Below are 57,671 nucleotides of genomic sequence, written 5' to 3'. Positions count from 1 at the left end.
AATCTGTCGGTTTAGATTTTTCATCCATCAAAGCCAGAATGGTTTTTGCTCTGTCGCTTGCAGAAATTCCGGTAGAAGTTCCGTTTCCTAAAAGGTCTACAGACACCGTGAAAGCGGTTTCTTTCGGATCGCTGCTTCGGCTTACCATTACTTCAAGACCAAGCTCATCACATCTTTTTTCGGGAAGCGGCATACAGATAAGCCCTCTTCCGTGAAGCGCCATAAAGTTGATAATTTCAGGTGTTGTAAGTTCTGCCGCACAAAGAAAATCGCCTTCATTTTCTCTGTCTTCATCATCCACTACTATGATTATTTTACCATTTTTAAGGTCTTCTATTGCCTCTGGAATAGTATTTAACTTAATATCAGACATTTTTACTTTTTAAATTTGTGCAAAGATACTTATAAAAATATGCATCTCCCAATATTATAAATTCTTTATTATTCGTTAAATACGGAGTTTCTGGCTTTTCTGAAAATACTGTATGATTCCAGCCTTTTCTGATGATCGTAAATGTGGGAATTAATCATCAGTTCATCCACATTGAATTTTTCCTGAAAACTTTTCAGCTTCTCTTCAATTTCACTCTGATTTCCGATAAAAGTATATCTCAGTTTCTGCAAAACCATAGATTTTTCCATGGGAGACCAGATGTCGTCCATATCGTCAATCGGCGGTGCAAAAGGCTTTCTGTCGTTTCGTATAATATTAATAAAAGCCTGAAACAAAGTTGTGGACATTTTATGCGCTTCTTCCGAAGTTTCCGCAGCAATTCCGTTGACACAGGCAATGATATAAGGTTGGTCTAAGTATTTTGACGGTTCAAAATGTTCTCTGTAAATATTGAAAGCCATTTCCATCTGCTCCGGCGCAAAATGCCCCGCAAAAGCATACGGAAGTCCCAATTCTGCTGCCAAAAAAGCACTGTCTGTACTAGAACCTAAAATATACATCGGAATATCCAGTCCTTCTCCCGGAATTGCACGAACCAAAGCATCACGGTTTTCTTTGGAAAAATATTTCTGTAATTCTAAAATCTGTCTTGGAAACTGCTGATTGATCATCGCAGGATTTCTTCCCAAAGCCTGAGCGGTTAAACCATCCGTTCCGGGAGCTCTTCCCAAACCAAGATCGATCCTGCCGGGAAAAAGAGATTCAAGGGTTCCGAACTGTTCGGCAATCACTAATGAACTGTGGTTCGGAAGCATAATTCCTCCGGAACCGACTCTTATTTTTTTTGTTCCGTTGGCGATAAAACCAATCAGAACGGAGGTGGCAGAACTGGCAATGCTTTCCATATTGTGGTGTTCGGCAAGCCAGAATCTTTTATAATCTAAATGTTCAGCATGGATTGCTAATGATAAACTGTCCTGAAAGGTATCATGAACAGTTTTCCCCTGTTTTACGGGAGCAAGATCCAATACTGATATTTCAAAATTTTTCATATCGGGATATTCTGTTTAGACAAAAGCATTTCATAAACTTTTGTCGATTCATTATTTTAAATTTTTACACTACAAAGATAAGACTAATAAACTGCATTAGTTACTTTTTGTAATCGATAGGATTAATAGTGAGGTTCAGGGAAAAACTATGGGAAATCAGGCTAATATTAAATCGCTTTTTTGAATAATCACTTTTTGTATATTTGGTATTGATTTCAATTCAAAATTTAACCATGAAAAAACTTTTATTTCTTATTATCATTTTAATTTTTACAGGAAAAATATTTTCTCAAAAAAATCTGAATATTCCTACTACATTTCCTACCGAATATGGAACATTTACTTTTCCTTTAGGTTCAAAAATTATTTTAGAACTGAAAGAAAAGGGCAATAAATATGAATACCGCGTTTTGAGCATGGAACCTTACAAAGAATATTATCCTTTAAGTAAGGAGAAGAATATTTTCTCAAAAGATATTAAAGAAAATACGATTGAAGTTTTTTTCACAGGAGCTTACTATAACGAAGGGAAGGAAGATAAAGACTGGAAATCTCTTTTATCTTTAAAAAGCAATGTAAAAACATCTTTAATCTATAAAGCAGATATAAAATATTATTTCAAGGATGAATTTGAAAACACCTCTATTTCAGGAGTTTTTCCCATGGCGAAAATGAATGAAATATGGGGTCATAAAATTGATTTCATTACTTTATATGACTTTGAGAAATTAAAAAGATAAGATCAATAATTGAAACATGAAATCAAAAATAAGATATATCGAAAACAAATCTTCCGGTCATCACGGATCTGCGTGGATTGGTTGGGTTGAATTTTCAAAATCCGGACAAACAGTATATTTCAATAATAAGGCTCTTAAAAAACTTAAAATTCCCGGCATTTCGGGAAATCATTTTGATATTGAAACGGGCGAAGAATATTGGGTTTCCGGAGTGAAGAAAAATGGACAGGACAGACATCAACTTGGCGGCGGAAAGATTATGATCGACAGAAAATCTGTTCCTGAATATTTAAAACTTGTTGATTTCACCATTTTAGATGAAAACACATTTACGCTGATTGATTTTGCAAAAACCGATAAGCAAAGATTTAATGAAATAGAAAATGAAGAAATATTCTTCAAAGATACAAGTCGTCATTCAAGTTATTATGACAACAATCAACGGAAATTAATTTTAAACAGAGACTATTGAAAATTGCAACCCTCAACATCGATTGGGCAAGAAAAAAGAATTCTTCAGGAACCGCGGAATTTCTTAATCAGTTTGATTTCGATTTTCTTATTCTCACGGAAGCCATTGATCTTGATCTTCAAAATTTTCCGTATCAATATCTCTGTTCGCCGATTCCTGAAAATACCGTTTATGAAAATCTCAATTATTCGGAATATTTAAAAGGAGAAAAGGCTTTCCGGACAATTTTATACTCTAAAATTCCTTATTCGAAAAAATATGCTGTGACGGATGATAAAACCAATCTCGCTTTGGAATTCGAAACAGAATTGGGAAAAATTGTTTTCTACTGCACCATTATCGGAACTTGGTTTAACCAAAAACCTTTTGTTGATATTGAATTACAGAATACGATTCAGGATTGTCGAAAAATTTATGCAGAGAACAAAAATATTTTTATCGTTGGCGATTTTAATACCTCCTTCCGAAAAGGAGAGGAACAATTTTCAATTAATTTAAAAACAACAGAAGCTTTAAAAAATCTTTTTGAAGAACTGAACATCATCCCTGTAACTTCAGAAATTGAAGAAAATATTGATCACATTATTATTCCCGTAGGTTTTTCAGACGATACAAAATGCGGAATTTTTGTGGATAAAAATGTAGTGAGTGATCATAAAGGCGTTTTTATGACAATCTTAAATTAAAGCTATTTATCAATGTACCGTTTAAAAATCTGTTTTTCCTTACCTTCTTTTTTATTCTGAATTACCAAGACATCTTTGCTCAGTTCCTGAATTTCAAATGTCTTTTCTTTTCCCAGTAACGTAATTTTCAAATTTCCTTTGGTTCTTTCAATTTTATAAGGACCGGTCATTCCGCCAATCATTCCGTTGGAAGCCTGATCGATCATTTCAAGACTTGCCGTACTGTCTTTTTTAAAGGTGAATATTCCGGTAGAATTGCTGTTCGCAATGGATTTCTGCGACCATGAACCAATGAGCAGATCGTAATTGAATTTAGAATCGTGATCTGCATTCAGTAAAAATGCAAACAAAAAAGTAAATAGATATTTCATTGTGATGAGGATTTAATACCTAAAAATACAAAAATTCATCAGGAATTTATTCTTCCAAAAAAAAATTATGATAAAAAAACCTCACAGGTTTTAAAAACCTGTGAGGTTTGTGGCTGACAGATCAGCAATATTTATTGATTCTTCTCCTTCAGGTAATTAAAATGATTGATCAGAATCCTGATTTCATTAAATTCAAAATCACTTGGGAGAACATTTTTCCACTCCGTTAAAGTTTCTTTGGGATCTTTGTAGAAAATATCTTCAAAGGCTTTTATTTTATCTGAAGTAACCACTCTTGAAATATCAAGCAATCCCTGTTCGGCAAATTTCGCCAGATGACCAATCACGGTTTCTTTCACCAAACCTCTTTCCAGAGCGATTTCCCCGATGGTTTTTCCCTGCTCAAACAACTGGAACGTAAGAACCTGAGAAGGAACTTTTGCGACTTTCATAGTCACTTCCTTGTTGTTGATCTCATCCAGAAGCTTGGTTTCCAGCAAGTGAATTTCCTTTAAACTGTTTAAATATTCTTCAATATCTTCCAGCCAAACCCGGAAATCTTCATTATACTGTTTCAGACCTTTTGTTCCTTTAATTTCGGCATAAAAATCTTTCAGCGGACTGAAAACCTTATCTCTGATTGCGGTAAAAAAGAAGTTCACCGCACCTTTGGTTTTGCTTTCAATTTCAGACCATTCTTCTTTTTGTTCAATGAAATTATTCACCTTTTGGGAAATAACCCTTTCCAGTTTTTCGAAAATCTTGCCGAGATTGACAATTTCAGGTTTTAACTGGTTATATAATTGCTTTGTTTTAAGATGATCCAGACTTTTCGTTACGATTGAAAGATTATTCCAGTCTTCAATTTCTTTTAAAAGCCATTGAGAATCTACAGCACGAAGTACTTTCCTGATACTGTAATCGTATTTTTCGTTATTTAAAATCCCTTCTACCTGATCATTGGCAACTGTATCGGAATGAAAATGAAGGATTCTGTTGTCTTTGAAAATAACTTCAGGCGTAATCCTAGATTTCAAAACAATCCCTTCCAAAGTACGGCAACGCGATAAGGCAACATACACCTGTCCTGCGGTAAAACTTTTTCCGGCATCAATAATCACACGGTCAAACGTTAAACCCTGACTTTTATGAATGGTAACCGCCCAGGCAAGTTTTATCGGGAACTGTTCAAAGCTTCCCAAAACTTCTTCCTTAATATTCTTATCCGTATCCAGAAAATATTTTTTCTGTTCCCAGACTTCACGCTTTACGGTAATCTCTCTTTCGCTTCCATCCAGAATTACTTTAATTTCGTTTTCGTCCAACGCAGAAATTTCGCCCAGCTTTCCGTTGAAATATCTTTTTTCTCCTGAAATATCATTTCGGATAAACATGATCTGAGCTCCGATTTTCAGGTCTAAAAACTGTTCGTTCGGGAACTGGTTTTCTTTAAATTCACCAAAAAGTTTCGCTTCGTAGGTTTTGGACGTTACTTTTATTTCGTCGAGTTTTTCCTGATTGATATCGTCCGCCATTTTATTGTGCGAACACAGGTAAACATAAGGTTCGTCTCCAGAATTAAAATCCGGATCATATCTTTCATTTAGTCTTTCAAAATCTATATTCGCAGTATCTCCGTCACGGATCGCATTAAGAATAGCAAGAAAATCTTCATCCGACTGACGGTAAACTTTGGTTAACTCTATCGTAATCAACGGAATTTCCTTAATCGCATGGCTATCAAAAAAGAAAGGCGAATTGTAGTACATTTTAAGAATATGCTCATCCCTCACAACCGGAGGAAGCTGATACAAATCCCCGATGAACAGCATCTGAACCCCTCCAAAACGCTGATTATTTCTACGGATAAATCTCAGAGAAAAATCCATCATATCCAGAACATCAGATCGAAGCATGGAAACCTCATCAATAATAATCACCTCTACTTCCCGCAGAAGTTTAAGCTTATCTTTTCTGTATTTGAAATGAGGCATCAGGTCGGCAATATTATTTGCCAGACTCGTATCAATTCTTTCCGTAGTTGGTAAAAACGTTCTCAGCGGCAGTCCAAACATAGAATGAATGGTTACGCCACCTGCATTAATGGCTGCAATTCCTGTAGGAGCAACAACGATGTGTTTTTTTCTGGTACGCTTTACAAAATCGTTGAGGAAAGTCGTCTTTCCTGTTCCTGCTTTTCCCGTTAAAAATACGCTTCGGTTGGTATGTTCTATTAAGTCAAAAAAATGATTGTTCATCGTTGTCAAAATTACGGAAATGAAACTTAAAATCCTTATCTTGGCATAAGTTTTGAAAATTTTGAAACAGAAAAAAGTAATTATGCTAAAACCTCTTTCTTATATTTCTGCTGTATTATTAAGCTTTTCGGTGCTATTTGTTTCCTGCGGAACCGCAAAAGAAGCAAATGCCAATCTTCCTCAGGATATCGCAGAAAGACCTGCCGATGAAAGCAGCCAGAAATACGATCAGGCACAGCTCGACAGAATTCGGGTTTCCATTGAATCTGAAGTTACGAAAGAAAAATGTACGGATGCAACTGAATGGGCTTTCGCTCCGATGGGCGCAAAATCCTGCGGCGGACCTCAACTGTACATTGCCTATCCTAAAAAAATAGAGAAAAGTATTCTAAGCAGAATTGATGATTATACTGAAAAAGTAAAAGTATTTAACCAGAAATACGGAATTATGTCGGACTGCATGATGGTAAATCCTCCAACGGCAATTAAATGTATAAAAGGCAAAGCCGAACTGATTTACTAATAAAAAATACTCTAAAATTCTATCAGGAATTTCACTAAGGATAAAAAAGCATTACTGAAAATTTCAGCAATGCTTTTTATTTTTATGAATTTAAATTTACTGTGGAAAATTTACTTGCGAAGCAAAATTCACCATTCACCATCAAATTAAAGTTTATCCTTCAACGTTTTTCACGTTTTCTTTATACCATGAAGAATATTTCACATAATTATCTGCAATTCTGTTCACTTCTCCTTCGAGAAGCTGCGAATTGATGTCTTTAATTTTTCTTGCCGGAACACCGCCCCAAACTTCTCCCGATTTTACATGGGTTCCCTGCGTTACCACAGATCCTGCTCCAATGATCGAGTTTTCTTCCACAAGACAGTCGTCCATTACAATTGCTCCCATTCCGATAAGCACATTGTCTTTAATGGTACATCCGTGAACAATCGCATTATGACCGATGGATACATTGTTTCCGATATTCAAAGGATGTTTCTGGTACGTACAGTGTAACATTGCATTGTCCTGAACATTTACTTTATTCCCCATTTTGATGTAGTGAACATCTCCTCTAATCACCGCATTATACCAAATACTGCAGTCTTTTCCCATCGTAACATCTCCGATAATGGTTGCTGTTTCTGCTAAAAATGTATTTTCTCCTATTTGTGGGGATTTCCCTAAAAGTTCTTTTATAAGTGCCATATTTTTTATTTTGAAAATTTTATAATGCGCCAAGTTGAAAATGATCGATTGAAATCATAGATTGTAAATTACAGTGATAGCAAAAATCTAACTCCCAACTTCCGGCTTCTTATTTCTAATTGCGTATTTTTGTATCTCAAATTTAAAGAAAAAATGCGTACGATACTTATAGAGCCAACCGAAAACCCGAAAGTGATGAAATTTGTAGCAGATTACAACCTCATTCCGGGATCTTTGGAGTTGGACAGAGATTCAGATATTTCAGAAATTCCTATTGCTCAGGAGCTTTTCAATTATCCGTTTGTGGAAAGAATTTTCATCACAGCAAATTTTGTGGCAGTTGCCAAACAGGATACGGTAGAATGGGAACACGTGGCAGAAAGCCTTAAAAATGTAATTGAGGATGAATTGCTTGCAAACCCGAGAATTTATCTTCAGAAGAAGAAAGAAATGTACCAGATCTATGCGGAAATGACTCCGAACCCGAATGTAATGAAATTTGTTTCGAACAAGTTGCTGCTTGAAGGTTTTGTAGAGGTAAAATCAAGAGACGCGGCGGAAGGTGTTCCTTTAGCTCAGGCAATTTTCAATGAATTTGATTTTGCAAAGGAAGTTTTTATCTCAGATAATTTTGTGGCAGTTACGAGAGATAATTCTGTAGAATGGCATCAGGTAATGATGACGGTTCGTGCATTAATTGCAGAATACCTGCAAAACGGAGGCGAAATTTCAAATATTGAAGCCCAGAAGCATGAAAATCCGGTTGAAAAAATCATCAACAGAGAATATACAGACGACGAACAGAAAATTTCAGACATTTTAAATGAATATGTGGCTCCTGCAGTAGAAAACGACGGCGGAAAAATTTCTTTAATGGAATATGATAAAGAAAATAAAACCGCAAAAATGCTTTTACAGGGTGCCTGTTCCGGATGTCCAAGCTCAACAGCTACGCTAAAAGGCGGAATTGAAAATATTTTAAAGCAGTTTGTTCCGGATTTAGTAGAAAAAGTAGAAGCTGTAAACGGATAAAAAACATAAGCAATCAGTAATATTTTAATTATTCGTTACCCATTGCTCATTATTTATATTTTATGAAAGGAATTTTATTAGTAAATCTTGGTTCGCCGAAATCTACGGCAGTAAATGATGTAAGAGAATATCTGGATGAATTCCTGATGGATGAAAAAGTGATCGATTACCGCTGGTTCTTCCGTGCGCTTCTGGTACAGGGAATTATCCTGAACACAAGACCGAAAAAATCTGCGGAAGCATATAAAACGGTATGGACGGACAAAGGTTCGCCGCTTATCGTGATCACAGAAAAAATTCAGAAGAAGCTTCAGAAAGTGGTTGATGTTCCTGTGGAAATCGGGATGAGATATGCACAGCCGAGTATTGAAGCCGGAATTCAGAAACTGGTAGATCAGGGAGTTTCCGAAATTGTACTTTTCCCGCTGTATCCTCAGTATGCGATGAGCACGACAGAAACGGTGGTAGAAAAAGCAGAAGAAGTAAGAAAACAGAAGTTTCCGAAGGTAAAGATCAATTATATTCAGCCTTTTTACGATCGTGATATTTACATCAACTGTTTAGCAGAAAGCATCAGAGAAAAACTTCCTGAAAATTTCGACGCTTTGCAGTTTTCTTATCACGGTGTTCCGGAAAGACATATTTATAAAACCGATCCTACGAAAACGTGTAATCTGAACGACTGCTGTTCCAGAGAAAGCAATCCGAGTCATACGTTTTGCTACCGTCACCAATGTTTTAAAACAACCAATCTGGTAATTGAAAAACTGAATCTTCCGAAGGAAAAAACCATTGTTTCTTTCCAGTCAAGATTAGGAAAAGACAAATGGATTGAACCTTACACCGATGAAACACTGGAAACCATTCCTAAGAAAGGAGTGAAAAACCTAGCCATTGTCTGTCCGGCTTTCGTTTCAGACTGCCTAGAAACACTGGAAGAAATTTCCGTAGAAGGAAAAGAGCAGTTTTTACATGGCGGCGGCGAAAACTTCCATTATATTCCCTGTCTTAATGATGAAGACCGATGGATTGAAGTGGTAAAAACACTTTGCGAGGAAAAACTTCATGAGTTTTATCTGGTATAGTCCCTTTTAAATCTCAAGAACAATAAAGAAGACCACAGAAAAATTTCTGTGGTCTTGCTTTTAAAAATATTATGGTATACTATTATTTTTTAATTAAGTTCCCTGCTTTTTGTCCGTTTACGGTTACTACATAAATTCCCGGAAGCATATTACCCGGAAGCTGAATTTCCACTCTGTTTGCTCCGTCTGTTAATTTCACTTTCTCGGAAATTTCTCTTTTTCCTGTCAAGCTCATTACTTCTACTACTCCACTTCCTTCTTTACCATCGAATGAAACGGTAAATTTATCTGTTGCCGGATTTGGACTGATGGTGTATAACAATGCATCTGAAACTGCTGTTTTTCCTGCTGCAGAAGTTCCGCCTCCTACACCTACGGCATTCCATGCGTTGGTAACCTGAGTAACTTCAGCACTTCCTGCACCATATAAATCTGCTGCTGCCTGAAGAGAATATGTTCTTGCATTCAGGAAAGTAGATGAAGAAGACAAATAAGTAGTCAGTGTTCTGTAAGCAATTGCTGCTGCTTTATCCAGACCGATTCCTGTAACGTTGTAAGCAAATCCTTTGTCATTGGTTCCGCTTCCTCCGGTTACTAATAAATAGTACCAGAAATTAAGAACTCCTGAATTGGTATGAACTCCACAATAGTCATTGGTTTGGGAAGGAGTTACACAACCTGTTGTCGTGGTTGCTTTCCAGTATGTTCCAAGATAGGTATCCGGCTGTCCGTAAGCATTCGGGTTTGCCATATCTCTGATCACGTAGCTGAAATCTTCTCCTAATTTCCAACTATTCTGTGTAGGTCTTGCCCAACGTTCTATTGAATTTCCAAAGATATCGGAGAAACCTTCATTCAATGCTCCGGATTCTCTCTGGTAAGCAAGGTTTGCTGTTTTGGAAGTCATTCCGTGAGCAATCTCATGTCCGCAAACGTCTAACGCTGTAAGAGGTTTTCCTCCATTGGTAGATGAACTTCCATCACCATACGTCATTCTCGTTCCGTCCCAGAACGCATTAAAATAGTTAGTAGAATAATGCACGTAAGATTTTATCGCAAAATGGTTGTTATCAATACTCTTTCTTCCGAATTTTGTGTACAGATAATCCAAAGTCATTTCGGCACCCCAATGTGCATCGGTTGCATACTCGTCTTTGTTTGTATTAACATTATTCCATGTGTTATCCGCATCTGTAAAATCTACTGCTGAAGCGTAGCTGGTTCCTTTTTTCAGGTTAAAGGTCTGCACTGCCGTTCCGCCGTTTCTTCCGGTTTCTCTTAATCGGTAGCTTCCGTTGTAAGAATCTGATACGATGCTTCTCGTACCGCTGTATCCTGTAACTGCCGTTCCCGGAGCGTTTACTTCATGAATGATTGCATCAACACCCAATACTTTTCCGTCTTTTGCATCCACAAAAACATATTGTCTGCTTAAAGGTTTCTCTGCATAGATATCAAATTTATAGGCTAATTTTAAGTCGTTCATTTTTTCATCTGACGGATCAGAGTAATAAACTACTTCACCTTTAGGAGCAAAAGAAGCATTGGCATCATTAGATTCTTTTTTAATGAATTCTTCTTCTTCTTTATTCTGCCATTTGTAAGATTCAGCCCCTACAAATGCCATTGCATTCTGTAAAGCGATGTTTTCTGAAATTTTTGCGCTTTTCTCTAAATTTTTCGGAGTTTTAACGATCCATTTTCCGGACTCTCCTACAATCTTGCCGTCTTTTGTCTGTACAGCCATCATTCCGTATTCTACAGGAATACCATCAATGGTCTGCTGGAATCTGTGTGTTTCAAATCCCAACTGATCTTTTTCAAATCCCAACTTACGACCTTGAGCCTGAGAAAGTCTCTGCGAAGCTTCATCGAACAAAACGGGACTGCCCTGAAAAGCAGGTCTGTCTTTTTCGAATCTCATAAAATCTGCATGCAATCCGTCTTTCGCCGGAATTAATTTTGAAGGAACATTTTGCCCGAAAACAAAAGAGCATACAGCAACACTTGACACTAGGATAAATTTCATTTTCATAATAAATATTTAATGGTTTTAAATTTAATTAACATAAACTCTACACCAAATTAACGAAATAAATATTAATTATTCAATAGAAAATATATATCACAGAAAAAATCACAATTACGATTTTATAACAATTAACATTATCAATGTAAAATTTTATCTCAAAACAGATTTTATGTTAAAATATTTAATATAAATCATGCATTCTTGAATTAAAATTTTTCACTATGTAGTGCATTATAATTCAAAGTTGTTTGAATTATACAAAAAAAACTTCACTATTCTACAAAAACAAATAATCGATAAAATAAACAAATACCCCTATAAAAAAAATGCAAAATGATAAAAAAATAGTAAATAAATAAAACACCCCTTAAAAATTAAATAAATTTTTAAAATAAAATAATTTTTCATTACCTTTACCCTATCAAATAAAAAGTTCAATCTCTTAAATAAAGAAATGATGAATGCAACTGTAGAAATTCTGAAAAGTAAAATTGAGAACTTAAATTCTGAAATGCTGGAAGCTTTTGCACAAATGATAGAAAATTTTGAGACAGAAAGAACAGCAGAAATACCACAATTCTGCATGGATGAAATTCTATACAGAATTCAGTTTCATAAGGAAAACCCCAAAACCAAACTGGATTTCTATGAAAACATTTCTGAGCTGAAAAAGTTTTGTGCTTAAAATGAATATACTGCTCTCTTCTATCGCCAAAAACGACATAAGACTCCTTATGAGAGTTTTTAATGCCGAAAAACAAAATAAAGGCATGGATTTTTTAGAAGAACTAAAAGAATGTGTAAACGCAATTTCAGAAAAAGAGAAAAAGAGATTTCAGGAAACTCTTGTTGAAACAATGCAGGGCTATCCCGTAAACATTCATTATCTTTTTGAAGATGAAAAAAATATTCTGATTACAGCCGTATTCAAAACATAGATTTATGCAACTTCCAGACTATTATTATATGCAAATCTCACGGATTTATCTGTGAGGTTTTTTAATTATAGATTTTCAGTTCTAATCTTTTGTAAATAAATTAAAGCCTTAAAAAAAATTATCTCACCGGCGTTCTGAATTCACCATATCCCATTAATCCGTCATAATTTCTTCCGAAAGGAGCATAATATAAAAATGCCTGATAAAGGTTTTCCGTCTGCCAGAAATTCCCGTTCACTTCACCAAAATTCAGCGTTCCGTCAGGATTTTTTGTTGCCAGAATGTAGTTGTAAAAACCCTGCTTCAGATATATTTTTGCTACATATTTTTTTGAAGCTTCATCATACTGCATCTGGTTTTCTTTACTTGGCTTAAAATTATTAAAACCTCCCAAAACAAAAATTTCTTTGTCAGTAGGTTCAGAATCGAGATAAAAATGCACCCATGAATAATCTGCTTCCCTCGTCGCATCTCTTTCTCTTCCCAGATCATTTCTTCGGTAATACCAAGCTCCGTTTACGTCCGGCTGATACTGGTAATTCAGCGGAAAAGCCCATACCGGATGAAGATAAGTCTGGTTGACTCCTTCCAACTGCTCGGTTGCACGAACCATGTCGGCCGCCATATTCATATTTTTATTGTCAAAATAATAAAACTCGTTATTTCCGGGAAAAACCAATGACAACTGCTGAAAAAGAAGCTGGTTCCCCAATGTAGCACTTGGTTTTAAATTATTTATTGTAACATTAGGATTATTGTTCTGCATTACATTCAGTGTCATGGAATTGACATTCGAGGCTAAATCTCCCCCTTTCGGAACGGCTTTCACTTCTACCCTTTGGTTGGCTTCGGGATTTCTTGCGTCGGCAAATCTTGAAACTCCTACCGCTAAAGTTGCCGCATCCTCCACCACATAAAATCTTCTTTTAAAAAGAGGCTTCTCGGCAGAATCTTTATAAACAATTAGTTCAAAATTTCCTGAAATTTTTGGCTGCATTTTTTCATTCGGAAAGCTCAGTGTGTAATGGGTGTACGATTGCAGGGTGTTGAAAGAGTACTGAAATTTATCCAGCAAACCATTTAAACTTCCGTTGGCAAACTCGGTAAAAAACAGATTATCGTCTTCCCAGTTTCTGTTGTAATGCTTTATGGTGTATCTGTAAATTTCACTTGCGTTGGTAAGATCATCGAAACTTAAAACCAACTGCTGATTAAAATTAATAACCGGCGTTTCGTCATTGGTCTGTGGATTGAACAGTTGAATGCTCTGGATGTTCTGTCCAAAAACCAGTCCGCCCAAAGAAAGTAAAAGTAGCTGCAATGTTTTCATTATGACGAAGATAACGAAAAATCGTTTTTAAACAACAAAGTAACATATCTTTATTCATTAAAAAATGCCTGAATTTTATCTTAACCGCAAAAGATTTTACATTTTAGTTATTTATCCTAAGTTCGGGATAATTCTTATTAAACGCAAGGTTAAACAAAGAGATTCAATTATCAGGAGTTCAGCTTTTAAGATATACGAAGGCGTAAAACTTATCAAAGTAATACCATTTTTGTCTTTTTTAAATAAACGAAGTGCCTTTGTTTAGCTTACCAACTTTTAATAATTAAAAAAAATCTTTTGTTTTTCTTTGCGATAAATTAATATAATGCTATAAATCAAATATCTAAATTTATTTCTTATCCCGAACTCAGGTTATTTAAGTTTAATAATTAAATAGGAAAAAAAGCACACATAAGTTTAAAAAATCAAAGATTTTTTCTCTTTGCAGGCTTTTGAAATACTTTAAATAAATCCAATAATCTTTTGCATCTTTTGCGGTTAAAATTTAAATCAAAACTATAAGTCTGTTTAAACTTTTATTTAACCGCAAAAGTCACAAAAGATCTACTATTTTTTATTTGAAGCTGATCATTATAAATGAAAAAGCTCACAACAGTTTTTAAAAATCTTTGATTTTTATTCTTTTGAGCGCTTTGATTATTCTAAAAATTCGCTTTAAAATTATCTTTTGTCCCTTTTGCGGTTAATTCTGAAATTAGTTTAAACAAGTTTTATTTTTAAACAAAAACTTTTGTAGCTACCTTTGTTTTAATAAAAAAATATTCAGAATATGCTTCAGATTCAAGGTTTCGTATTCAATTTTGCAAGCGAAAACACTTATATCCTTTATAACGAAAATAAAAAAGCATGGTTATTTGATCCCGGAAATATGAACGGACAGGAAACCAAAGCGATCGAAAGTTTCATTTCAGAAAATGAACTGACAATTGAAAAAATTCTTTTAACGCACGCTCATATTGATCATGTTTTAGGCTTACAATGGGCTTTTGACACGTATAAAGTCCCTGTTCTGATGCACAGAGAAGATAAGGAAGTGTTGGATATGTTCCAGATCAGCGGGATGAGGTTTGGTTTTGAGCTGAATCATATTAATGTGGAAATTCAATATATTAATGAGGGTGACGAACTGGAATTTGACGGAGAAAAGTTTAAAATCTATCATGTTCCGGGACATTCTCCGGGGAGTGTGGTTTATCATAACGAAAATCAGAAGTTCATTATTTCAGGGGATGTTCTGTTTGAAGGCAGTATCGGAAGGACTGATCTTTACAAAGGAAACTACGAGCAGTTAATTGAAGGAATCAAAACCAAACTTTTCATTTTGGATAACGACACTCAGGTTTTCTCCGGACATGGAAATCCTACGAAAATCGGTTTTGAGAAGGAGTATAATCCGTTTTTTAAGTAAGAGTGTTTGAGTGTGGGTGAGCTAAGAGAGTTTAGATACGAACCGTTCTGTTTTAATCTAAATTGATTTGCATTTTGTTACAAACAAGGTTGTTTTAAACTACATTCATTTGCATTTGATTACAAACAAGATTCTTTCATATAAAGTACTGTTCACTCACGATTAAACAGAAATAAAGAATTAATGACAGAAAAATTCCCTGCTATAAACAGTACGCTTGATCCCGTGTATCTCGGATATCTTATTCAACAAAAATACGGACTGAGCGGTAAAACCGAGTGCCACATCTTTCGGCTTGCCATGAATCATTTGTACATGGTTCATGATGAGGAAAAGAAATTTGTTTTCAGGATGTATACTCATCATTGGCGGACAAAATCTGAAATTGAGGAAGAACTAAAGCTTCTTCTTCATTTAAAAGACGCAAACGGGCAGGTTGCTTTTCCTATTGCAGACAAATTCGGCGACTATATTCAGAAAATTGAAGCACCGGAAGGAAAAAGGTTCGGGGTTTTATTTTCTTATGCGAAAGGCATAAAAACGGCAAAACTCTCACCTGAAACAAGTTTTCTGATCGGACAGGCTTTAGCCAGAGTTCATCAGTCGGCAGAGCATTTTGAACTGAACAGGATTTCTTATGATTCAAAAAATCTGCTTACAGACCCTGTTGAAAAGATAAAAAAATTCTTTAACGATGGCAATTCCGAAGTTATTTTTCTGGAGAAATTATCTGAATTTTTAAGCCTTAAATTCGAAACTTTCGACAGACAGCAAATGAGATACGGAAGTGTACATCTTGATGTCTGGTTTGATAATCTGCATATTGATAATGAAAAGGAAGTTACTTTTTTCGATTTTGATTTCTGCGGAAACGGCTATTTATGTTTTGATATTTCCTACTTCCTGTTTCAGCTTTTGGCAACGAACCTGAACGAGGAAGAATATCGGGTAAAAGCAGAAAGTTTTTACAGGGTTATGAAACGGTAACAGCAATCAGCAACGAAGAAAAAAAGTTCTTATCTTACGCCTGTTTAGCTGTCATGACGTATTACATCAGTGTGCAGTGCGACAGATTTGAATTCTGGACAAATATCTTCCTGAATGAAGATCATCTAAAAAGGATGGTTGGAAATTTAAAACGATGGATGGCTTATCACAAAATTGAAATTGAATAAACTTCATAAAACAAATAACTAAAAATATGGAACAGGAATTAAACAAATACATTGGTACCGATGGAATTATTGAAGTACAAAGCAGAGAACGGAGTGCCTGCAAATTATTATCCACAGAACGTACAGATCACTCTGTTATTTTAAATTTTGAAAGTATTTTTCCGGTAAGAGAATTAAATTTTAGTGATGTTCCAGATTGGAATATTGAGCTTTCCCGAACAGCTTTTGGAAAAAACTTCACTTTCATCGTTGACGGACAGATTGAAGAGCCGGATAACAATACAATAAGATTTACAGAAAACGAAAGAAATTTAACCGTTACCATAGATTTTAATGAAAGCACGGTAAAAGAAACGATGCTAAAATACATTGATGAGCTTATCCCGAAAAAATAAATAAGGTCTCTATGGACAAACTGGAGAAAGAAATTCTGAAAAGGGCTTCTTATATGAACAACTCAAAATGGTTCAGGTTACTGACAGAAATGCAGGATGCAGAAATTAACATTCAGTCTGCATATATTAAGTTTCTGCTTAACGACAGAAAATACAAATTTCATCTTGGAGGTTTTAATGAGAAAGGTTTTGGAGACGTAAGCGAACTGGAACCATTCAGATTTAAAGAAATTGAATGGATTCTGATTCCTGAAAGACATGAAACAGAACGTTGGAACAGAAATGAAAAACTGACATCAGAATTTTTTTTTCAGCCGATAGAAAAAATTGAACAGATCATAAAGAATATGGGACTGTTGGAATATGAAATAACAGAAGAGGGACTGAGAATTTTTGGATATAAATAAAAAGTTACCCATATTCTTTCAAAACAACAATTGTAAATAAACTAATACCTAAAATTTAAAATTATTAAACATGAACAAAGAAGAACTGATAAAAAAATTAGCAGGAGATTCATTTAAAGAATATTTAGAAGCATGCAGCGAATTGCCGGATTATGCAAAAAATGGTGTAGAACTGAATCAGGAAATCATAGAACGTGCATTATTTGTCAATCTTTTTCCTTTTTGGGCAAACCATCAGGATTTGAAAGATAAATATGATGAAATAGCGAATGAGCTTCCCAACCATTCAGACTTACTTCAAACCGACCAAAAGTATGATTTAATGGGACTTACTGTTTTTGTTAACGGACTCATGAATGGAGTTTTCGATGTATCGGGATTTTTATGGGCTAGTAATGGATATATGAGCAGTAAAGTCTCCTGCGATTCGATATCAGAATATTATAAAGAGCAGGGCAAGGATAAAGAAGCAGCCTATTTTCAAGAACTCGGCGAATGGTTCTTGACAATCTATTCCGCAACAACCGATGTATTCCGGGCTATTATGAATATCAAATCATGGAATGAGCAAATGGTGATTGGTCTTACGAATTTCTTAAATAAAAGCTTAAGCCAATATGGTATTTTCGAATGGATCTTAAGCGGATTATACGAAGCTGTAGACGACCCGTTAATTAAAGAAAAAGTATTTGATCATTATATTGATTCCTTCAAAAAAGCCAGAGAAAACCTGAAAAAAGAAAAAAATAAAGAAGGAGCAGATCAGATTACCGGGAAATTGAAAAATTTGAGAAAATTGGCTAAAGGACAAAATGTTTAAAGTTTAGATAGTAATAATATTGTAATGTATTCTTTTAGGAAAAATAAATTTTCATCATTAAGCGAAGCACTTGAAAATCCAAAGAATTGTAAAAAACTAAGTCTGCCGTTTATAGAATACAATCTAAAGGACAAAGGTGCCATTTTTTCGCAATTTATCAACTTGAGAACCTTAGAAATTCAGGCACATCCTTTTATTTATAATTTGGATGATTTTGAACTTCCGAAAGAAATTGCTGACTTGAAAAAACTAAAAAAGATTTGGCTTTTAAATCTTCCGTTTAAAACCTTTCCAGAGTGGATCACTCAGATAAAATCATTAACATACTTGATGATTAGAGGAAATGACATTGAGACAATTCCTGAGACAATATCGCAATTAGATCAATTAAAAACATTACGTATTGAAAACTGCGAACTGAATAAATTACCAAAAACCCTCAACCAAATGTTAAACTTAAAATATTTAGGTTTGAGCGAGACAAAACTTAAAGATTTAAATCCTGATCTTTTTCCAAAAAATTTAAAAGAAATAAATTTATCCGGCTCAAGAAGATACAAAGATGATGATTTTGAAAATTTGAAAAGAGCCCTGAAAAAGACTAAGATATATTAAAATAAAAACCGTCAGAAAAATCCAGACGGTTTTATCAATTGTATGAAGAAAGTAATTTTAGAAATCCAGCGTAATAGAAGCTCTTACGGCAGCACCCATAATTGGTCTTGCCATAATAATTCCGTCTCCCGATGGAGATCCGGCTCTTGGATCACCTTCTGTAATTCCGATGGTATTAAAGATATTGGTTCCGTCCACTGCAAAACGGATTTTGCCTAACTGATAAGAAGTTCCCGCTCCAAATTCTGAGAAAGAAGGCAGAGTCTGCGCATTTTTCTCATCCTGAAAACGTTTTCCGTAGTAATTCATGCTTACATAAGCTCTCCATTCTTTGGTAAGATTTACCGCAGGAGAAATATTAAAGTAGAATTTCGGCATTCTTCTCACGGTATTTCCGTCATAATTGAATGTAGATCCATCCGCATTTCTTCCCGTGAAATCTTTGTATTTCGGACTTTGAATCGTTCCGTTGAAAGTTACTTCAAACACGTTGTTGAATAATCTTGCGTATCCTTCCAGCTCAACTCCTAAGTTCGTGGTATTTGCAAATTTGTTCTCTGAGCTTCCGTCTGAATACACATCGGTAAATGAAAGATTTTTCAATGTAGAATAGAACGGAATTACCGCCACATCAAACGTTCTTGAATAGTACTTATACCCTACTTCCAACTGATTGGTTGTTACTGGCTTTACAACAGATAAATTATTCATATTGTTGTAGTACGCTTCCTCATTAGGCGATCTGAAACCATTGGAGAAACGGGCATACACTGCATTTTCTTTATTGATTTTATAATTCAGCGCCGTTGTGAAAGAAACTTTATTCACATCAAAATTCCAGTACGTGTATTTATTGCCTAAAACAGACATATTTTCGTCCGCAGTGGTTGTTGCAAAACTGTGCGTTCCGTCAGTAGTCAATCCGGAATTGTTAAGATTTCCGCTCGTTGTGTTCACCCCGTAACCTTTATAGAAATCTCGGCTATAACGAATTCCTCCGTTAAAACTAAGATCATCGGTAATGTTGTAATCCAAATTCAGATAAAGATCATTCAGACTTCCCTGAATCTGAGAATCTCTCAACAGGAACGACATATTGGTAACTCCGTTGTACGTTTTAGAATAACCTACACTGTTTGGCGTTAATGAAGTATCTACCAAATTCAAAAGTTCCGGTTTATCTGAGGCTGTGGTTAAAATATTGCTCCAGTTCCAGTATTGATGGGATTTCCAGTTAGATTTGTAGAAACCTGCCGTCACATTCCCTTTATCAAACTTATAACTGAACTGCAAATCGTTGACGAAATTATTCATCTGCTTATCAATTGCCCAGAATCCTAATTTCTGAACGTAGCCCGGATTTACCACCGCTCCGTTGCTTACCATTGAATATTGGAATGTATTTCCTGCAATTCCTGCTCCTTTGGCGAAATCAGCCGCGCTTTGAGGCCCGCCTGCAGGGAAAATTCCTGTATAATTCATATTGATATTGGTATATCTTGTCTTGTTCAGAACAGAGAAATTGCTACCCAAATCATATTTGAATTCCGCTCCTAAAACATCAACTTTCGGATGAATTCCGTCCTCTAAATTTCTGCTGAAAAAACCTCCGCCCACTTGTGGAATATTCAACTGACTGATGTTTCTGTAACTGTACGTTCCGTAATTGGCATCAAAACCGGAAAACTCTTTCAGATCATTTCCGTTCTGCACCAAAGGAATCGGAAGGAAGAACGTATTTCTGTCATCCAGTTTTTTGTAATAGATTTTAGCATAGCCTTTATCGAAGACATATTTCAGATTCATTCTGATCTGTCCGCCCTGATTGGCTTTAAAACCTGTCTTTCTGATTCCGTCATCTGTTCTGTAAAAACCTCCTACATTGAAGAATAATTTATCCTGAACCAAAGCTCCTCCTACATTTACATCAGTACGCATTAATCCATAAGTACTGGTTTCCAGTTTTGCCGTTCCTCGGAAATCGTTTCCGCCTTCTTTGGTAATAAAGTTAATTAAACCTCCCGGAGAATTGTTCGCAAAAATAGAACCTGAACCTCCTCTCAAAGCTTCTAATCGGCTTACCGAATTGTCTACACGGAAGAAATTATCTGCATTGGCAAACTGTAATGCTCCGTCTTCAAACACGGGAAGACCATCTTCCTGAACCTGTACAAACTCATACGCTCCCGCAGAAGGAATACCTCTTGCGAAAAGGTTGTTTCCTACTTCACCACCGGAAGTTTCTACCGCAAAACCGGGAACACGCTGCAACAAAGCTGCTGCACTGATCGGGTTTTGTTTCTGGATTTCTTTTGCTGTAAAAGTAGAAATCGCCGTACTCGATTCTATTTTCTTTTTCGGGTTAGAGTTACCCGTAATAACCACCTGTTCGATGGAAGCCGATCTCGTGGAATCTTTAGGAGTTTCCTGAGCGTATGCATTGTTGTAATACAAGGTTGCAATACCGGCAAGTAAAAACATCGATCTTTTTTTCATAGCCTTATTTGATTTTTATTTGTTAGTTTTAATTCTTTTTTAATTTGAGATACACTCCGTTTGTCCATCCGAAACCATCCTGATTAGGATATTCTCCGCCTCCTGCAACGGTTTCGATGTCTAAAGCATTGTATTTTTCCATCAGTTTTCCGGTGTTTTTGTACACTCTTTCCACATTGCTGCACCAGTTGTTTTTAATTTTTTCAGCCAGATCATCAAAACCGTAGTTTTTCATCGACTGATAACCCAACCACTGATACGGCGCCCAGGCGTTTGGAAAATCCCATTGCTGACCTGTGTTTTGAGTCGTCGTTACCAAACCTCCCTGATACAGAAATTTTTCTTCAATAATTTTTGCAACAGCTTTTGCCTGATCTTCACTCGCGATTTTCAGGAATAAAGGATAAAGAGCAGCAATATGTTCAGACGCTGTGTTTGTGTTTTTTTGAATATGATAATCTTTGTACGTTCCGGAAGTTTCGTCCCAGAAATACTGATCTATTATTTGTCTTCGCTTTGCTGCTCTTTCAGAATAATCAATTTCTTTTTCATTTAATTTTTGAAGCGATGAAGATTTTGCGAGTGTTTTTTCCAAATGCCATAAAAGGCAGTTCAGATCAACTTCAGCAAGATTCAACGTTTCAATAGTCTGTATATGTTCTCCGTCTGCAAACCATCTGCTGGAAAAATCCCAACCCGATTCGCAGGCGCTTCTGATGTTTCGGTAAAATTCTTCTCCCGCATTTTCACTGTCTTCAATATCAATTAAATAACTTTCAGGGCGCGGTATGTTTTCAGCATCATAATATCTGTTCAATACATCTCCGTGAATTGTTTTCACTACTCTGTTTACCGCCGAACCATTTTCCAGTTTTTGCGTTCCGTTCATCCAGAAAGCATATTCCTTTTCTAAGGTGTCGTAGTATCTGATGTAGATATTTTCGTCTTTTGTTGTTTCGAAAAGCAGATCCAGCATCAACGAGAAATAGGGCGGCTGAGAACGGCTTAAGAAATGAGTGCGGCTTGCATTCGGTACAAATCCTACATTCTGAATGAGATAAGAACAGTTTTCAATAATATTTTCCATCATTTCCACTCTTCCGGAAACCTGAAGCCCCAACATGATGTAATAACTGTCCCAGTAGAAAAATTCATTGAAACGACCTCCCGGAACCACATACGGTTTTGGAAGTTTCAGTAAAGTCCCCTTTTCCTCATAAGCTGTTCTTGTCAGTTCATCCCATAATTTTTCAATATGTTCCTCAATCGGAAGATGATTTTCTCTCTGAATCGAAATTTTAGCTCCTAAAAAATCGAAATTTGACAGGACAAATTCTTTCAGATTAAAATTCTCTGACTGTTTTTCTGCTTCATATTTTGCATTAATTTCTTCGACCGGAAACAAAGGAACCGCATCCGTCATCATCTTCTGATCTTCAAAAACCTCTGATCTCTGTACATCATCAAAAAGAGCCTGAATTTCATGTATATATAATTGCTTGTTCATTTTATTTTTTAGGATTTATTTTTAATTTGTTCATAATAACTGCTGAAACAATCAACAGTGAAAGCGGTATTAATGAAAGGTAAAATGCCTGCTGTCCGCTGAATTCCTGAAACACAAAACCTGTAATAATCGATCCGATAGTTCCTCCGATTGCCGAGAACACGACAATTAAACCCGACATTGCGCTGTGTAAATATTTGGGAATCGAGGCTAAAATCACCGAGTTGATGCTTGGATAAATAGGAGCCAATAAACCGCCCATCAAAGGAAATAAGTAAACAACCAAAGGAGCATTTAACCAGGTCGTTCCCGCATCAATATTAATATTGTGAGTTAAAGGCAGAACCAATAAAATACTTATGGCAAAACCTACCACGCAAAACGAAACCACATAAATCCAACTGAATTTTTTAGAGAAAAAACCCGAAAGAAATCTTCCCAGTGCGAAAGCTCCCGCCAAAACCGCTCCCGCCTGAATACTCATGGAAGTCGGAACTTTTAAAATTTCCTTGTAAAAAGTCGGCGTCCAGGTCTGGAAACTCTGCTCTACCAAAACAAAAAGGAAAGCGCACAATAAAAAGAACAGGACTTTTTTATAGCTGAATAAACTCACACTGTTTTTCAGATCTCCCAACAAATCTGTTTTCTCACTTTTCGCTTCGTTTTCATTTAATCTGGTAAAAAACAGGAACAGAAAAGACAGAGCCGAAAGTCCTCCTAAAACCCAATACACATTCAGCCAATGGGTCGATCTCGGATTGTGGTCGTCTATGAATAAGCTGAATAAAACATTTCCCAATAATACGCCGATCATAAAAAAACCTTCCAGATAACCCATAAAACTTGAATGCTCCTTATCTGAATCCGTTACCAAACCGATAGAAGTGAAAACGGAAATCTTAATTAACGCAAAAGAAACCCCGACAATCGTAAACAATAATTTGAAAAACCAAAACGCATTGGCAAAAGGCATTACGAAACACATGCAGCTCACCAAAAGCAAAGCGATCAGCATAGATCTTTTAATTCCTATTTTGGGTAAGAACGAAGCCAGAATGAATGAACAGATCGCAATCGGCAGATCTTTAAAACCCTCCAGAACACTTGCTGAAGATTTGGAGATCCCGAAATTCTGCTGCATCTGTAAAATTACTGTTCCCACGGAATTCAGAAGAATCGCGAAAACAAAATAATTTAAAAATAAAACTGCCTTAATATTGAAATTTTTCATTCATATAATTTCTTGTGGGCTAAGATATATTCATTTGCCTTAACATTAATTTAACATCATAAATGAATATTTGAACTATATTAATATAATTATTATTTTAGGCTTCAAAATATGATTAACTAAATGAAAGTCACTTTTGAGCGCGTAATCCCCGATGAAAAGAGTTCTTTTCGCACGATTCACAATAATTCACCGATCTCGGAATTTAAATGGGAATACCATTATCATCCCGAAATTGAGCTCGTCTGTGTAGTTTCCGGGAGCGGAACAAGGCACGTTGGTTATCACAAAAGCAATTATACGAACGGAGATCTTGTGTTAATTGGTTCCAATATCCCCCACTCCGGTTTTGGACTGAATTCTATCGATCCACATGAAGAAATTGTTTTGCAGTTTAAAGAGGAGATCCTGCAGTTTCCACAGGAGGAAGTTGAAGCAAGATCCATTAAAAATCTTCTGGAGCTGTCAAAATACGGAATTCATTTTCATGATGAGGTTCACATCAATATGCTTCCGAAACTAAAGCTGATGTTGAAATCTGAAGGCTACAAAAGATATCTTTTATTGCTGGAAATTCTTTTTGAGCTTTCAAAATGTGATGATTACGAACTTCTGAATAAGGAAATTATGCCTTACACGATTATTTCCAAAAACAAAACAAGACTGGAAAATATTTTCACTTACGTGGAACATCATTATGATAAAGAAATTGACATTGAGGACGTCGCCAAACTTGCCAATCTTACTTTACCTGCATTTTGTAATTTTTTCAAAAAAGCAACCCAGATTACCTTCACCGAATTTGTGAACCGCTACCGCATCAATAAAGCCTGTTTACTGATGGCACAGGATAAAAGTATTTCAGAATGCAGTTATAGCTGTGGTTTTAATAACGTAACGTATTTCAACAGAATGTTTAAAAAATATACCGGAAAAACGCCTTCCGAATTCATGAAAAATTTTCCACAGAACAGAGTGAATGTAGATTTAAAGGTAGAAGAAAAAGTAAAAGTAAAAGCAGGTTTTTAGCAAAATAAATTGTGGATAACTCTGTGGATAAAATTGTGGATAACTTTCTCAACTAAAATTAAACAATTTATTTTCAAATTATTACAAAACAAAAAAGCTATTCAAAAAGAACAGCTTTATGTATTTGAATTGCAAAGCTATCAACTGACAGCCCGCAATTATTATCAGTCAAAAATTACTTCCACTTGATATTGCATCCCATGCTCGGTTTCTGAATTTCTTCCTGTGGTTCTCCCAACAAAAGATTTTCGAAAGCAATAATCAGATCTTCTCCTGTTACTTCTTTGTGATTTCCCGGTCTGGAATCGTCCATCTGTCCTCTGTAGATCAGATCCAGTTTTTCATCAAAGAAAAAGAAATCCGGTGTGCAGGCTGCATCATACGCTTTTGCGATTGCCTGACTTTCGTCGTATAAATAAGGGAAATCAAACTTTCTTTCAATCTGAAATTCAATCATCTTTTCAGGAGAATCTGCGGGATATTTTTCCACATCATTCGAGTTGATGGCGATAAATTCAATTCCTCTTTCGTTGTAATCTTCATACAGTTCGGTTAATTTATCAATTACATGAAGAACAAACGGACAGTGGTTGCACATAAAGATCACCAAAGTTCCTTTTTCGCCTTTCAGTTCATCCAAAGACTGAATTTCGTTACTTTTTGACGGGTTCGGAAGCTCAAAAAAAGGAGCTTTTGTACCCAATTCGATCATATTTGAGGGAGTATTCATAACTTTTTTATTTGGTTACAAAGATATAGAATTTCTTGATTATTATAGTATGGAGGATGGATGCGAGAAGATGGAAGTCTCAGAAATTACAATCGATTGAATGGGACTATAAACTCTATTAATTTTTACAATAATTAAAATATCAACACATTAAAAATACTTCCAGCTCCCATCCTTCAAGCATCCAGCCAAATTAAAAACATCTTCAAAATCTTACTTTAAAAGTTAAAGCGTAAAATTTGTTTGGAAGATATTCTCAAAAGTTTGTAATTTTGCTAACACTGTTAGTAATTAAAAATCATGGGTCTGCACGAACGTCGGCAACGGGAAAAAGAAAATATACGCGCCAGTATTCTGGATGCTGCGTTTTCTTTGGCTAAAACCGAAGGATGGGCATCCCTTTCCATGAGAAAAATTGCTGATGCCATAGAATACAGCGCACCGGTGGTTTATGATTATTTTGAAAACAAAGAAGCGATTTTGTATGAAATTTCGCTGAATGGTTTCAACTGTTTACACATAGAATTACTGAAAGCCCAGAGAGAATATGAAGCTCCTGACGAACAACTGAAAGCTATTGTGGATGCTTACTGGAAGTTCGCATTTAACAACAAAGAGTATTATCAGCTAATGTTCGGATTGGGAATGCAGTGCAGCGGAAAAGGAATGATGAAGGAAGAATTTTCTTCTTTCCAGAATATGCTTTACGAGTGTACATACGAGATTATTAAGAAAAACGGATCAAATCCGGATAATGCCTGTCATATGTCACACGCCTTATTTTCAGCAGTTCATGGCTTGATATCAATTATGATGATGCGTAATGACGATATTCCTTCTACCATGAACAAAACGACTTTAGATGAAACAGTTTCTGCTTTCATTAAGTCTTTATAAATTTTTTTGAACTAAAAATTAACACCGTTAGGAATATTAACATCCATTAATGTAAATTATTCATTTAAACCGAATTAAAAATTAAAAAACCAATCTTGCAGAATGTAAACAATTAATTATTGATCTTTTTTTACTTTAACAATTAACACCGTTAGCAAAAGTAACACACTTCACACCTCATATAAGTCATATTTAACCAACATTAAAAAGTTCTTCTCATGGAAACAACGATCTGAAAGTCGACATTAAGAATTCTGTAATTTTTTTTGAACTAAAAATTAACACCGTTAGAAAAAATAACAGAATTCAACTTAAAAACATCACTACTTAATCTAACACTTCATTAAAAATTAAACTCAAAATGAAAATATTTGGAAAAATAAGATTCATTGTACTTCTCTCAGGAATTATCCTTTTACAAAACTGTACAAAGGTTGCAGAAGGAGCCAACGCTGCTCCACCCGCTCCAGAACTGCCCGTTTATACCGTCATTACATCTCCGGCAACAACCTATCAGGAATTTCCTGCCGCTTTGGAAGGAAAAAACAACGTGGAAATCCGGTCTCAGGTCGACGGATATTTAGATAAAATCTATGTGGAAGAAGGCGCTTACGTAAGAGCCGGACAGCCATTATTTAAAATAGATTCCAGAGCTTACGGAGAGCAGATGAATATGGCAAATGCCAACTTACAGGTTGCCAATGCCAATATCCAGAAAGCTAAAGTGGAAGTTGACAGGCTGGAACCTCTTGTTGCTGCAAAAGTCGTTTCTGAAGTACAATTGAGAACGGCAAAAGCAAATTACGCCGCCGCAGTTGCCGCCGCTTCACAGGCGAAAGCTTCCGTTGGAGGTGCAAGAATCAATATCGGATTTACAACCATTACGGCTCCGGTAAGCGGATACATCGGAAGAATTACTCACAAAAAAGGAAGTCTGATCTCCAGAACAGATGTGAATCCGCTGACTTTACTATCAGACATCAGCGAGATATATGCTTACTTTTCTTTAAGCGAACTTGATTTTATCGCTTTTCAGAATAAATATGAGGGCGCAAGTTTAGAAGAAAAACTGAAAAATATGCCGATGGTGGATTTGGTGATTGCCGACAACAGTGTCTATCCGCAAAAAGGAAAAATGAGCATCGTAGACGGACAGTTCGACAAATCTACAGGAGCAATCAGCGTTCGTGCAGTTTTCCCAAATGCCAACGGAACGTTGAGAACAGGAAATACAGGCAGAGTTCGTATGCCTCAATTGATATCAAATGCAGTAGTCATTCCGCAGGAATCTACGTTTGAAATTCAGGATAAAACCTATGTTTACGTGGTTGGCAAAGACCAGAAAGTAACCGGTAAACCTGTAAAAATCTCAGGAAAAACTGAAAACTACTATTTCATTTCCGAAGGAATAAAACCGGGAGAAAAAATCGTATTCACCGGAATCGGAATGTTAAAAGATGGTGCTTCTATCAAGCCGAAAGCGATTTCATCCGACAGCTTACTGAAAGCAAAACCATTATAACCGTTTAAACTTCTTTAACCACAAAAGTCATATAAGATTTTAAACACTTAAGTTATTGTAAGTTAAAAAGCAATCGCTCAATAAGTATATGTAAGTTTTTGAAAATATTTGATTTACATTTTTGTAAACTTTTTAATAACCTTAAAAAATTACCATTGTTTTTTGTTCCTTTTGCGGTAAGAATATCGTTTAAACCACATTAAAAAATAAACTTCTTATGTTAAAACAATTTATAGAAAGACCGGTACTCTCTACCGTGATCTCCATAATACTTTTATTATTGGGGGCACTCTCCCTCTTTAATTTACCCATTGCTCTCTTTCCGGATATTGCTCCGCCGAGCGTTCAGGTAACGGCATTTTATCCGGGAGCAAATTCGGAGGTTGTCGCACGTTCTGTAGCTACGCCTATCGAAGAAGCAGTGAACGGGGTTGAAAACATGACGTACATGACTTCCAATTCCAGTAACGACGGTACGATGACGCTGAATGTCTTCTTCAAGCAGGGTTCTGATGCAGATAACGCAGCAGTAAACGTACAGAACCGAGTATCGAAAGCAATGAGCCAGCTTCCGCAGGAAGTAGTTCAGGCAGGAGTTTCTACGCAGAAAGTACAAAACAGTATGATCATGTTCATGGGGTTATCCAGTAACGATCCTAAACAATATGACGAACTTTTTTTACAGAATTATCTGAAAATTAATATCATTCCGCAGATTCAGCGTATTCCCGGAGTTGCTCAGGCGCAGGTTTTCGGAACGAGAGATTATTCCATGAGACTCTGGCTGAAACCGGACAGATTAACAGCAAACGGACTTTCGCCTCAGGAAGTTCTGAACGCAGTAAAAGATCACAATTTAGAAGCCGCTCCCGGTCGTTTGGGACAGGGAAGCAAGGAAACTTATGAATATATTTTAAAGTATAAAGGAAAATTAAACAAGAACGAAGACTACGAAAACATTGCTATTAAAGCCAATACAGACGGTTCATTTTTAAGATTAAAAGATGTGGCAAGAGTAGAATTCGGATCTTATACCTATACAGCAGCTAACAGAGTGGACGGGAAACCGGTAGCCGGATTTGCGATTATGCAGACTGCCGGTTCCAACGCCAACGAGATCTTAACAGAAATTGAAAAACAGGTAGACCAGTTCAAAACAACGCTTCCAAAAGGAGTGGAACCGATCATCATGTACAATTCTAAAGATTTCTTAGACGCGTCGATTCATCAGGTTGTTGAAACTTTAGTGATTGCATTTATCCTTGTATTCATTGTGGTGTATATTTTCCTTCAGGATTTCAGATCTACTTTAATTCCTGCCATTGCGGTTCCTGTTGCGATTATCGGTACCTTCTTTTTCTTACAGTTATTTGGTTTCAGTATCAATATGCTGACTTTGTTTGCCTTGGTACTCGCGATTGGTATTGTGGTGGATGATGCAATTGTGGTGGTAGAAGCCATTCACTCCAAAATGGAACATACCGGAATGCCTGTGGAACAAGCCACCACAAGTTCGATGAGTGAAATTTCCGGAGCCATTATTTCCATTACTCTGGTGATGTGTGCCGTGTTTATCCCGGTTGGTTTCATGCAGGGACCTGCAGGAGTTTTCTACAGACAGTTTGCCTTTACACTGGCAATTGCCATTATGATTTCTGCGGTGAATGCCTTAACATTAAGTCCGGCTCTTTGTGCTTTATTATTAAATGATCCTCAGGGAGAACACGGTGAACATGGCAAAAAAACAGGTTTCGGAGCGAGATTTTTCAATGCTTTCAATACGAGCTTTAATAATTTAACTAAAAAATATATTTACAGTCTTAAATTTTTAATTAAAAACAAATGGGTTGCCGTCGGAGGACTGGTTTTGCTGACTGCCGCAAGTGTTTTCTTAATTAAAAAAGCACCGTCAGGATTTATTCCTACCGAAGATCAGGGTTTCATTTTGTATGCCGTGAATACTCCTCCGGGAAGTTCACTAGACAGGACTCACAACGCAACAGAGCAGATCGATAAAATCATCAACGGTGAAAAAGCGAAAAAAAATCTCTGGGTTGCAGACGGTCTGAACTTCATCAGCAACGCCAATGCTTCTCCGTATTCCGCAGGTTTCATTAAATTAAAAGACCATGATCAGCGAGGTGAAATCAGTGATCCCGATCAGATTGCAGCAGGATTAACAGGGAAAGTTTCGCAGGTGAAAGATGCCAATGCATTCTTCTTCAACTTCCCTACCGTTCAGGGATTTGGTAACGTTTCCGGTTTTGAATTTATGCTTCAGGACAGAACGAACGGCTCTTTGGAACAATTAGGAACCAACACTCAGGCTTTCATTGGAGAATTAATGAAACGTCCGGAAATTGCCTTCGCGTTTACAACGTATGCAGCAGGAAATCCTCAATTCACGATTGAGGTGGATAATGATAAAGCCAATCAGTTAGGAGTTTCAATTACAGAATTAATGCAGACAATGCAGATCTATTACGGAAGCAGCTTTGTTTCAGATTTCAACCGATTCGGAAAATACTACAGAGTAATGGCTCAGGCTGATATTCCTTACCGTACGGATGCAAATTCTCTGGAAGGAATTTATGTTAAAAATAAATCAGGCGAAATGGTTCCTGTAAAAACATTGGTGACTTTAAAAAGAAGTTTCGGTCCTGAGACAGTTACGAGAAACAACCTGTTCAATGCTGTGACGATCAACGGAACACCGAAGCCGGGTTACAGTACCGGAGATGCGATTAAAGCAGTGGAAGAAGTAGCCCAGAAATCACTTCCGAGAGGTTATGGGTACGAATGGACAGGAATCACCCGTGAAGAGATTAAAACAAGCGGACAGACTACTTTTATCTTTATGTTAAGTATTTTGTTTGTCTATTTCTTACTGGCAGCTCAGTACGAAAGTTACATTCTTCCGTTTGCCGTTATTTTAACGATTCCTACAGGTATTTTCGGAGTATTTGCTTTCACAGGACTGGCTGGAATTGATAACAACATTTACGTTCAGGTCGGATTGATCATGCTGGTCGGATTATTAGCGAAAAATGCAATCCTTATCGTAGAATTTGCCGTACAGCGAAGAAATGCGGGACGATCTTTATTAGAATCCGCTCTTCAGGCTTCGAGATTACGTTTAAGACCGATCTTAATGACCTCGTTTGCCTTCATCATCGGGATGCTTCCGTTAGTTTGGACTCAGGGAGCCTCTGCAAAAGGAAATCATTCCATCGGGATGAGTACTGTGGGCGGAATGTTAACAGGGGTTGTATTCGGAGTATTCATTATTCCTGTGATGTTTGTGATTTTCCAGTATTTACACGAAAAAATGCCGAGCAGAAAAAAGAAAAGACTTCAAAGACAGAAACTGGAGGAAGAACTTTTAGCTGCCGCTCATTAATATATGATTGACAAAACTTTGAGAATTTAATATTATTTGAACCATTAAGATTTTGATTAAGGAGTTTAGAATATTAAGTGAGCTACGCTTTAGCAGAATATTTATTAAAAAATCTATTTGATTTTCTTAATTAAAACTTAACTCCTTAAATGCTTCTTAATGGTTCAAATAAAAAATAGAGAAGAAACTATTCAAACTAAAATCATAAAAAGCAAAGCATTTTTTCCTACTAAAGACTGCTTTGAAGAAATTTCTCAAAGTTTTGTAATCCATTAAAAATTTAAACCTTTATGAAAAGAATAAAAAATATCATCATCACTTTTGGACTGGCTTTGGTTTCAGTCTCCTGTGTGTCGAAACTGGCATACAAGGAGCCTGAACTGGAGCTTCCCGAAACCTTTAAATATACAGCAACAGCCGATACCGCAAGTGTTGCGAACCTGGAATGGAAACAGTTTTTCAGCGACCCGATGCTGCAAAACTTAATCGAAAAAGGAATTAAAAACAATTACGATTTACAGATTGCTTTAAAACAGGTTGCTTCTTCACAGGAGAAATTAAAACAGGCAAAATATCTTCAATATCCCGATGTTGGTTTCGGAGTTTCCGCACAGATCTCAAAACCTTCCAAAAACAGCATGAACGGACAAAGTCTGAACTTATTTTTAGGAAAAAGCTATGTTGAAGATTACAATGCAGCGTTCAATTTATCCTGGGAAGCTGATATTTGGGGAAAAATTAAAAATCAGCAGGAAGTTTCAAAAATGCAGTATCTGCAGACTTATGAAGCAACAAAAGCCATTCAGACACAGGTTGTTGCAGCCATTGCGCAAGGATATTACAATCTGTTGATGCTGGATAAACAATTGCAGATTGCCCAATCTAATCTGGAACTCAGCAACCGTACGCTTTCCCTTACAGAAAAATTATGGCAAAGTGGTGACACCACTTCTTTAGGCGTTCAGCAGGCAACGGCTCAGAAACAATCGACTGAACTTTTGATTACGCAACTGGAACAAAATATTGCGATTCAGGAAAATGCTCTGAGTATTCTGGTGGGTGAAAATCCAAATAAAATCGACAGAACGATTGAAATGTCTGATACTTCTTTACCACAGGACATTTCCGCAGGACTTCCCGCAGCAATGGTAAGCCGTCGTCCGGATGTCCGTCAGCAGGAACTGGTTTTACTGGAATCCAATTCTATGGTAGGAATTGCGCAGGCAAACATGTACCCTTCCTTAAAAATTACGGCAAATGGCGGCGTCAATTCATTTAAGATTGATAACTGGTTTCAGATTCCGGCTTCATTGTTCGGTTCTGTTTTGGGAGGACTGACTCAGCCGATTTTCCAGAAAAGACAATTGAAAACAGATTTAAATGTGGCTAAAATTCAGAGAGAGAAAAACGTATTGGCGTTCCGTCAGTCGGTTTTAAATGCAGTGGGTGAAGTTTCTGATGCTTTGGTTTCCAATGAGAGTTTAAAAGTTCAGGAACAAAAAGCAACGGAACAGGTGGCAACCTTAAAAAACGGAATCAAAAGTGCCGAAATGCTGTACAAAGGCGGAATGGCAAACTATTTAGAAGTAATAACAGCTCAGGGAAATTCACTGCAGGCAGAGCTTAATCTGGCGTCTGTGAAAAGGCAGAGATTGAGCAGTATTGTAGATTTGTACCGGGCTTTAGGAGGCGGTTGGAAGTAGTAAATTAAAATTATATTGTTATGGGATGCAGTCTTTAGGGGCTGCATTTTTTTGTTTAAATTAAATTTTTTAACCGCTCGCATTGTCATTCTGAACATAGACTAAAAATCTACGAACGTAGCTCAGAAATGGAGTGAAGAATCTATAATATTTTCGTAGAGATTCTTCCTTCGTCAGAATGACAATCTGCGAAAATTTTGAACCATTAAGAACATTTAAGGAGTTAAGTTTAATTAAGAAAAAAATCAAATAGATTTTTCAATCAGCACTATATTAAAAGCGAAGCCAATCTTAATATTCTAAACTCCTTAACAAAAATCTTAATGGTTCAAAAAGATTTATTTTTGAAATTCATCATTAATATAACCAATCAAACCATCAAAATTCTCCCGCGAATATCCCAGTTGCAGATAATGAATATCATCCGCTTTCCGATACCAAGTCAATTGTCGTTTTGCGTATCTCCGGCTGTTTTTTTTAATTTCGGAAACGGCAAAATCAAGATCCCATTCTCCATCAAAATATTTGAATAATTCGGAATAGCCAACCGTATTCAAAGCGGTGAGATGTTTAAATTTCTCCAGACTTTTTGCTTCTTCCAATAAACCTTTTTCCATCATCATATCCACTCTCCTGTTAATCCGGTCGTACAACTCTTCTCTCGGCGCTTCAATTCCGATCCGGACGGTTTTAAAATCTCTGGAATCCTGCGAAACAGCTATTAGTTCAGAATATTTTTTATTCGTCTGCCAAATAACGTCGATAGCCCGCAAAAGTCTTCTGTGATTGTGAAAATCGACTACCGCAAAATATTCGGGATCGAGTTCTTTCAGAATTTCCTGAAGTTTTTCGATTCCTTCTTTTTCGAAAATTTTCTGTAATTTTTTCTGATTGTTTTCATCCGCTTCAGGCAAATCATTCAACCCTTCAATCACCGCTTTTTCATACATCATGCTTCCGCCCACCAAAATAACGGTTTCATATTTTTCAAAAAGTTCATTGAGTTTTTTTAAAGCATCTTCCTCATATTGCCCGATCGAATAATATGCTTCCACCGAAAGATTTCCGATAAAATGATGAGGTGCTTCGGCAAGTTCTTCAGCAGACGGTGAAGCTGTTCCGATTTTCATTTCCCTGAAAAACTGTCTTGAGTCACACGAAACAATCTCTGTACTGAAATGTTTTGCCAGATCAATTGCCAGTCTTGTTTTACCAATTCCGGTGGGTCCTACAACAGAAATTAAATTTTTCTTTTTCACCGCGCTAATTTACGAAAATGAGTTTATTTAATTGGCTGGAAGATGGGGAAGAACAAAGATGGATGTTAAAATAGGTATTCAATAATATCCACAACAATCTTCCCGCCCCCTTCTTCCCTATTCCCTCTTCCCTCTTCCTTCTTCCTTCTTCCCGCCTCCCTCTTTCAACATTAGCCAAACTATACAACTTAATTGTTTATCTTTGTAGGACAATAAAAAACTATGATTTTATCAATGACCGGCTTTGGTAGAGCCGAAGACGTTTTTGAAGGTAAAAAAATTACCATCGATATTAAATCACTGAACAGTAAAAGTTTTGATTTAAATATCAAAATTCCTTTAAGATATAAAGAGAAGGAATTTGAGGTAAGAAAAATTCTGAACGACAGAATAATCCGTGGAAAAGTAGACTGCTACATCAATATAGAAAATCTTGAGGAGTCCAACGATGTGAAAATCAATAAAAGTTTAATTGATTCTTACATGAAGGAGCTGAAAAACATTGCTTCAGACGGACCCGATTTTGAATATCTGAAAATGGCGGTAAGACTTCCGGATGCGATTACTTCAAGACCGGACGAATTATCCGAAGGCGAATGGGAAGCTTTGGCAAAAATTGTAAATGCAGCAGTGGATCGTTTTGAAGAATTCAGAAGAACGGAAGGTAAAATTTTGCATGAAGAGCTTGAAAGAAATATTCAGAATATTGATAAATATTTAGGTGAAGTTATTCCGTTCGAAGAAGACAGAATTTCTGCCGTGAAGGAACGTTATCAGAAAACTTTAAAAGAATTTGAGAACGTAGATGAAACGCGTTTCTATCAGGAAATGGCTTATTTTACGGAAAAACTGGATATTTCGGAAGAAAAAGTAAGACTTTCCCAACATTTGAAATATTACAAGGAAGTAATGGACAATGAAGATTTCAACGGTAAGAAACTTGGATTTATTTCTCAGGAAATCGGTCGTGAAATCAACACATTAGGTTCCAAAGCCAATCATTCGGAAATTCAGAAACTGGTCGTGATGATGAAGGATGATTTAGAAAAGATTAAAGAACAAACGTTGAACGTACTATAAATTAGTTGATGGTTTTTAGTTGATGGTTGTTGGATTTTTTACTGCTATCAACTATAATCTATCAACCAACAACTATATGAATAAAGTTATCATATTTTCAGCACCTTCAGGAAGCGGAAAAACAACACTGGTAAAGCATTCTCTGGAGGTTTTTAATGAACTGCAGTTTTCGATTTCGTGTACAACGAGACAGCCGAGAGGCAGTGAAGTTCATGCGGTGGATTATCATTTTTTAACGCCCGATGAATTCAGACAGAAAATTGCGGAAGATGCTTTTGTAGAATTTGAAGAAGTGTATACCGACAAATATTACGGAACATTAAAATCTGAAGTAGAAAAGATCTGGAATCAGGGAAAAGTGGTTATTTTTGATGTAGATGTAAAAGGCGGAATTTCCTTAAAGAAGTATTTCGGAGAACAAGCTTTGTCGATTTTCATTGAACCGCCTTCCATTGAAGAATTGGAACGAAGATTGATCTCAAGGAACACAGATGATGCAGAGACAATCAAAACACGTGTTGAAAAGGCAGAAGAAGAAATGTCTTACGCAAAGGAATTTGATAAAATCGTCATCAACAGCGATCTGAACGAAGCAAAAAAAGAAATAGAAAGTTTAATAAAAAATTTTATTGGAAGTTAAAGACCGGATGATGGAAACGGAAAGCTTGAGGTTTATTATAAAACGTCAAAATTCTAATTTTTAATTCCTATTTTTTAATTTCTGATTCTAAAACATTGAGGTTGATATGAGTACCGAAACATTAGAAAAAGCTAAATCTGCGATCCCTGTAAGAGGATTTCTGGATATAAAAGATATAGCAATTCCTCAAGGAGAAGAGCTTGTACAGGCAATTCTTAAATTGAAAAAAGAAAAAAACGCCGTTATTCTGGCGCATTATTACCAACCCGGAGACATTCAGGATATTGCTGATTTTCTGGGAGATTCTCTGCAACTGGCAAGACAGGCAAAAGATACGGATGCGGACATGATTGTTTTCTGCGGAGTTCATTTCATGGCGGAAGCGGCGAAGATTCTGAATCCGACTAAAAAAGTAGTTCTTCCCGATACAATGGCAGGATGTTCATTAGCAGACGGATGTTCCGGAGAAGGTCTGAGAAAAATGCGCGAACAGCATCCAAATGCTTTGGTGGCAACCTACATCAACTGTAACGCAGAAACGAAAGCGGAAAGTGATATTATTGTTACCAGCTCAAATGCTGAAACGGTAATTGAAGCTTTACCGATAGACCGACCGATAATTTTCGCACCGGATAAAAACTTAGGGAGATATTTATCTCAGAAAACAGGACGCGATATGATTCTTTGGGACGGAAGCTGCATCGTTCACGAAGCATTTTCTATGGAAAGAATTGCAAAGCAACTGGCTGAGAATCCTGATGCAAAATTAATTGCACATCCTGAAAGTGAAGAAGCGGTTTTAAAGCTGGCTCATTTTATAGGTTCCACTTCTGCCCTGTTGAATTATGTTGAAAAAGACGACTGTCAGAAATTCATCATCGCTACAGAAGAAGGAATTCTTCACGAAATGAAAAAACGTGCTCCTCATAAAGAATTAATTCCTGCTTTGGTTTTTGATGAAAGCTGTAACTGCTCGGAATGTTTCTACATGAAGCGCAATACCATGGAAAAATTGTATTTATGTATGAAATATGAGCTTCCGGAAATCAACATCGATGAAGATTTAAGATTAAGAGCTTTAAAGCCCATCGAAGCGATGCTTGATCTTTCTAAAAGTATAAAATAAATAAAAGCACTGTTTTGACAGTGCTTTTTTGTTTTTAGTTCCAGTTTTCAAAACAGTCTGCGCTTACATCTACGCACATCTGGCAGTTCTGTGATAATGAGAAGTAACTTGCACATGAAGCTGAATATTCCGGACCGTCCCCGTAATTATTCTGAACAGGACATCCTCCACAGTTTGTTGCTCCTTTAATTTCTTTTAATTTTGATCTTGATAGTTTTTTCATAATAATTATAATTGAGTTTTTAACCTTCTAATATTAAGCAGCTATTGGGATTAGACGGATCGTAGTTGTTAAGATAAAGACATACTCTTCTACCTCTCAGATCTGTACATACCGCACATCCTTTTGGACCACAATCCGAATCTACCACACAATTGTCTGTAATACCTCCGCTGATTGAACGCAGATTCTGCCTGTTCAGTTTTTTTAGATTTTTCATAATAATTAATTTGTTTTGGTGAATGCCTAAAATTAATAAAAAAACACAATAAATCACCTTTTATCGATAAATTAATTCTTATCTAGTAAAAAGCATTTATAATAAATCATTAAAAATCTAAAATTCAGAAACTTAATAACAAAATTTGTATTTTACAGGATGTTGACTGTATAAAAAAATTAGTTACAATTTGTGAAACTAATTCAACCAACCAAGTTAATTATTCAAAAAATTTGTACATTTGTTTGTACAGTAATGAATTTATTAATAAAAATATCAGATATTTCCACTCCGATTTTCTCTATTTCGGAAGTATCTTTTGTTTCTATTATTGCTACAACAACTACAACTACCCCATAACGGGGTGCATTTTCACATATCATTATAAGCCTGCGTACTCTTTTTCCTAAAGAGTAAAATTCAATTTTCTATAATTAAAAAACAAATAATGAAAGTTTTAAAATTCGGGGGAACTTCAGTTGCCCATTCACAAAATATAATGTTAGTAGAAAACATTATTAAAAAAGAATCTCGGAACAACAGAATTATCGTTGTCGTTTCAGCACTTCACGGGGTTACAGATCAATTGATAAAAGCTGCAGAAGCCGCTTCTCACAACAATGAAAATTATATTCACATCCTTAAAAATCTTGAAGAAAAACATTTAGACCTTGTTAAAGATCTTATTCCTTTTGCAGAACAGAGTTCATGGCTTAGTTTCGTGAAAAAGTATTTTAATGATATTGAGGACATCTGCAACAGCATTTTTATCCTGAAAGAGTTTACAGACAGAATCAAAGATAAAATTACATCGTACGGTGAATTTCTATCTTCAAACATTATCACAGCAAGACTAAAGTCAAATGGTTCGGATGCTTTCTGGATGGATTCTCACATCATTACAGACAGCAATTTCACCAATGCAAAAGTAAATTTTGAAGCTACAGAAGAAAATCTGACAAAATTTCTGAATGAAAATAAAAATCAGATCATTATTACTCCGGGATTCATTGCGAAAGATGCAAAAGAAAATGCCACAACATTAGGCAGAGGCGGTTCAGATTATACGGCATCAATCATCGCCTCTATAATCCATGCAGATGAACTTCAAATCTGGACCGATGTAAGCGGAATGATGACTTCAGATCCGCGATTGGTTTCCCATGCAAAACCTATTGCTGAAATTTCATATTCCGAAGCGATGGAACTTTCTCATTTTGGGGCAAAAGTTTTGTATCCTCCCACCATTCAGCCGGTAATGGTGAAAAATATCAATCTGAGAATTAAAAATACTTTCGATCCTGAAGCTCAGGGAACATTGATTTCTCATCATGTAAAAAAATCTCATTTAGGAAATGAACAAATTGCTGTCGGTGTATCCAATATGAGCCACATTGCTCTGCTTACTGTAGAAGGAAGCGGGATGATAGGCATTCCCGGAGTTTCCGCAAAACTATTTCAATGCCTGAGTCAGGAAAAGATTAATGTCATTTTAATTACCCAAAGTTCTTCAGAACACTCTATTACAATTGCGATCAGCGAAAAGGACATATTAAATGCAAAAAGTGCCATTGATTCTGCTTTTGAAGATGATTTAAAGCTCAAAAGAATTGATCCGGTAAAAATAGAAACAGATCTTGCGATTGTTGCTTTGGTGGGAGAAAACATGAAAAGCAGAAGCGGCGTAAGCGCCAAAATGTTCGGTTGTCTGGGAAATAACGGCGTCAATATCAGAGCAATTGCTCAGGGATCATCAGAAAAAAACATCAGCATTGTTATTTCAGAAAAAGATATTACAAAAGCGGTTAATGTATTGCATGAAGAATTTTTTGAGTCCGAAATTAAACAGGTACATCTCTACATCTGCGGAACAGGAAATGTGGGAATGAAATTAATTCAGCAGATCTATAGCCAGAACGACTATCTTAAAGAACACCTTCTTGTTAATTTAAGAATTGTAGGATTATCCAACAGCCGTAAGATGATTTTCTCAGACAAAGGAATTTCAGAAAATGAATTTACTGGCTTCGATCAAAATGGTCAGGAAGCTTCTGCGGAAAAATTTGCGCAGGAAATTATTTCAAGAAATCTAAGAAACTCTGTCTTCGTAGATGTTACCGCGAGTTCTGAAGTTCCGAATATCTATGAGCAACTTCTGAAGAGAAGTGTAAACATTGTTGCGTGTAATAAGATTGCCGCTTCTTCTGATTTTGAAAATTATAAAAATTTAAAAAATACAGCCAGAAACCATAGCTGTCAATTTCTGTTTGAAACCAATGTGGGAGCAGGATTGCCGATTATCGGAACAATTAATGATCTTATCCGAAGCGGTGATAAAATTACTTCGATTCAGGCGGTTCTCAGCGGAACTTTAAATTTTGTCTTCAATAATTACGACGGAAGCAGAACATTTTCTGAAATTGTAGCTCAGGCTCAAAAAGAAGGTTACACAGAACCCGATCCCCGACTCGATTTGGCGGGAACTGATGTTGCCAGAAAAATTCTGATTCTTGCCAGAGAAGCAGGTTATTCCATTGAATTTAATACCATTGAAAATGAAAGTTTTCTTCCTGAAGAATGCATGAAAGGAAGCGTAAACGACTTTTATGATGCACTTTACAAATATGAAGATCATTTCAGGAATCTTTTGGAGGAAGCAAAAAGTAAAGGCAAAATTTTAAAATATGTTGCTGAATTTAAAGAGGGAAAAGCAAAAGTAGGACTGAAACATATTGCTCCGGAAAGCGATCTCTTCCACCTGTATGGAAAAGATAATATCGTAATTTTCAAAACGTTGAGGTATTATAAACAGCCTCTTGTTGTAAAAGGAGCGGGAGCCGGTGCAGAAGTTACTGCAAGTGGTGTTTTCGCAGATATTCTCCGTTCAGTTTAAAAGTTAGATTATGAAAAAAGTTAAATTAAAAATTCCGGCTACCATTGCCAATCTGGTTTGCGGATTCGATATTTTAGGAATGGCAATCCATGAACCGTTTGATGTAATGGAACTGAAACTGCTGGAAACCTCTGAAATCATCATCAGACACACAGACGATTTCGGACTCCCGGAAGAAACGTCAAAAAATGTTGCCGGAAAAGTTTTATTGAAAATTCAGGAGGAATTAAACCTTAAAAACGGCTTCGAGGTAATCATTCATAAAAAGATAAAACCCGGAAGCGGATTGGGTTCCAGTGCGGCAAGTGCAGCAGGAGCCGCTTTTGGAGCCAACTGGTTACTGGGAAATATTCTCTCTAAAGAAGAAATGATTTATTTTGCCATGTTCGGTGAAGAATTAGCTTCAGGAGTGAAACATGCAGACAATATTACACCCTGTATTTTTGGTGGAATAACATTAATCAAATCTTCAAATCCTATTGATATTATTCCGCTGAATTCTCCGGACTTATTTGTAACAGCGGTTCATCCGCAGATTGAAGTAAAAACTTCTGATGCAAGACAGATTCTGAAGAAAAATATTCTTCTAAAGGATGCCATAGAGCAATGGGGAAATATTGCAGGTTTGGTTGCCGGAATTCAGAACAATGATTTCGGACTGATCGGAAGAAGTTTAAAGGATGTTATTGTAGAACCCGTAAGAAGCCTTCTGATTCCTAAATTTAATGAAATTAAAGAAAAAAGTCTCGGTTTAGGCGCTTTAGGCGGAGGGATTTCAGGTTCCGGACCTTCCGTTTTTATGCTTTCCGAAAACGAAAAAATTTCATACGAAATAGCAGAAATGATGAAATCTGTTTACAGTAAAATCAACATTGAAAGTTTCGCGTATGTCTCTAAAGTAAATCCTAAAGGAATAGAAATTATTGAAGAATAAAAATCAGCATATGAAGTATTACAATTTAAAAGATAAAGAAGAAGTTGTTGATTTCAAAACAGCTACCATAAAAGGACAGGGAAAAGAAAAAGGACTGTTTTTCCCAGAATACATCCCATTATTTGAAAAAGATTTTATTGAAAATTTAGATCTTTACAGCGATGTAGAAATTGCCTACCGATGCATGAAAGATTTTGTGGGCGATGAAATTCCTTCAGAGATTTTAAAAGAAATCGTTTCGGAAACCATCAATTTTGAAATTCCGTTGAAAAAAATCAATGAAAACATCTGTTCTTTAGAGCTTTTTCATGGACCAACTTTAGCCTTTAAAGATGTGGGAGCCCGATTTATGAGCCGCTGCCTCTCCTACTTTCTGAAAAGTGAGAATAAAAAAGTAACGGTTTTGGTGGCTACATCCGGAGATACAGGAGGAGCCGTTGCGAATGGATTTTATAAAACTGAAAATATTAATGTGGTTATTCTTTACCCAAAAAATCGGGTAAGCGAAGTTCAGGAAAAGCAGTTAACGGCACTTGGCGAAAACATTTCTGCTTTAGAAGTTGACGGCTGCTTTGATGATTGCCAGAATTTGGTAAAACAGGCTTTCTCGGATTCAGAAATTAATTCAAAATTATTTTTAACGTCTGCCAATTCCATTAATGTCGCAAGATGGCTTCCTCAGCAAATTTATTATCTGCTCGCGCTGAAGCAATGGAAAAAAACAGAAAATGGAAAACCTGTTATTGCCGTCCCAAGCGGAAATTTCGGTAATCTGTGTGCCGGAATTTTAGCTTATTTCCGGGGACTTTGTGTAGAACATTTTATTGCTGCGTGTAACGAAAACGATATTATTCCCAACTATTTAAGAACAGAAAAACTACAGATAAAAGAAACAGTAGCCACACTTTCTAACGCAATGGATGTAGGAAATCCGAGTAATTTCGTGAGAATTTTAACGCTCTTCGGGAATAAGTTTCAGGATTTAGCGGATATGATTTCAGGATATTCTGTGGATGATGAAAAAACATTAGCTGCGATTAAAAATGTGCATGAAAAATACAGTCATCTGCTCGATCCTCATGCTGCAGTTGCGTATGCTGCTATGGAAAAACACTTTGAAGACAATCCTAAAAAGGGCTTTATTCTGGGAACCGCTCATCCCGTAAAATTTCCTCAGGCAGTGGAAAAAGCCATTCAGACTTCAGTAGATTTACCCGAGTCTTTAGAATTATTAATGAAAAAAGAGAAAAAAAGTATTGAAATAAATCCAGATTTTGCAGAATTAAAACGATTTTTGCTTACAGAAATTTAAGAGCTATGAGCAGGATTTATTTAGAAAATGTAAAAATATACGCTTACCACGGTGTTCTTCCGGAAGAAAATATTGTTGGTACCTATTATATTGTAAATGCAGAACTTCATACCGATCTCTGGAATGCAGCAGCTTCTGATGATCTGAAAGATACCATCAGTTATGCAGACATCAATGATATCATTCATGAGGAAATGAAAATAAAATCTAAATTGCTGGAACATGTAGCAGGAAGAATCATCTTTAAAATTCATGAGACATTTCCGCAGATAGATTATATCAAATTAAAAATAACGAAAACAGCTCCGCCGATGAAAGGCGAAATGACAGGAGCAAGTATTGAGCTTGAAAAAAGTTTTAAGCCTTAAATTCTGATATTCATTTATAAAAAATCACACAATTGAAAGTTGTAAAAATAATATTTCTTCTGTTTTGTACGGCTGTTTCGGGACAAACAACGATGAGTTCTGAAGTTCCGAACTATAATTTTCCGAAAGTAAAATCCAGTATAACGATGCCGGTTGCCATTCCGCTTTCAGAAATCAGCAATATGATTAATGCATCGGTAAAGGATCTGATTTATCAGGATGATTCTTACACGGATAACGACAATGACCAGTTTAAAGTAAAAGTCTGGAAAACCGGCCCTATTCGTCTTGCAGGAGGAACGAATCAAAATATATTAATCGAAGTTCCTCTGAAAATATGGGCAGAAAAAGGCATCGGAACATTGGGACTTTATACGTACCAGAATACTACTTTTGAAACGGTAATGTCTTTTAATGCGGTATTAAATTTTCAGAATAACTGGACGATCACGACCAACACAAAACCTAACGGTTTCCGATGGGTAACCAAACCGGTTCTGGATTATGGAAGAATAAAAATCCCGATCACTTCTCTGGTGGAAAAGAGTCTGGTGGAACAACAGCAAAAGTTCTGTAAAACCATCGACAGCCAAATGGCAACCCAGCTCAACTTTCAGCAATATGCCGTAATGGCGTGGAATGTTTTCGCACAGCCTTTTAATATTTCTGAAGAATACAAAACGTGGCTGAAAGTTTCTCCAGTAAAAGTAAACATCACTCCTCTAAAATTTTACGCCAACCAGATTGATACCAACATTGGAATTGATGTATTTTCTGAAACATTTACGGGAAATCAGCCGGGTTCTGCTCCTGCGATAAAATCGGCTCCGGGTTTCACATTTATTCCGACTTTGGGAAACCAGTTTCTGCTTCAGACAACCGCCAATATTCCGTTTACAGAAGCGACCAATATTGCGAGAAATATGTTTTTGAATAAGGAATATGATGTAAGAGGTTCATCCGTAAAAATTAAAGACATTAAAGTATACGGCGTTGATGATAAGGTAATGATAGAAGCGGAAACCGAAGGGTATGTAAACGGAAAAGCGTTTATTTCAGGTATTCCGGTGTATGATGAAGCCAAAAAGAAAATTGTATTGTCTAACACAAAATTCAACCTGAAAACGGCAAATTTCCTTCAAAAAACAGCTACTCTCCTTTTCAAAGGACGAATCGTAAAAATGATTGAAGAAGAATACGGAATTCCTACTCAGGAATTGGAAAACAGTTCAAAGAAAAGTATTGAAGAAGCATTCAATAAAGAATATTATAAGGGCTTAAAAATGAACGGAAAAGTATTCAGCCTCAAACCCAGCAAAATCCTACTCAATCCTTACGGAATTACTGCCGTTATTGATACTAAAGCTACCTTAAAATTAACACTAACAGGAATTTAAAATTTATAAAAAAACTAATATAATCTTATGAAACATTTAAAAATTGTAGAATTCAATAGATCCAGTAAAGGAAAAAGATTTGTAAATTATATAATAGATCTTATTATTTTTTACATATTACTCTCATTAATCTTTGCTGTTTTAATCTTGATAAGTCCTGCTTTCAACGGATGGCTTTCAAATGCAGGTGAAATCGAACAAAGACTTCTAAGTATCGCGTCTTATGCTACTTATATGTTTTCAGTGGAAATGGTAACTGGAGGGAGAAGTGTTGGGAAGTTTATTACAGGTACTAAAGTAATAATGATTGACGGAACGAAACCTACCTTTGGACAGTTACTTTTAAGAAATATTTTCAGATCTATTGTTTTAATAGATCAGCTTTCGTTTTTAGGAGAAAATGGATTTCATGATTCCTGGAGTAATACGCGAGTTATTGATATTAAAAATTATGAGACTGAAAGACAGGCAAAAAGCGAAATAGAGAGCATTGGCACGAAAGAAATTGCTTAAAAATTTTTGTTCGAAAATAAATTTTACTATATTTGCACACCTCAAAAATGGTAAATGGTACTTTGGCCGAGCGGCTAGGCAGTGGTCTGCAACACCATCTACAGCGGTTCGAATCCGCTAGGTACCTCCAAACAAAACCCTAACTCATTTATATACAATGTTTTAGGGTTTTTTATTTAGTGTTTTTCCCCACATTTTCCCGACAATTTATCATTTTACAGATTTTCGCAACTGAAAATAAAAACTTCCCAGAAAAACTGAGAAGTTTCTAAAACTGTTAAAACGAATGTAAATTGAAGTTTTAAAGCTACAATAAAACTATTTTTCCTGATATGATCTGAGTCATAATAAAAAAACCTCTCACTAATGAGAGGCAAACTTACTGAGATACTAAAACATTTAAATGTTATTTGTTAAATTTAGTTATTACTATTCTTGTATCATATGACTCTGGTCATAGAAATAGTTCTAATTTAAAAACGAAAAACAAACCCACAATCAATTGAAATACAAATAATTAAACAATACACTTAGAAAAAAATTAGATATTGCATACAAAATTTCTTCGTCAGGACACTTCTTTTTTCACTTAATAATGATTAAATTTGCGTAAACTAAAATCATGACATTTAACGAAGCATTAAAACACAAGAAGAACATTTTAAAAAATTCCAGCGAGTTTACAAAAACACTGTACGATTACATTATTATTCCAAGTATCGACGAAGAAGGCCTTAAGTACATTGAAGAGTTTAAAAAATCGCCCGATTTGTTTATGGATGAAAGCTGTAAAAGGTACAGCAGTAACGACAGGTTTAAAGTGTTCTTATTTGCCAAAAACCAAAACTAAAAGCTTCTATTCTTCTTTCTCTCTTGCTATCTTTTTTAAACCAATAAAAAATCCCCGTATTTCTACGAGGATAAAAACTAATAACCATGAAAACTCAAATTAAACATGAGTGACTGCAAATTTATGAAATGTTAGTTTTACATACATCTATATGAAATATTAATTTCATCAATTAACAATTTTTATTAAAGATTAAAAAACTGTTAATTTCATTATAACAGGATATATTTTCTTTTTTACCTACCCTAACTTTCTTTTATTGCTGTAATTACCGGCATATAACAAATTAACCATTCTACAATCATCGAATTTTTCTATAATTCATGTTTTAACATTTATTAACAAACCAAAAAAAATAAGCCTTCATTTCTGAAGGCTTATCATGTGTAAATTATTAATTATTTTATTCTTTAATGAACTTTTTCTGTACAGTTCCTTTAGAATCCTCAATATCGATTACATACACTCCGTTTATCAGGTTATGAACGTCGATCTTATTGTTTAAGATAATACCGCTTGATACCACCTGTCCGGCTGAATTATAGATCTTATAATTCCCTCTCGCACTAATGTTCTTAACATTTAATATTGTGCTAACCGGGTTCGGATAGATTAATATATCAGACTGATTGATTGAATTAGGAACCGGAAGCTTAGAAATTCTTACCGTGTAATCTTCTACTTCTCCATCTGGGAAGTTGGTACAATTTACCGGAATAATATCTTTGCCCATTGCCACTCTCATCACTACATATTTGTAGTCTACCAGACTGATGAATGCATCTGCAGGCACTGTAAAGGTTGTACTTGCTGTAGGATTATTGTTTGGTCCGTCCGCAAGGATTCTTTCGTTGATATCGAAGTATCCGTTTCTGTTGAAATCGATCCAGACTGCAACTCCTGCTTTATTGTTTCCTGCTAATTTTTTATCGATCAAGATCTTGTTGTTCGTAGATCCCTGAATCAGGTCGATAAATTTAGTTGTCACTCCTGTATAATCTGTATAGTTAGATCCTACGGAAGTATTCGTCATCTGAGGTTTGCCGTTTGGCGTTACTGTAACTTTAGAAATATATTCTGAAGTTATAGCTCCAGTAGATGCCATCTGACAATAAACAATTGTTGGCGTTGTGAAGAAGTAAGGAAGTGTATACGTTCCCGGAGTTCCGCTGCAAACGTTGGCAACCTGCATCTCATATTTAGTCAGCTCCAATAAACCTGTAAGGGTAATTGTATTGGTATTAGACGGAACCATTGTCCAGCTCGGAATTCCTACTTTTCTGTATCTTAAGATATAAGTAGCACCTGGGAAAGGATCCCATGTTACCTGTGCTGTTGTCGGAGTGATCGCTGTAATGGTAAGTCCCGGAGGAGGCAACTGACACGTTCTTTCCGTTGTAAATACTTTAGGATTAGACCAAGTATTAACAGTCGTTTCACCGTTACAGATATTTGCCACCTGTACTTCATATGTAGTGTACGGAGTTAATCCGGTAAGTGGATATGTATTTAAAGGAGGTGCAGTAATACTCACAGTAGTCCATGTTCCTGTACTTACAATTCTATATCTGATTACATAAGTAGCACTCGCCACAATAGGAGCCCAAGTTACGATTGCAGAGTTTGTGGTAATATTACTTATGGTTACATTCGGAGGTGTAGGATCACATCTTGTAGTAAACACAGCCGGAGTAGCGGTACCTTCGGTATTGTTACAAACTGCAACTACCATTACATCATATTTTGTAGCCGGATCTAAACCTGTAGTTATGGTGTAAGATGTAGCCGGTGGTGCTATTACAACTGAGGAATTCACCCATGCTGTTGTTCCGTTCTTTCTCCAGTATACTTTATAACCCAGGTTATCAGGAGAAGGAGTCCAGTGTACAGTTGCTGCATTATGAGCAATTGCATCCACATATACATTGGTAGGTGCTGTTGTAGAACATGGCTTAATGATAAATGTAAAATCTACATAATTACCATAAGGAGCCGGTCCGCAAGGCGTAATTGTACCAATATAAGATGCTGCAAATCTTGCACGGTAAGATCCCGAAGGACGACCTACCGAACTTACTGGAGCGTTGGTTACAGAATTTACATAACCCCCTGAATAATAAACCTGCTCAGTAGCCGGATCAAACACCAAATCATTATTCCAGTCGATCCAGATATAATAATAATAAGAGCTTGTTCCTGCATTCATCGAAACGTTAGCAATTCCTCCAGGCAATACAGAGAAACTTGTCGCCGAATTATTTACATATGCACTGTAACTTGTAGCAGTATAATTCAGATTTGTAAATCCGTTTGTAGAAGTAATTGTTTTTAAATAATTTGTTGTTGATGATGAACCTCCCGTTGGCAAACAATAATTTGTATACACCGTACGAGGTCCGGACCAATAACTAATATCTGAAGTACTACATCTTGCTCTTACCCAGAAATAGTACGTTGTGCTTGAAGCTAATCCTGTTACCAATTGACTAGGCCCAGGAACTCCGGTGAACTGAGGAACAGTTGCTGCGGTAGGAGCAACTCCTGTAGTGTTGTAATAAACATCATAACCATTTGCCGGTGGCGTAGCCGGAACCGTCCACTGTATTGTTGCACTTGATGTTGTTGCGTTTGCAATCACAAGACCAGTTGGAGGCAGACACGTAGGAGGCGCTACAACAGATAATGTAAAATCTACATAATTTCCATATGCAGCAGGTCCGCAAGCACTGTTTGCTCCAATAAATGATGAAGAAGCACGAACTCTGTAGTTTCCTAAAGCCTGCCCTGCAGGGATGGCAATATTTGCAGTTGCAGTTGATGTATACGTTGTTGTTGCCAGAATAGTTTCTCCCGGATCATTAAAATCAAGGTCATTATTCCAGTCCACCCATACATAATAGTAATAAGTACTTCCACCAGATGTCGCTAAATTTGTTGTTACCGTAAATCCTGGAGAACTCAAAACAACACTAGGAGTATTTACATACGCCTGATACGACGATGCCGTGTAAGCTAAATTAGTCCATCCACCAGTAGTCGTAATATTATTCAGATAATAAGTAGTAGAAGAAGAACCTCCTGTAGGAACACAATAGTTTGTGTAAACCGTACGAGGTCCGGACCAATAACTAATATCCGAACTGCTGCATCTTGCTCTCACCCAAATATAATACGTTGTACTAGCTGCCAAACCGGTGATCAACTGGCTAGGTCCTGTAACACCAGTATACTGAGGAACAGTTGCTGCTGTAGGAGCAACTCCGGTTGTATTGTAATAAACATCATATCCGTTTGCCGGCGGTGTAGCCGGAACCGTCCACTGTATTGTCGCACTTGAAGTTGTCGCATTGCTGATAACAAGACCAGTTGGAGGTAAACATGTTGGAGGCGCTACAATAGATAAAGTAAAATCTACGAAGTTTCCATACGGAGAAGGCCCGCACGAAGTATTAGCTCCGATAAATGATGATGAAGTACGAACTCTGTAATTTCCTACAGCCTGTCCCGCAGGAATAACAATATTCGCAATTGCAGTTGCAGTGTAACTTGTCGTTGCCAGAATTGTTTCTCCCGGATCATTAAAATCAAGATCATTATTCCAGTCTACCCATACGTAATAATAATAAGTACTTCCACCTGATGTAGCTAAATTAGCCGTCACCGTATTTCCCGGAGAACTCAATATTACTCCTGGAGAATTTACATAAGCCTGATAAGAAGTAGCGGTGTAAGCAAGATTGGTCCATCCACCGGTTGTCGTAACATTATTTAAATAATATGTAGTGGAAGAAGTACCGCCTGTAGGAGTACAATATCCCGTATAAACACTAATAGGTCCAATTAATGAACTTTGAGTTGTTGAGCTGCACTTTGCTTTAATCCATACATAATACGTGGTATTAGCAGCTAATCCCGGTATAGTATAACTTGTAGATGTTCCTGCAATACCTGTAATCTGTGGTGTAGCAGGAGCCGTTGTTGTCGTACTGTAATAGATCTCATATCCATTTGCAGGAGGCGTTGAAGCAGCCGCCCAAGTAACCGTAGCACTGTTTGTAGTAACTCCCGAAGAAGCAAAACCAGAAGGTCCGAAACAAGATGGCGGAGTCCATGTATAGATAAGTCCATCCGAAGGCATCCCCGGAGTTGCAGCGGTTGTATTGAAAGATTGGGTGCTGCTGTTCGCTGTTGCCAAAGTAGAAGCCGTAAACAAAGCAGTGGTAGCATTCAGTCTGTGATTAAAATCGGCATTCGTAGCCCCTCTTAATCCCGCCTGAATCGTTCCGCTTACAGAAGTAGTACCCGCAAGATAACTTCCTCCTTTATATACTACTGCAATCGTGTTTGTAGTTTCTCTAAGTCTGATCTGAAAAGAAAAAGTATAAACACTGGTTGTAGAAGTAGAATAAGAAGGTCTGAAGTCTGACCATTGTACTACAATCTCTCTGTTTGGCGCTGTACCTACAACAGCCCAACTGATGCTTCCAGTTTTAGAAGCAATATTAAAAACTGAATTTAAGTCTCTACCCCATGCAGAAACAGCTCCTGCATAAGCCTCCGTGCTGGAAATCGGGCTGTAAGTAGCCGTTCCCGGAGCGGTTGCTCCGAAAGTAATAAATCCGTTTGTTGAAACATTGATGGAAGAATAATTGCTTCCGTTAAAGGAAACAGGAAAAGGAAGAGTAACCGGATAAACAACATTGTCTAATGATGCCGCACCTGTGTTCCCTGTTGCTGTTGCCAAAACCGTTGCCGAACTTGGCAAATCTGTATAGGTTCCCGTAGATTGCGAAAAACTATAAGAATTTACCTGTGCACTCAGTATATATGAAAGTGCCAAGAAAAAAAACAATAGATATTTTTTCATATTAATACATATTAAATCCTCTTAGGATATGAAAGTTATAAATTTTACTTAAGAAATCTTCCTTCGGATAAGAACTATCCGGGAAATTGAGTTTTTGATAAAATTGAAAAAAAGTAAAAAAATTCACCATAGGCAGAAAATTTATTGTTATACTGCAAATCTAATTCGTTTTTTAATAATATATAGTATAAATTACAATCTTTTTGCAGAAAACGCATCAAAATTTAACTATCTAAATCATTCACACAGTCAAATTTGTTTTTTAATAACGTTATCTTTTCTGTTTTAGTATAAGTGTTTTATGAATTTGTAAATTCAAATTAAATACGAAGAACTCAATACATATAAAACAATGCTTTATTGTCATAAATAAAAAAGCCCCCTTACTCAGGAGGCTTAAAATACTTGCTAATTTGTAAATAAGTCTGCACTACTCTTCCCAGGCAATAGGAACATAAATGGTAACATAACCATCCGCATCCACTTGCGCTTCAGAAACCTCTGCTGTTACAGAACCATAACCTACCCATCCTCCCTGTCCTTGTGTCGCACTGAAGGTATACGTTCCCGCAGGAAGACCATCAAAATACTGAGGCAAAGACTGCATTCCGCTTCCGCCATACGTTTCAAAAGTTTCTCCGGTTACCGTATTGGTTGCTACAAAATTTCCAAGATCATAGCTTCCCGAAAGTGTTTTAGAACCATTCTTATTCTGTAGTCCAAAACGGATTTGATAGGTTTCTGTCTGAGAAATGTTTTTAGATGGTGAATATTTTTTTTCAGAATCACCTTTAATTGCCGAAAAAGAACTTACGACAGCAATTACGCCTGCAAAAAGCATAATTTTTACAATTGATTTTTTCATAATACTGTAATTTGGTATTTCAAAGATAAAGAATTCATATTAATTAAATTTTAAGCAAAAATCAACAATTTTTAACAGCATAAAATCCATTATGGATAAAGGGTGTACATTAAAAATTTAAGATTTGTTAAAAAATTTTAACATTGCTTAACTGAATTTTGGCTTCAAAATTGAAAACAGTATAACATCGAAGTTGGATTGACTTAAAATCCTTATAAAAATTTGAGTTATGAAAAGTATAGTATTAACAGGATTGATGTCGGTATTTTTACTGACTGCCTGTAAAAAAGACGACCAGATAGCACAACAATCTTTGGAACAGCAGAAAATGGAGTTCCAGATGAGACAGTTGGAAATTGAAAAACAAAAATTAGCCATTGAGAAAGAAAAAATGGCTTATGAAGCACAGAAAAAAGCAGACAGCGTTTTAGAAGTACAAAAAGCAAGAACTGCTGCCGCCAATGCAAAACCGCAAGTGATAAGAGAAACACGTACCGTTTATAGAGACAGACCAAGCCAAAGCTCAGGTTCGAGTAACGGAAGTTATGCCAATAACGGAAGTTCCCAGACAACTGCTAAGAAAAAAGGGATGAGTGAAGCGGCTAAAGGTACCATCATCGGTGCTGTAGGTGGAGCGGCTTTAGGAGCTATTGTTAATAAGAAAAGTCCGGGAGCCGGTGCAGCCATTGGTGGGGTAATCGGTGGTGCTACAGGATATACTTTGGGTAGAGCGCAGGATAGAAAAAGCGGTAGAGTACAGCCAAGATAAAATTATATTTTCATCATAAAAGAGAAAGATTGCTTATTTTTAGGCAATCTTTTTTTATGATTCTACTTTTGCTTTCCACACTTTTACTCATTCCTGTTTTAATGGGAACAGGGAAAATTGTAGAAAATTTTTCAGGAAAATTAATTGAAGGAATATCAGGAAAAATTCTTTTAGGAATTCTTGGAATAAGTTTACTGTGGACAATTGCTGCTTTTTTTATCCCTTTAAACAGCTATGTAGAATTTTCTACAATTGCCATAGGATTGATTTATTTTTTTAAGGATAGACTTTATAAAGATTTTACAGCCTTTTCAAAAAAAGATTTTTCGCTGATTGCTGCAATTTCATTAATTATTGTATACTGCGGATCTTTTTACCCTTATATTTTAGACCATTTCGGATATTATGTTCCCACCATAAAATGGCTGAAAGAATTGGGTTTAATAAAAGGTATTTCAAACCTCGATCTCACGTTGGGACAAATGTCGGTATGGCATATTTTTCAGGCGGGATTTTCCAATTTTTCCGATCCGTTTTTAAGAATCAATTCAGTTGTACTGATTATTTATACCTTATATATAATAGAAAAGAAAAGCTGGATTCAACTTTGTTTTATTCCGGTTTTACTATTGTTCTGCCAGTCACCAAGTCCAGATTTGCCTGTTATTGTTTTTGCACTCATCATTTTAAATGAAATTTTAAAACAAAATAAACAAACCTCTCTCCTGTTCGCTTTTTCAGTTTTTGTTTTTATCATCAAACCTACTATGATCTGGCTGCCGGTTTTGAGTTTCCTCTACTCCATTTTTATTGTAAAATCTGGTTTTAAAAATCTAACTTCAGGAATTTTAATCGCTTTACTGTTTTTTATTAAAAATATCTATACTTTCGGATATCCGGTTTTCCCTGTTTCAATAATAGATTTAGGAGTAAACTGGAAACCCAATCCTGAAATTTTAAAAATATCTTCTCAGTTTGCTATTCAGAAAACATACGACATGCAGTATTCGTATGAAGAAATTCAGAAATTTTCTACCATTGATTACATCAGAAACTGGCTTTTTCTCAATGGAATCAAAGCAAAAATAAATCTTCTTTTTATTGTAAGTCTGATTATTTTCGTTGTTTTTACCTTCATCAAAAAAAACAGAATCATTACTTTCATCTGTATCTCGCTGATCGTTAAAAGTGTTTTGGTTCTTCTTTTTTCAGCGCAGTACAGATTTTTTATGGATGTCTTTTTCGTGATCTTCTTTATCCTTTTCACAGATTATTTTAACCAGAAAAAATCAATTACTGTATTTTCTGTTTTAAGCATCCTCTTTATTAGCTTTTTAACTTTCCCGAATATTTTGCAGACGTATTTTCCAAGTTTTAATCCCGGAAACTTTATGGGAAAATTTGAAAAAGAACAGTTGTACAACCCTTCGGTCTATGAAAGCACAAAGTTTGATTCTTTAAGGGTTGGTAATTTAAACTTTCATGTTTCGGCAAATTATCCTTTTAATTACGATTCTAAACTTCCTGCTATTTCCGCAGGCTACGTTTCACAGGATGAAAAACTCGGGATATTTCCTCAATTAATTGATGATAAAAACCTGAAAAAAGGATTCGTCTGGAAAAAATTAAATAATCAGGAAAGAATACAGGCAAAATCTGTTATTTATACTATCAATCCTCTCGGTAAATAGATCATATTTCGGGAGCCTTTTTATCTGAAGAAAAAGCCTTAAATTTGTAGTATGTTAAATACTTTAGGTAATCTTCTCAGTCTTACAACATTTGGAGAAAGTCACGGTCTGGCTTACGGTGGAATCATTAATAATTTTCCGGCAGGTTTAACGGTAGATTTCGATAAAATTCAGTACGAATTGGATCGCAGAAAACCGGGACAGTCTGCCATCGTAACCCAAAGAAAAGAAAGTGATACAGTGAAATTTCTTTCAGGAATTTTTGAAGGAAAAACAACAGGAACTCCGATTGGCTTCATCATCGAAAACGAAAATCAGAAATCAAAAGATTACGATCATATTGCAGAATCTTATCGTCCGAGCCACGCAGATTTTACTTATGATCAGAAATACGGATTGAGGGATTATCGCGGCGGCGGAAAATCTTCTGCAAGAGAAACCATCAACTGGGTGGTTGCCGGAGCTTTAGCAAAACAGTTTTTATCGGATATCGAGATCAACGCATACGTTTCTTCCGTAGGCGAAATTTTCTGTGAAAAACCTTATCAGGCTTTGGATTTTTCGAAAACCGAAAGCAATGAAGTGCGTTGTCCGGATGCGGAAACGGCAGAAAAAATGATCGAAAGAATCAAAGAAATTAAAAAAGAAGGAAACACGATTGGCGGAACGATTACCTGCGTGATTAAAAATGTTCCTGTAGGAATCGGCGAACCCGTTTTCTCAAAACTTCAGGCAGAATTAGGCAAAGCCATGCTCAACATTAATGCAGCAAAAGGTTTTGAATACGGAAGCGGTTTCTGTGGTGCAAAAATGACGGGGAAAGAACACAACGATCTTTTCAATGAGAATTTTACCACAAAATCTAATCTTTCAGGAGGAATTCAGGGGGGAATTTCCAACGGAATGGATATTTATTTCCGTGTGGCTTTCAAACCTGTGGCAACGATTTTAAGACCTCAGGAAAGTGTGGATAAATACGGAAATCCGGCAATTGTAGAAGGAAAAGGACGTCATGATCCGTGCGTTCTTCCAAGAGCAGTTCCAGTGGTGGAAAGTCTGGCTGCGTTTGTTCTGGCAGATTTATTCCTCATCAACAAAACAAGAAACATCAATAATTTTTAAACATCATAATTTTAGCAGTGAAAAATTACTGGGAAAAAGGCATCTCTTTCGAAGAGTATGTGGAAATAGGAAAACAGAGATTAGAAAACCCTTCCGATCAGCAGGAAGCAGATTATAAACCTTATTACGAACTTGGACTTCAGAGAATCGACAGAACGTTAAAGAAATATGTGGCGGATGAAGAACAGCTAAAACAGTTAGAATCTAAAAATTTTGACGGTAAGATTTTAATTATTTCTGAGGTTTGGTGTGGTGATGCAAGTGCAACCGTTCCTGCTTTGGTTAAATTTTTCGAAGGTAAAAATGAGGTTCGTATTTTCCTGAGAGACAGCGACAAAAGTTTAATCAGTCAGTTTTTAACGAACGGAACCGAATCCATTCCGAAAGTGATTATTCTGGATAAAGATTTTAACGTTAAAAATTCATGGGGACCGCGTCCGAAATTCGGAACAGAACTTCTGATGAAATACAAAGCTGATCCTGAAGTATATACAAAAGATCATTTCTATAACGATCTTCAGGTGTATTATGCGAAGAATAGAGGAAAAGACGCTGTTCAGGAAATTTTAGAATTGTTGTAATATGTCGAAATTTTTCAGATTTTTTGTTGTAATTCTATGCATTTCGAATTTTCTGAATGCTCAAAATTCAAAGCTTGAAAATAAAGAATTATTTTTTTCAAAAGAATATGAAAAATTTTCTCAGAATGAGGACTACAACAGTAAAGAATCTCAGTCTTTACATTTTTCTGCAGAATTCAAGAAATTCATTTCCGAAAATCCTGAAATACTGTCGTATAACTTTAAAAAATTAAATAATAAAGTAAGCATTATTACCTCCGAAGATAAAAAACTCAGATTTTATGTTTGGGATACAGAACTGGGAGGAACAATGAAAAGTTTTGATCAGATTATTCAATACTCCTCAAATGGAAAAGTAAAAACCATTTATAATAAAGAACAGTCTGATACTCCTTATTTTATTTCGGAAATTATAAAGGTTCCTCTTAATAATCAGATGTACTATCTTGTTATTTCTAACGGGATTTTCTCTACGAAAGATATGGCTCAGGCAATTCAGGCATTTACAATCCGAAAAGATCAGTTAATTGATTCTGATAAGATTTTTAAAACAAAAACAACAACTCTCAATAAAATTCAGGTTGATTTTGACTTTTTCAGCGTTGTTGACAGACCGGAACGTCCGCTGAAACTAATTACATTTGATAAAGACAAATTGTATATTCCAATTGTTAATAAAGACGGTGTTGTTTCAAAAAAATTTCTGATTTATCAGCTTAATAATAATTACTTTCAATATATTGGGACAAAATAAATAATAGAGATTTAATGAAAAAAAATATAATTTACATTGTACTGATCGCAGTTATTGCCGTTATCGCATTTATTCCGGGAGTGAAAGACAAACTGCAGGAAGCATTTTTTCCGGTAGCCACCATTGAAAACGCGGTACACATCAGCGAAGAAGATTATGATATCGATCTGAAAGGAATTAATGTTCCGAGTACCAATCTTAAAGCTTTTAAAGGAAAAGCGGTTTTCCTTAATTTCTGGGGAACATGGTGTCCTCCGTGCCGAAAAGAATGGCCTTCGATCCAGAAACTGTATGATACCAGAAAAGATCATGTAAATTTTGTTTTAATCGCCATGGAAGACAAAGAGGATGCCGTAAGAAAATTTCTGAAAGAAAATAATTACAACGTTCCTGTATACATTGCGCAAAGTCCGATCTCGGAGAAAATCCTTCCGAAAGTGTTTCCTACAACCTATTTGCTGGATAAAGACGGACGAATTTTAATCAAGGAAGATGCCTCAAGAGACTGGAACACAGAATCTACCCATCAGTTTATAGATAATATTATTAAATAATTTTAACTAAATTTTGTAAATTATTGGTACAGAATTTGCGAAATTTACAGAGTTAAAAAAAATTATTTAAACCTAAACACAAAATGAAGTATTCTAAACTGAATCTGGCAAAAGAAGCGATTAACCACAAAGGTTTCGTAAAAAAAATCCCTGATATTTTCAGAATGATAAAAATGTGGAGAAAAGGAGAATATCCTATGAGATCCATCGATATTATTCTGCCGTTGTTAGGATTGTTATACGTGATCTCACCAATAGATCTTCTGCCGGAAGTTGCCGTCCCAGTGATCGGCGTTTTGGATGATCTTGCTGTTTTATCACTTGCAATTCCAAAGCTGATAAAAGAGGTAGATAAATTTCTTCTCTGGGAAACCGAGCAAAAATATAATTCAGGCACCACGAAAGTAATTGATGCCGAAATTGTAAAATAATTTGAAAATAATATTTAAAAGCCATTCGTTGTACGAGTGGTTTTTTTATGGAGAAATGATAAAGGCGAATCCTAATTTTTAATCTCGCAGATTTTATTGATTTCGCATCGCAGATTAATTTTGTGTCATACGTGAAAACATTCGTGTCATTCGTGTTAAAAAAACAGAGCAAAATTCACAATTGACATTTAACATCATTTCCTTAAATTTGCAACATCTAATAAAAAATAATGGAAAGTAAAAAAGAATTCTTTTTGGAGTGCTAC

The 57,671-nt window shown here is 36.0% G+C and carries 53 protein-coding genes and 1 tRNA gene (2 of these 54 cut by a window edge); 38 read left to right on the top strand and 16 right to left on the bottom strand.

Translation table 11 applies throughout. The features are described 5' to 3' along the window. Both ribB and QWT87_RS10455 read right to left on the bottom strand, forming a co-directional pair. Positions 1-373: the start of a 3,4-dihydroxy-2-butanone-4-phosphate synthase gene (ribB, locus tag QWT87_RS10460; protein WP_087712355.1), read on the bottom strand. 749 nt of this gene lie to the left of the window's left edge; the window shows 373 of its 1,122 coding nt (coding positions 1-373); its start codon is at positions 371-373; the stop codon falls past the left edge of the window. Between the two features lie 68 nt (positions 374-441). Then, on the bottom strand, positions 442-1,446 hold the full coding sequence (locus QWT87_RS10455; RefSeq protein WP_302715984.1) for an LLM class flavin-dependent oxidoreductase: 1,005 nt from the start codon (positions 1,444-1,446) through the stop codon (positions 442-444). Positions 1,447-1,679: 233 nt separating this feature from the next. Here QWT87_RS10455 and QWT87_RS10450 point away from each other — a divergent pair, with 233 nt between their 5' ends. From QWT87_RS10450 to QWT87_RS10440, 3 genes are read left to right on the top strand one after another with little or no spacing between them, the layout of a single operon-like run. Then, entirely contained in the window at positions 1,680-2,186 is a 507-nt protein-coding gene (locus tag QWT87_RS10450) for a hypothetical protein (protein WP_302715983.1), read from the top strand. A gap of 16 nt (positions 2,187-2,202) precedes the next feature. Continuing rightward, on the top strand, positions 2,203-2,658 hold the full coding sequence (locus QWT87_RS10445) for a hypothetical protein (protein WP_302715982.1): 456 nt from the start codon (positions 2,203-2,205) through the stop codon (positions 2,656-2,658). Further along, positions 2,655-3,344, top strand: coding sequence for an exonuclease/endonuclease/phosphatase family protein (locus QWT87_RS10440; protein WP_302715981.1), 690 nt, complete (start codon positions 2,655-2,657; stop codon positions 3,342-3,344). The genes QWT87_RS10445 and QWT87_RS10440 overlap by 4 nt, the downstream gene beginning before the upstream one ends. A 2-nt stretch (positions 3,345-3,346) precedes the next feature. On the opposite strand, the gene QWT87_RS10435 is transcribed toward QWT87_RS10440, so the two are convergent. Together QWT87_RS10435 and QWT87_RS10430 are read right to left on the bottom strand one after the other, a co-directional pair. Continuing rightward, a complete protein-coding gene (locus tag QWT87_RS10435; RefSeq protein WP_185208402.1) occupies positions 3,347-3,715 on the bottom strand; it encodes a hypothetical protein in 369 nt (122 codons plus the stop codon). 131 nt (positions 3,716-3,846) lie between these two features. Next, complete coding sequence (locus QWT87_RS10430) at positions 3,847-5,973, bottom strand: helix-turn-helix domain-containing protein (RefSeq protein ID WP_302715980.1); 2,127 nt, start codon at positions 5,971-5,973, stop codon at positions 3,847-3,849. 82 nt (positions 5,974-6,055) lie between these two features. On the opposite strand from QWT87_RS10430, the gene QWT87_RS10425 reads away from it, so the two are divergent. Then, positions 6,056-6,496, top strand: a complete 441-nt coding sequence (locus tag QWT87_RS10425) for a hypothetical protein (protein ID WP_302715979.1) — start codon at positions 6,056-6,058, stop codon at positions 6,494-6,496. A 153-nt stretch (positions 6,497-6,649) separates the two neighbouring features. On the opposite strand, the gene QWT87_RS10420 is transcribed toward QWT87_RS10425, so the two are convergent. After that, complete coding sequence (locus tag QWT87_RS10420; protein WP_256038045.1) at positions 6,650-7,186, bottom strand: gamma carbonic anhydrase family protein; 537 nt, start codon at positions 7,184-7,186, stop codon at positions 6,650-6,652. A gap of 153 nt (positions 7,187-7,339) precedes the next feature. Here QWT87_RS10420 and QWT87_RS10415 point away from each other — a divergent pair, with 153 nt between their 5' ends. Together QWT87_RS10415 and hemH are read left to right on the top strand one after the other, a co-directional pair. Continuing rightward, the gene (locus QWT87_RS10415) at positions 7,340-8,218 is read left to right on the top strand and encodes a NifU family protein (RefSeq protein ID WP_087712341.1); all 879 of its coding nucleotides are present in this window, start codon (positions 7,340-7,342) and stop codon (positions 8,216-8,218) included. 62 nt (positions 8,219-8,280) lie between these two features. Next, positions 8,281-9,303 carry a ferrochelatase gene (gene hemH / locus QWT87_RS10410; RefSeq protein WP_302715978.1) on the top strand — a complete coding sequence of 341 codons (1,023 nt, stop codon included), beginning with the start codon at positions 8,281-8,283 and terminating at the stop codon, positions 9,301-9,303. A gap of 82 nt (positions 9,304-9,385) precedes the next feature. Here hemH and QWT87_RS10405 read toward each other — a convergent pair whose 3' ends face one another. Further along, complete coding sequence (locus QWT87_RS10405; protein WP_302715977.1) at positions 9,386-11,332, bottom strand: M4 family metallopeptidase; 1,947 nt, start codon at positions 11,330-11,332, stop codon at positions 9,386-9,388. 457 nt (positions 11,333-11,789) lie between these two features. Between QWT87_RS10405 and QWT87_RS10400 the strand changes: the two genes are divergently transcribed. Next, positions 11,790-12,020, top strand: coding sequence for a hypothetical protein (locus QWT87_RS10400; RefSeq protein WP_185208386.1), 231 nt, complete (start codon positions 11,790-11,792; stop codon positions 12,018-12,020). A gap of 1 nt (position 12,021) precedes the next feature. After that, positions 12,022-12,273, top strand: a complete 252-nt coding sequence (locus QWT87_RS10395) for a hypothetical protein (protein WP_268055044.1) — start codon at positions 12,022-12,024, stop codon at positions 12,271-12,273. A gap of 118 nt (positions 12,274-12,391) precedes the next feature. Here QWT87_RS10395 and QWT87_RS10390 read toward each other — a convergent pair whose 3' ends face one another. Beyond that, complete coding sequence (locus QWT87_RS10390; protein WP_302715976.1) at positions 12,392-13,603, bottom strand: type IX secretion system plug protein; 1,212 nt, start codon at positions 13,601-13,603, stop codon at positions 12,392-12,394. Positions 13,604-14,393: 790 nt separating this feature from the next. Here QWT87_RS10390 and QWT87_RS10385 point away from each other — a divergent pair. From QWT87_RS10385 to QWT87_RS10360, 6 genes are all read left to right on the top strand, one after another. Beyond that, a complete protein-coding gene (locus QWT87_RS10385) occupies positions 14,394-15,032 on the top strand; it encodes an MBL fold metallo-hydrolase (RefSeq protein WP_302715975.1) in 639 nt (212 codons plus the stop codon). 183 nt (positions 15,033-15,215) lie between these two features. Further along, complete coding sequence (locus QWT87_RS10380) at positions 15,216-16,019, top strand: phosphotransferase (protein ID WP_302715974.1); 804 nt, start codon at positions 15,216-15,218, stop codon at positions 16,017-16,019. A gap of 214 nt (positions 16,020-16,233) precedes the next feature. Next, positions 16,234-16,602: a hypothetical protein gene (locus QWT87_RS10375; protein ID WP_302715973.1), complete on the top strand. Its 369-nt coding sequence runs from the start codon at positions 16,234-16,236 to the stop codon at positions 16,600-16,602. 11 nt (positions 16,603-16,613) lie between these two features. Then, positions 16,614-17,009, top strand: coding sequence for a DUF6678 family protein (locus QWT87_RS10370; RefSeq protein ID WP_302715972.1), 396 nt, complete (start codon positions 16,614-16,616; stop codon positions 17,007-17,009). Between the two features lie 70 nt (positions 17,010-17,079). Continuing rightward, positions 17,080-17,829: a hypothetical protein gene (locus QWT87_RS10365; RefSeq protein ID WP_302715971.1), complete on the top strand. Its 750-nt coding sequence runs from the start codon at positions 17,080-17,082 to the stop codon at positions 17,827-17,829. A 24-nt stretch (positions 17,830-17,853) separates the two neighbouring features. Continuing rightward, entirely contained in the window at positions 17,854-18,444 is a 591-nt protein-coding gene (locus QWT87_RS10360) for a leucine-rich repeat domain-containing protein (RefSeq protein WP_302715970.1), read from the top strand. Positions 18,445-18,501: 57 nt separating this feature from the next. On the opposite strand, the gene QWT87_RS10355 is transcribed toward QWT87_RS10360, so the two are convergent. From QWT87_RS10355 to QWT87_RS10345, 3 genes are read right to left on the bottom strand one after another with little or no spacing between them, the layout of a single operon-like run. Beyond that, the gene (locus tag QWT87_RS10355; protein WP_256038054.1) at positions 18,502-20,940 is read right to left on the bottom strand and encodes a TonB-dependent receptor; all 2,439 of its coding nucleotides are present in this window, start codon (positions 20,938-20,940) and stop codon (positions 18,502-18,504) included. 28 nt (positions 20,941-20,968) lie between these two features. Continuing rightward, complete coding sequence (locus QWT87_RS10350) at positions 20,969-22,447, bottom strand: trehalase family glycosidase (RefSeq protein WP_302715968.1); 1,479 nt, start codon at positions 22,445-22,447, stop codon at positions 20,969-20,971. 1 nt (position 22,448) lies between these two features. Further along, complete coding sequence (locus QWT87_RS10345) at positions 22,449-23,678, bottom strand: MFS transporter (RefSeq protein WP_302715967.1); 1,230 nt, start codon at positions 23,676-23,678, stop codon at positions 22,449-22,451. 123 nt (positions 23,679-23,801) lie between these two features. On the opposite strand from QWT87_RS10345, the gene QWT87_RS10340 reads away from it, so the two are divergent. Continuing rightward, a complete protein-coding gene (locus tag QWT87_RS10340; protein WP_302715966.1) occupies positions 23,802-24,707 on the top strand; it encodes an AraC family transcriptional regulator in 906 nt (301 codons plus the stop codon). A gap of 175 nt (positions 24,708-24,882) precedes the next feature. On the opposite strand, the gene QWT87_RS10335 is transcribed toward QWT87_RS10340, so the two are convergent. Further along, positions 24,883-25,437, bottom strand: coding sequence for a thioredoxin family protein (locus tag QWT87_RS10335; protein ID WP_302715964.1), 555 nt, complete (start codon positions 25,435-25,437; stop codon positions 24,883-24,885). A 300-nt stretch (positions 25,438-25,737) separates the two neighbouring features. Here QWT87_RS10335 and QWT87_RS10330 point away from each other — a divergent pair, with 300 nt between their 5' ends. The 4 genes from QWT87_RS10330 to QWT87_RS10315 all read left to right on the top strand — a co-directional run bounded on the left by QWT87_RS10330 (position 25,738) and on the right by QWT87_RS10315 (position 32,959). Beyond that, positions 25,738-26,334 carry a TetR/AcrR family transcriptional regulator gene (locus QWT87_RS10330; RefSeq protein WP_302715962.1) on the top strand — a complete coding sequence of 199 codons (597 nt, stop codon included), beginning with the start codon at positions 25,738-25,740 and terminating at the stop codon, positions 26,332-26,334. Positions 26,335-26,695: 361 nt separating this feature from the next. Continuing rightward, a complete protein-coding gene (locus tag QWT87_RS10325) occupies positions 26,696-27,856 on the top strand; it encodes an efflux RND transporter periplasmic adaptor subunit (protein WP_302715961.1) in 1,161 nt (386 codons plus the stop codon). 217 nt (positions 27,857-28,073) lie between these two features. Next, positions 28,074-31,256 (top strand): efflux RND transporter permease subunit, encoded by a 3,183-nt coding sequence (locus QWT87_RS10320; RefSeq protein WP_302715960.1) that lies wholly within the window; start codon positions 28,074-28,076, stop codon positions 31,254-31,256. Between the two features lie 290 nt (positions 31,257-31,546). Further along, positions 31,547-32,959 carry an efflux transporter outer membrane subunit gene (locus QWT87_RS10315; RefSeq protein WP_268055055.1) on the top strand — a complete coding sequence of 471 codons (1,413 nt, stop codon included), beginning with the start codon at positions 31,547-31,549 and terminating at the stop codon, positions 32,957-32,959. A 338-nt stretch (positions 32,960-33,297) separates the two neighbouring features. Here the strand turns inward: QWT87_RS10315 and miaA are convergent, their stop codons facing one another. Then, the gene (gene miaA / locus QWT87_RS10310) at positions 33,298-34,218 is read right to left on the bottom strand and encodes a tRNA (adenosine(37)-N6)-dimethylallyltransferase MiaA (RefSeq protein WP_302715959.1); all 921 of its coding nucleotides are present in this window, start codon (positions 34,216-34,218) and stop codon (positions 33,298-33,300) included. A gap of 222 nt (positions 34,219-34,440) precedes the next feature. On the opposite strand from miaA, the gene QWT87_RS10305 reads away from it, so the two are divergent. From QWT87_RS10305 to nadA, 3 genes are all read left to right on the top strand, one after another. Continuing rightward, the gene (locus QWT87_RS10305; protein WP_302715958.1) at positions 34,441-35,298 is read left to right on the top strand and encodes a YicC family protein; all 858 of its coding nucleotides are present in this window, start codon (positions 34,441-34,443) and stop codon (positions 35,296-35,298) included. A gap of 76 nt (positions 35,299-35,374) precedes the next feature. Beyond that, positions 35,375-35,938, top strand: coding sequence for a guanylate kinase (gene gmk / locus QWT87_RS10300; RefSeq protein ID WP_185208351.1), 564 nt, complete (start codon positions 35,375-35,377; stop codon positions 35,936-35,938). Positions 35,939-36,044: 106 nt separating this feature from the next. Further along, complete coding sequence (nadA, locus tag QWT87_RS10295; RefSeq protein WP_302715956.1) at positions 36,045-37,064, top strand: quinolinate synthase NadA; 1,020 nt, start codon at positions 36,045-36,047, stop codon at positions 37,062-37,064. 34 nt (positions 37,065-37,098) lie between these two features. Here the strand turns inward: nadA and QWT87_RS10290 are convergent, their stop codons facing one another. Both QWT87_RS10290 and QWT87_RS10285 read right to left on the bottom strand, forming a co-directional pair. After that, positions 37,099-37,287 carry a hypothetical protein gene (locus QWT87_RS10290; protein WP_087712301.1) on the bottom strand — a complete coding sequence of 63 codons (189 nt, stop codon included), beginning with the start codon at positions 37,285-37,287 and terminating at the stop codon, positions 37,099-37,101. Between the two features lie 19 nt (positions 37,288-37,306). Further along, complete coding sequence (locus QWT87_RS10285; protein WP_185208345.1) at positions 37,307-37,504, bottom strand: bacteriocin-like protein; 198 nt, start codon at positions 37,502-37,504, stop codon at positions 37,307-37,309. Between the two features lie 448 nt (positions 37,505-37,952). Between QWT87_RS10285 and thrA the strand changes: the two genes are divergently transcribed. From thrA to QWT87_RS10245, 8 genes are all read left to right on the top strand, one after another. After that, the gene (gene thrA, locus QWT87_RS10280) at positions 37,953-40,397 is read left to right on the top strand and encodes a bifunctional aspartate kinase/homoserine dehydrogenase I (protein WP_302715953.1); all 2,445 of its coding nucleotides are present in this window, start codon (positions 37,953-37,955) and stop codon (positions 40,395-40,397) included. A 10-nt stretch (positions 40,398-40,407) separates the two neighbouring features. Beyond that, positions 40,408-41,331, top strand: a complete 924-nt coding sequence (locus QWT87_RS10275) for a homoserine kinase (RefSeq protein ID WP_302715952.1) — start codon at positions 40,408-40,410, stop codon at positions 41,329-41,331. A 10-nt stretch (positions 41,332-41,341) separates the two neighbouring features. Further along, positions 41,342-42,643: a threonine synthase gene (thrC, locus tag QWT87_RS10270; protein ID WP_302715950.1), complete on the top strand. Its 1,302-nt coding sequence runs from the start codon at positions 41,342-41,344 to the stop codon at positions 42,641-42,643. Positions 42,644-42,648: 5 nt separating this feature from the next. Further along, positions 42,649-43,011: a dihydroneopterin aldolase gene (folB, locus tag QWT87_RS10265; protein ID WP_273075536.1), complete on the top strand. Its 363-nt coding sequence runs from the start codon at positions 42,649-42,651 to the stop codon at positions 43,009-43,011. A gap of 32 nt (positions 43,012-43,043) precedes the next feature. Then, complete coding sequence (locus QWT87_RS10260; RefSeq protein WP_302715949.1) at positions 43,044-44,408, top strand: DUF4403 family protein; 1,365 nt, start codon at positions 43,044-43,046, stop codon at positions 44,406-44,408. Positions 44,409-44,435: 27 nt separating this feature from the next. After that, entirely contained in the window at positions 44,436-44,921 is a 486-nt protein-coding gene (locus tag QWT87_RS10255) for an RDD family protein (RefSeq protein WP_302715948.1), read from the top strand. Positions 44,922-44,977: 56 nt separating this feature from the next. Continuing rightward, positions 44,978-45,051, top strand: a tRNA-Cys gene (locus QWT87_RS10250). 492 nt (positions 45,052-45,543) lie between these two features. Beyond that, a complete protein-coding gene (locus tag QWT87_RS10245) occupies positions 45,544-45,771 on the top strand; it encodes a hypothetical protein (RefSeq protein WP_076390870.1) in 228 nt (75 codons plus the stop codon). Between the two features lie 403 nt (positions 45,772-46,174). Here QWT87_RS10245 and QWT87_RS10240 read toward each other — a convergent pair whose 3' ends face one another. Both QWT87_RS10240 and QWT87_RS10235 read right to left on the bottom strand, forming a co-directional pair. After that, complete coding sequence (locus QWT87_RS10240; RefSeq protein ID WP_302715946.1) at positions 46,175-50,638, bottom strand: fibronectin type III domain-containing protein; 4,464 nt, start codon at positions 50,636-50,638, stop codon at positions 46,175-46,177. A gap of 430 nt (positions 50,639-51,068) precedes the next feature. Then, positions 51,069-51,503, bottom strand: a complete 435-nt coding sequence (locus QWT87_RS10235; RefSeq protein ID WP_302715945.1) for a hypothetical protein — start codon at positions 51,501-51,503, stop codon at positions 51,069-51,071. A 229-nt stretch (positions 51,504-51,732) separates the two neighbouring features. Here QWT87_RS10235 and QWT87_RS10230 point away from each other — a divergent pair, with 229 nt between their 5' ends. The 8 genes from QWT87_RS10230 to pyrF all read left to right on the top strand — a co-directional run. Beyond that, positions 51,733-52,272, top strand: coding sequence for a YMGG-like glycine zipper-containing protein (locus QWT87_RS10230; RefSeq protein ID WP_116097207.1), 540 nt, complete (start codon positions 51,733-51,735; stop codon positions 52,270-52,272). Between the two features lie 56 nt (positions 52,273-52,328). After that, on the top strand, positions 52,329-53,963 hold the full coding sequence (locus QWT87_RS10225) for an LIC_10190 family membrane protein (protein ID WP_302715944.1): 1,635 nt from the start codon (positions 52,329-52,331) through the stop codon (positions 53,961-53,963). A gap of 51 nt (positions 53,964-54,014) precedes the next feature. After that, a complete protein-coding gene (gene aroC / locus QWT87_RS10220; RefSeq protein ID WP_302715943.1) occupies positions 54,015-55,085 on the top strand; it encodes a chorismate synthase in 1,071 nt (356 codons plus the stop codon). Between the two features lie 17 nt (positions 55,086-55,102). Further along, the gene (locus QWT87_RS10215) at positions 55,103-55,666 is read left to right on the top strand and encodes a thioredoxin family protein (RefSeq protein ID WP_214590833.1); all 564 of its coding nucleotides are present in this window, start codon (positions 55,103-55,105) and stop codon (positions 55,664-55,666) included. Between the two features lies 1 nt (position 55,667). Further along, positions 55,668-56,420, top strand: coding sequence for a hypothetical protein (locus tag QWT87_RS10210; protein WP_302715941.1), 753 nt, complete (start codon positions 55,668-55,670; stop codon positions 56,418-56,420). Positions 56,421-56,434: 14 nt separating this feature from the next. Beyond that, the gene (locus QWT87_RS10205; RefSeq protein WP_302715940.1) at positions 56,435-56,974 is read left to right on the top strand and encodes a TlpA family protein disulfide reductase; all 540 of its coding nucleotides are present in this window, start codon (positions 56,435-56,437) and stop codon (positions 56,972-56,974) included. A gap of 83 nt (positions 56,975-57,057) precedes the next feature. Further along, the gene (locus QWT87_RS10200; RefSeq protein ID WP_076390861.1) at positions 57,058-57,405 is read left to right on the top strand and encodes a YkvA family protein; all 348 of its coding nucleotides are present in this window, start codon (positions 57,058-57,060) and stop codon (positions 57,403-57,405) included. 230 nt (positions 57,406-57,635) lie between these two features. Beyond that, positions 57,636-57,671, top strand: partial view of an orotidine-5'-phosphate decarboxylase gene (pyrF, locus tag QWT87_RS10195; RefSeq protein ID WP_302715938.1) — the 5' portion only. 1,344 nt of this gene lie beyond the right edge of the window; only the first 36 of its 1,380 coding nucleotides appear in the window; it begins with the start codon at positions 57,636-57,638; its stop codon lies off the right edge, out of view.

This window comes from Chryseobacterium urinae, from assembly GCF_030518295.1.
Taxonomy (GTDB): domain Bacteria; phylum Bacteroidota; class Bacteroidia; order Flavobacteriales; family Weeksellaceae; genus Chryseobacterium; species Chryseobacterium mucoviscidosis.
This window is presented reverse-complemented; position numbering and strand designations above follow the sequence as displayed.

Coding starts and splice junctions, on each gene's coding strand:
- QWT87_RS10350 (WP_302715968.1), bottom strand. CDS start 22,447: ATGAACAAGCAATTATATATACATGAAATTCAGGCTCTTTTTGATGAT.
- QWT87_RS10415 (WP_087712341.1), top strand. CDS start 7,340: ATGCGTACGATACTTATAGAGCCAACCGAAAACCCGAAAGTGATGAAA.
- nadA (WP_302715956.1), top strand. CDS start 36,045: ATGAGTACCGAAACATTAGAAAAAGCTAAATCTGCGATCCCTGTAAGA.
- thrC (WP_302715950.1), top strand. CDS start 41,342: ATGAAGTATTACAATTTAAAAGATAAAGAAGAAGTTGTTGATTTCAAA.
- QWT87_RS10340 (WP_302715966.1), top strand. CDS start 23,802: ATGAAAGTCACTTTTGAGCGCGTAATCCCCGATGAAAAGAGTTCTTTT.
- QWT87_RS10275 (WP_302715952.1), top strand. CDS start 40,408: ATGAAAAAAGTTAAATTAAAAATTCCGGCTACCATTGCCAATCTGGTT.
- aroC (WP_302715943.1), top strand. CDS start 54,015: ATGTTAAATACTTTAGGTAATCTTCTCAGTCTTACAACATTTGGAGAA.
- thrA (WP_302715953.1), top strand. CDS start 37,953: ATGAAAGTTTTAAAATTCGGGGGAACTTCAGTTGCCCATTCACAAAAT.
- QWT87_RS10240 (WP_302715946.1), bottom strand. CDS start 50,638: ATGAAAAAATATCTATTGTTTTTTTTCTTGGCACTTTCATATATACTG.
- QWT87_RS10345 (WP_302715967.1), bottom strand. CDS start 23,678: ATGAAAAATTTCAATATTAAGGCAGTTTTATTTTTAAATTATTTTGTT.
- QWT87_RS10230 (WP_116097207.1), top strand. CDS start 51,733: ATGAAAAGTATAGTATTAACAGGATTGATGTCGGTATTTTTACTGACT.
- QWT87_RS10455 (WP_302715984.1), bottom strand. CDS start 1,446: ATGAAAAATTTTGAAATATCAGTATTGGATCTTGCTCCCGTAAAACAG.
- QWT87_RS10395 (WP_268055044.1), top strand. CDS start 12,022: ATGAATATACTGCTCTCTTCTATCGCCAAAAACGACATAAGACTCCTT.
- QWT87_RS10375 (WP_302715973.1), top strand. CDS start 16,234: ATGGAACAGGAATTAAACAAATACATTGGTACCGATGGAATTATTGAA.
- QWT87_RS10420 (WP_256038045.1), bottom strand. CDS start 7,186: ATGGCACTTATAAAAGAACTTTTAGGGAAATCCCCACAAATAGGAGAA.
- QWT87_RS10305 (WP_302715958.1), top strand. CDS start 34,441: ATGATTTTATCAATGACCGGCTTTGGTAGAGCCGAAGACGTTTTTGAA.
- QWT87_RS10285 (WP_185208345.1), bottom strand. CDS start 37,504: ATGAAAAATCTAAAAAAACTGAACAGGCAGAATCTGCGTTCAATCAGC.
- QWT87_RS10450 (WP_302715983.1), top strand. CDS start 1,680: ATGAAAAAACTTTTATTTCTTATTATCATTTTAATTTTTACAGGAAAA.
- QWT87_RS10380 (WP_302715974.1), top strand. CDS start 15,216: ATGACAGAAAAATTCCCTGCTATAAACAGTACGCTTGATCCCGTGTAT.
- QWT87_RS10245 (WP_076390870.1), top strand. CDS start 45,544: ATGACATTTAACGAAGCATTAAAACACAAGAAGAACATTTTAAAAAAT.
- QWT87_RS10200 (WP_076390861.1), top strand. CDS start 57,058: ATGAAGTATTCTAAACTGAATCTGGCAAAAGAAGCGATTAACCACAAA.
- QWT87_RS10390 (WP_302715976.1), bottom strand. CDS start 13,603: ATGAAAACATTGCAGCTACTTTTACTTTCTTTGGGCGGACTGGTTTTT.
- QWT87_RS10210 (WP_302715941.1), top strand. CDS start 55,668: ATGTCGAAATTTTTCAGATTTTTTGTTGTAATTCTATGCATTTCGAAT.
- QWT87_RS10425 (WP_302715979.1), top strand. CDS start 6,056: ATGCTAAAACCTCTTTCTTATATTTCTGCTGTATTATTAAGCTTTTCG.
- QWT87_RS10255 (WP_302715948.1), top strand. CDS start 44,436: ATGAAACATTTAAAAATTGTAGAATTCAATAGATCCAGTAAAGGAAAA.
- QWT87_RS10405 (WP_302715977.1), bottom strand. CDS start 11,332: ATGAAATTTATCCTAGTGTCAAGTGTTGCTGTATGCTCTTTTGTTTTC.
- hemH (WP_302715978.1), top strand. CDS start 8,281: ATGAAAGGAATTTTATTAGTAAATCTTGGTTCGCCGAAATCTACGGCA.
- folB (WP_273075536.1), top strand. CDS start 42,649: ATGAGCAGGATTTATTTAGAAAATGTAAAAATATACGCTTACCACGGT.
- QWT87_RS10365 (WP_302715971.1), top strand. CDS start 17,080: ATGAACAAAGAAGAACTGATAAAAAAATTAGCAGGAGATTCATTTAAA.
- QWT87_RS10235 (WP_302715945.1), bottom strand. CDS start 51,503: ATGAAAAAATCAATTGTAAAAATTATGCTTTTTGCAGGCGTAATTGCT.
- QWT87_RS10445 (WP_302715982.1), top strand. CDS start 2,203: ATGAAATCAAAAATAAGATATATCGAAAACAAATCTTCCGGTCATCAC.
- QWT87_RS10335 (WP_302715964.1), bottom strand. CDS start 25,437: ATGAATACTCCCTCAAATATGATCGAATTGGGTACAAAAGCTCCTTTT.
- QWT87_RS10330 (WP_302715962.1), top strand. CDS start 25,738: ATGGGTCTGCACGAACGTCGGCAACGGGAAAAAGAAAATATACGCGCC.
- QWT87_RS10205 (WP_302715940.1), top strand. CDS start 56,435: ATGAAAAAAAATATAATTTACATTGTACTGATCGCAGTTATTGCCGTT.
- QWT87_RS10430 (WP_302715980.1), bottom strand. CDS start 5,973: ATGAACAATCATTTTTTTGACTTAATAGAACATACCAACCGAAGCGTA.
- QWT87_RS10290 (WP_087712301.1), bottom strand. CDS start 37,287: ATGAAAAAACTATCAAGATCAAAATTAAAAGAAATTAAAGGAGCAACA.
- QWT87_RS10315 (WP_268055055.1), top strand. CDS start 31,547: ATGAAAAGAATAAAAAATATCATCATCACTTTTGGACTGGCTTTGGTT.
- QWT87_RS10385 (WP_302715975.1), top strand. CDS start 14,394: ATGCTTCAGATTCAAGGTTTCGTATTCAATTTTGCAAGCGAAAACACT.
- QWT87_RS10360 (WP_302715970.1), top strand. CDS start 17,854: ATGTATTCTTTTAGGAAAAATAAATTTTCATCATTAAGCGAAGCACTT.
- QWT87_RS10355 (WP_256038054.1), bottom strand. CDS start 20,940: ATGAAAAAAAGATCGATGTTTTTACTTGCCGGTATTGCAACCTTGTAT.
- QWT87_RS10400 (WP_185208386.1), top strand. CDS start 11,790: ATGATGAATGCAACTGTAGAAATTCTGAAAAGTAAAATTGAGAACTTA.
- QWT87_RS10370 (WP_302715972.1), top strand. CDS start 16,614: ATGGACAAACTGGAGAAAGAAATTCTGAAAAGGGCTTCTTATATGAAC.
- gmk (WP_185208351.1), top strand. CDS start 35,375: ATGAATAAAGTTATCATATTTTCAGCACCTTCAGGAAGCGGAAAAACA.
- QWT87_RS10325 (WP_302715961.1), top strand. CDS start 26,696: ATGAAAATATTTGGAAAAATAAGATTCATTGTACTTCTCTCAGGAATT.
- QWT87_RS10435 (WP_185208402.1), bottom strand. CDS start 3,715: ATGAAATATCTATTTACTTTTTTGTTTGCATTTTTACTGAATGCAGAT.
- QWT87_RS10225 (WP_302715944.1), top strand. CDS start 52,329: ATGATTCTACTTTTGCTTTCCACACTTTTACTCATTCCTGTTTTAATG.
- QWT87_RS10320 (WP_302715960.1), top strand. CDS start 28,074: ATGTTAAAACAATTTATAGAAAGACCGGTACTCTCTACCGTGATCTCC.